The organism is Bhargavaea ginsengi (assembly GCF_900109165.1).
GTDB classification, from domain to species: domain Bacteria; phylum Bacillota; class Bacilli; order Bacillales_A; family Planococcaceae; genus Bhargavaea; species Bhargavaea ginsengi.
The window spans coordinates 1-56,216 of record NZ_FNZF01000008.1; the positions used below are offsets into that span (position 1 = coordinate 1).

Below are 56,216 nucleotides of genomic sequence, written 5' to 3' on the forward strand. Positions count from 1 at the left end.
GCGGACTCCCGCGACCCTGCATAGATAGGCGACAGCTCTCTTGAGCCCATACGTTCGGATCACTTCTTCAATCAATGCATATTTTTCTCCCGGTGTGAGCCTTACTTCCTCAGCCTCCTCTCGGCTGCCTCTAACTTTTTTAACAATTCCAGTTCAGCCTCTAAATACTTAATCTTGGCCTGTGCCTTTTTCAGTTGTTCTTCCGCGGACAGATCCCGTGTTACCGGGCGACCGGCGCTTCCGCGGCCCCGACGCTCGGATAACAGACCGTCCTCGCCAAGGGCGTCATACGATTTCCTCCATCGCTTTAGCGATTGTTTCGGTATATCCGGCCCGATCTGCTTGGGATCCAACCCTGCCTCCAGAGAGATTTCGCACAGTTGTGCATCGAGTTGAACATTGTACCGAGCTTTAGCACGATCAAGCAGCACAAGGACTGGTCCGGAAAGCATTGCCCGTCGAAAATCCTCAATGACAAGCGCTGGAATGAGTTGGTCAATGGCATTGTGGCCGAGTACGGCAGACTGAAGGGCCTGCCCATCCATGCTGCCAAACCGTCCACCGTGACGAAACCTACACCAAAGCCATCCGCACCATCCGGAAACTCCATAGTGGACTACCTCAATGCTAAGGGGCAGGACAGCTCGCTCGCGGCGCGGAAGAAACTGGCGGAGCAATACGGCATCAAAGGGTATACGGGTACAGCGGCGCAGAACCTGCAGCTTCTGGACAAGCTCAAGAGCGGGGCTAAGCCGGCGGTAAAGCCAGCAACGAAACCGTCTCCCGCTTATAAAGGCAATTCCGTCGTCGATTACCTTAACTCACTGGGTCGTGACAGTTCCCTCTCTGCACGCAAACGTCTGGCCGAGCAGTACGGCTTTAAAAACTACACGGGTACCGCCGCACAAAACCTGCAGCTACTGGATAAGTTGAGGTCCGGTAAAAAGCCGTCCAAAAAGATCAACACAAACTCCCTCGTGGATTACCTCAAAATAACCAAGCAGCCGTCCAGTTTTTCGGCACGGAAGAAGCTGGCTGCAAAGCACGGAATCAAGAATTACAAGGGAACTGCTAATCAGAATAAGCAGTTGCTGGATATTCTGAATAAGTGATACAATGGGATTGGCATCAAGATTGTAACTACATGATTAGTTGTGTGGCAGCCGGTGACTAAGGCCCGTCAATGCCTGACATGCACGCTTATCACAACACAGAGTCAAAGCGGCCTTCCCTGTTATGGGTTGGACGCTTTTTTGCGTTCTAAGGAGGGATTTTTGATGGATGATAATAATAGAGAGATAAGGGAAAAAAGATACAAGAAAATAAAGTATCAAGAAGTTGAGGAAAACAAATGGAGACGCTTAATATATATAGTTTTTCTGGTGGTCAATCTCATTGTTATTTCTATGTTTGACGTGGTTGATCGTATAGGTTTAATACCGACAATGATATTGGTCACGATATTGGTTTATTATTTCAACAAGAATCTCACACTAATCTTTTATAAAAAACTTATCAAAAAAAGCATGAATTAAATGCAGGCTGTTAGGTCGCTGGAATAAGATAGTACACAGAAAGACGGCCTTCCCGGTAGTGGGTGGGCCGCTTTTTTGCGTTATCTAAAGTGATTTTCAATCAGGTGGAAGAGTTCTTCATCGATTCCTGGCCGTCGTCCTAGCAATAGCAAAACTCTTCAGGATGTAACTTATTCTGAAACTTATCGAACGATTATTCGTATATATTTTTTAATAGGTTATAAAGGGTGAATCTAAAATGAAAATATATACATACCAACTTCCATTAACCAAGGGTAGTACACAAGAAGTCACTTTATATGATGAATCAGAAAAACCACAGTATCTTTTTAAGAGAGTATATAAATCTTTTTTTCATCAAATATTTGACGGTAGGATAGGTAACTTTCAATTCCTCAGTGAATTTCATGGATACGATTTAAAAGGTAATAAGGTAGTACGTGCTTACAATAAATATTCATTAACAAGTTCTGAAACGTTATTACAGTTAGATAAAGAATCCCTATTCATTGCAAAATTTGAAGGTTTCAATTCAATTACCCCGACATACCATATTAAAAGTGAAGTTATACAAATATTTTCAACAATTGACACGAAGCGGTTTGTTCAGTTTTATGAAGATAAACAACTCATAGCATCGATTCAACTTTATTTTAAACCAAATATAAAAAGCGAACTTAAATTATATAGCGCAGGAACTATTCAGAATCCACTATTCTATGTTTTATGTGCTCAAATATTTTATTTTGTAGGAGAATATTAAAAGTTGGTTTATAAATGTAAGTGTGATGTTTTTAAGTAACAGAAACGTTTAGCAGCCTTCCCGGTATGTTGGCCGCTTTTTTATATTTGAAAATCCATCCTATAAAACGGCTTTCACTTTATGACGAATTTCAAAAAAATAAGTGTGAGAAGTTTGCTGATAGTTACTGCTGAAAGAACTATTAATGCTAGTGTCGGTATAAGCCCTATACGGTCAACCAAGTCATATTTAATGTTTGCACATAAAAACACGACCAATAAAATTCTATAAATTAATAACCTCCATTCATTATCCTGTGCTTCTTGATATTTTATTGTTTTATATCTTTCACTTCGTATTTTGGAATTATTCATATCAAGCACCCCACACATATCAGCATTTTCCTATGCACACTTCTCTGCAGTAAAGCCTTTCCAAGTTTGGGCGGTCTCTTTTTGTTTATGATGAGAGTATGCAGACCCCCACTTAGCTAGATAAGCCCTTCGGTTTCATCGCCACGGGGCTTTTACCGTATAAATGACTAAAGCGGCCTTCCCTGTTATGGGTTGGCCGCTTTTTTGTTAATGGGGAACTTAATTAATTATTGTACAGCACTCTAATATTGTTGATTGTAAACGACTTGCCTTCTTGGTTGATAACTTGGAAACGATATTTTTTCCCTCTAAGCCTTACCATAGGTTCCGGAACCAATATAAAACATTCTAGCGAATGTCATTGGGCCATAATTCTCTCCCTTTATAGCAAAAGGAACCATGACGTTATTGTTTTCAGGCTCTAAGTGTACCATCTGCTTAATTTCTTCTACTGTGTAGGGAATTTGCTGACCATCGCCATCAAGCACTTCAACTTGAGAATAAAAATCTTCTGTGTTGGTGATAGAGGTGCTAGCTGCAACTTCTGTTGGAGATAGACAAGACAAACTGACTAGAAAAGCTAGACCAAGAGCAACAATCTTTTTCATAATAGCCTCCTATGTAAGGTTAAATTTTACACCGAGGCAATCATACCATATCAGTAGGAAAATACAACCACTTCATACCCATTTACTCCCACTAATTCCAACTTCTCATCAAAGTACTGTTTAACTTCCTCGTTCGTAGCAGGATCATCTGTCATCACTTTTAATTCTTTTTCGCTCTTACTGACACCGAAGCCGTTTACGCCATACTTCTCAGCTACTTCAGGATAAACAGTTTCATCGTCAAATAACTCATCGATCAGCTCATCTTCTGTCTTCCCAGCAGAAAGAACCTGACTTCCCAAACCGTAAACCAACAGGCAAGTCGTCAATCCCATAAAAATCAAGCGTTTCTTTTTCATAGTGATCACCCTCCTCATCTTAAATAATTTCATACTTAATCGTTTTCATCAACCTAATTACCATCAATTCCAAATTATAGACTTAATTCGTGTCGGTTTTCAGTCTTTTGGTGCTTCATGTAGCTTCTTCAATGATGCAGAAAAAGAGAAATAACACTCGATAAATAAGAACGTTCGTTCTATGATATCCCCAAGGAGGGATGCTGCATGCTAAGAGACCGCGGCAATATCAAATGGACGGCCATGATGCTGCCTGAGCATCTGGAGGCATTGAGACAATGGCATGAGGAGGATAATCAGATTCCTCGGCCTGAGCTTTCCGAATGGGACCTCATGGAGATCCAGGAGGAGATTGATCTAGGTTACAAGCGTAAGTGCTTGGTCGAGGTGCAGACGTGGCGAGCAGGGGATATCCGAAAGCATACGGGTGTGATCGTGGATGTGGACGTGACGGGTAAGCGGATCCGTGTGGATGAGGGATGGCTGGACGTCTGTGAGGTCGTTGGAGTAGGTTAATACATAAAAAGCGGCCGCCCGTAGAGGGGTGGCCGCTTTTTATTCATCTGTTGTTTTTGTGTCAGTGCTATCTGCCTGTTGACTGTTTTGCATCATTTCATGGACATTGATAGTTGGTAAAATTACCGGCTTAGACTCGCCTTTACTAGTTAAATCCGATACTAGACTGCGGAGGTAGGGGAATAATATAGAAGCAGCATTTATCTCGTAGTAGCTAATAATTTCGGTCTCTTCAGTTATCACTTCACTATTAAACCTGAAGAACCCCGCAATAACTGCTTTAACATAATGCTCATCTGACGGATTCCCTAACTCAACACTTAGCCAAACAACAGCGTGATTAATATTGTCTTTATCTAACGATAACTTGAATGAAAATTTGGGATCTGTGAAGTCTGGATCTGGTTCAAGTAATCCATTCTTATAAATAGTTTCAACCACATGGTAGTGCGCAAATTGCAGTGCAGCTTTCATAATACTTTACTCCTTACCCTTTAAGAAGCCATTAATGTGTCAACACCAATAGTAAAGGTTTTTTCACTATCCTCTACATGAACAATGGAGGGACTCTTTAAAGTAGCGCTTTTGTCGAATTCGATTGTCGTATATAGTTCCTCACTCGGGACTTCAAGAAAATCCTTCATAATGTTGAAAATTGAATGAATTTCTCCAGTTTCGGGATCACGGACTCCAGGTGTTTTGGAATCAAACTCAACTTTGACCCCATATTCCTCAGCAACTTTAAGTATGTGCTCTCGATTTATTGGAATTTCCAAGGGAAATCATCCTCCTTAACGACTTTTTTAGTCATTGTTAATTTCGCTTGCTTATCCATAGCAACTTCTTGGATGCTGCTATCCACGATTGCTCGGCTGTTCTTTACACAAACTTGTGTGCCTTGTAAACGGTATGATATCTCTTCTTCATTATGAATGAATGACAACTGTTTTAGTCGCTTATTTTCATCGATTGGGCGGGATTGCACCGTGAATGTCTTGATAATTGCCCACACGTATTCAGGATCCATCATGGAGAAAACAAAATGCGCACTTATTTTATCTTCCTCCGGCTCAAAAAGAATCTCTTCACGGACGTGACTCAAAAAACGAGCCAGAGATTCAATTCCTTCCCTTGTATCTAAATGCAGAACCTTATTAAAAGGTGCATTAATTCTTGCCTCTAATACAGTCGGTTTTACATTTTTTCGAAACCTGTATTTAGTTTGTGCCCAAACTGATGCTTGTTTATAATCTTCACGGTAAAGGTAAAATCCATCGCCCAGCCAATGATTAGTCCTGTTTCCCTTTATAATGAAGGACTGTGAAGCAACAATCTTTTTTGCGGACGTGTCGCTAGTTCCGTGATAAGCGTAAAAATCAAGATCTCTCATACCACCACTCGCAGTTCACTTTGGTAGCTTTAGAATATCATTGTCACTCATAGAAACATAGAGTTTTGTTTTCAGTTTATAAGATTAAAAACCTCCGCACCAAAGTATGACTATTGATCGGACTAATAAGCACGCCCCGATTTTGCCCGACTTGTTGTGACTAACTGTGCTTCTCGATGACCTTTTTCATTTAATAAAACGCTCAACCAATGCGCTGAAACTCGCAAAGGTTGAGCATGATTCATGCTAGTAATATGGGTTCGATTCCTGCCGAGGGCGCTGACAGACGCATCACCTTTATAGGTGGTGCGTTTTTTTGTTGTTCCCTGAAACGTGCGGTTGTCTTTTACTCCCTGCTTGATTCCACATTCCCTGAATCTTTTCCTTCTTTTGTACGTAGAGAATAATGAAAAGGCCATTGTTTCAAGGAGAAATGCGAATGGGTAAGGTAGGGGTAGATATCGCAGGTGAGAGAGGGGATTAAACTGATGAGAAAGATGATGGGTCCGATCCTGATCATTGTAGGGATCCTGGTCGTACTGGCCATTATGCTAGTGCCAAAATACAATGGATTCGTGAATCTGGAGGAAGATGTCAACCAGGCATACAGCCAGATTGAAAACCAACTGCAGCGCCGGATGGATCTGATTCCAAACCTCGTAGAGACCGCAAAGGGCTACGCGGCGCATGAAGAAGAAGTCTTCACGGACATCGCCGATGCGCGCTCGCGTCTCGCAGGGGCGGGATCGCCCGAAGAACAGGCCAATGCCAACGAAGAATTGACCGGCGCACTGAGCCGACTGCTGGTCATCGCCGAGAATTATCCGGACCTGAAGGCGAACGAGAACTTCCGCCAACTCATGGATGAGCTTGCAGGGACAGAAAACCGGCTTGCGGTCGCGCGGATGGATTACAATGAAGCGGCTACTGAATATAACCGGAATGTCCGGAGGTTCCCGGGCAATCTGGTCGCCGGCATTTTCGGATTCGATCAGAAAGAGTACTTCGAAGCGTCGGAAGCCGCACAGGAAGCGCCGAAAGTCGATTTCGGGGAGTACGGTAACTGATGAAGCGGATCGGCAGGACTCTTCTGTTCGTCCTGCTTCTCTTTGCCGGAACGTCCGCTCTGGCGGCGGAGCCGGACGTGCCGGAATCTACAGGAACGTATGTGCAGGACCATGCTAAAATATTGACAGCTGAACAGCAGTCTCAAATCGAGGAGATGGCAAGTAATCTTGAGCAAGGGACGGGCGCTCAAATTGTTATCCTTACCCTTCCAAGTGCGATTGAAGTACCGGAAATGTATGGGGTTGAAGCATACCGAAAACTTGGTCTTGGGACAGCGGAAGAGGACAACGGAGTTCTATTGCTTGTCTCAACAGTCAAGAATTCTTCTGGTGATCGTGCATTTGAGATCACTGTAGGATATGGACTGGAAGGTGCACTTCCAGATGGGAAGGTTGGCCGTATTATTGAAGAGTATGGCGTGCCTTATCTGCGAAAGCCTCTAGAAGATCCGCAAACGGCAATAATGAACGTTTACCCTGTACTCCATAACGAGGTGGCCAAAGAATACAACTGGGACGGCACTGTTGAGCAATCCGAGCCCTATGCCGGCACCGGAAGCGATGGAGGCGGAGGAATCAATCCGATTGTCACCATCATTATCATTTTCGTCCTCTTTAACATGTTCTTCGGCGGGGGAGGCCGTGGAGGCGGAGGAGGAGGTCCCGGCGGCAGACGCCGCAGGGGCGGCCCGTTCATCTTCATCCCAGGTTCCTTCGGAGGTGGCGGAGGTGGCTTCGGTGGAGGCGGCTTCGGTGGCGGAGGCGGCGGTTTCACAGGTGGAGGAGGATCCACCGGCGGAGGCGGCGCCGGCCGGGGCTGGTAATCTGAAAGGAAGTAGGAATACGTATGAATGTGACATTGTATGTTGGCAACGATTGCCCGCTCTGCGACGAAGCGTTGCTTAATCTGAAACTTGCGGCGGAGGATTTCCCGCTTGATGTCGAAGTGGTCGATATCAAGCAGGATGACCAGCTGCACGAAAAATACATGCTGATGATTCCGGTACTGGAGAAGGACGGCCAAGTGCTGCTCTATGGAAACATCGGCTACGGTGATGTAATGGAGGCGCTCCTGTAGCGCTTCTTTTTTTGATTAGGCTCTGTTAGCGGATGGTGTTGATACTGGCTGTTGCTTGGAGTGAAGGGCGGCGACTCCTGCGGAAAAGGAGGGCGGAGAGACCCTGCAAGGGGCTCGATGCCTTCCCCGCGGAAAGCGTCCGCCCGTAACGGAGAGCAACAACACTCTATAACAGAGCCTTTGATTAAAAAGTTTGCAACTCCCCATTTCGTGGAATACAATAAGTACGTAGTGGGACATAATTTAAATCACCGGGACATTTATAGTCCCGAAGTGAGGAGGATGTCCATGGATCCGGGGACACAGTCTTTGCTCAGTATTCTCCCTGAACTGCCTGACTTGCTGTCTGTGCGATACAGCATCCTGAATGCCATACGGCAAGAAGGCCCTGTCGGCAGGCGTTCGCTGGTTGGCCGGGAAAACCTCAGTGAGCGTGAGGTTCGTGCAGTTTGCGACCTTCTCCGGCAGCAAGGGCTGATTACGGCGGAAACCTCGGGCATGAAAGTCACAGCTGAAGGGGAATCCGTTCTTGACTCATTGCAGCCGGTTGTCAGCCAATGGACAGGACTTGAAGAATTAGGGACTGAACTATGCCTGAAATTGGGTATACAGAAAGTGGTGGTTGTCCCCGGCGGGGATGACGATGACCTGGTCAAGCGGCGGATGGCGAGAGCGGCATGCGCCCATATGGCTGGAGTACTCAATGAAGGATCGGTCGTGGCAGTAACCGGAGGAAGCACGGTCGCGGCGATTGCCGATGAAGCGGCGCTTGCGGGACTCCCCGGAGGGATCCGCTTTATCGCGGCCCGCGGCGGCACAAGCGGTGACGTGAAGTCGCAGGCCAACATGATTGCGGCTATGCTTGCGGCTGCCACAGGAGGAAGCTGGACACCGCTCCATCTCCCGGAGACGCTCGCTGAAACATCGATCGGTCCGCTTATGGAAGAGCCTTCAGTGATGGAAGCGATGGCCCTCTATGACCAGACGGACTGCATTGTACACGGCATCGGTGACGCCCTGGAACTGGCACGTCGCCGTGGGGCTGATGAAGGAACCCTGGAAAAACTGGCCGAGGAAGGAGCGGCTGCGGAAGCGTTCGGTTACTATTTGGACCGAGACGGATCGGTGATCCACCGCCTCCGCACGATCGGGCTCAGCCGAAGCCAGATCGACCGCATTCCACATCCGCTTGCTGTGGCGGGCGGGGTGGAAAAGGCGGGGCCAATACTCGCCTATATGAAGCAGGCACCCGGCCGGACGGTCCTCGTGACTGACGAAACGGCTGCCATGGAAATGCTCCGCCTTTCCGGCGGAGAAACAAAGTGACGTTTGGAAAATCATTGATAAAAACCGGAGGGATTCAGATATGGCATTGAAAGTGGCAATCAACGGATTTGGGCGGATCGGACGCGTCGTCTTCCGCCAGGCTTGGGACAACCCGGAACTCGACATCGTGGCGATCAACGACCTGACAGATGCGGCGATGCTCGCACATCTTCTGAAGTATGATTCCGTGCATGGCATTTTTGAAGGGGAAGTCAGCAGTGACGATGAGCACCTGATCGTAGCAGGCAAGAAAATCCGCGTGTTCGCGGAAAAAGATCCTGCTGCCCTTCCTTGGGGCGACCTTGGAATCGATGTAGTCCTCGAATCGACCGGTGTCTTCCGCGACCGCGAATCGGCCGGCAAGCACCTTGAGGCGGGCGCCAAGCGCGTGCTTCTTTCAGCACCGGGCAAGGGTGACATCAAGACGCTTGTCATGGGCATCAACGAAAACGACTTTGATCCGGAAAAGGACGATATTGTTTCGAATGCATCGTGCACGACAAACTGTCTGGCGCCGGTCGTTAAAGTCCTTAATGAAAAGTTCGGCGTGAAAAAAGGACTCATGACCACTGTGCACTCCTATACGAACGACCAGCGTATCCTTGATCTTCCTCACAGCGACTATCGCCGTGCGCGTGCCGCTGCGGAGTCGATGATCCCGACGACTACAGGAGCTGCGACTGCAGTTACAAAAGTGCTTCCTGAGCTGAAGGGCAAGCTGGATGGCATGGCCGTACGTGTACCGACACCGAACGTCTCCCTCGTCGACTTCACGGCGCAGCTGGAAAAACCGGCGACTCCGGAAGATGTCAACGCGGCGATGAAGGAAGCGGCGGAAGGCGACCTGAAGGGCCTCCTGTTCGTATCAGACCTGCCGCTTGTATCCAAGGACTACAACGGCGTGCCGGCTTCGTCCACTGTCGATGCGCTGTCGACGATGGCAATCGGCGACGATATGGTCAAAGTCATCAGCTGGTACGATAACGAGAGCGGCTATTCCGCCCGTTGTATCGACCTGATGGTCCACATGTCGAAGGCAGGAATCTGATAGCCTTCCCATAAAGAAACCACTATAATGGAATGGGGCCAGGAACGGACGCCCCGTTCCTTTTTACATACGGAGAATATGGAGGGGTTTGCATGATCCGAAAAAAATCCATTAACGATCTCAATGTCGCCGGCAAGCGTGTGTTTGTCCGTGTCGACTTCAACGTACCGCTCGAAGGCGGCCGAATTACGGACGACACCCGTATCCGCGCGGCGCTGCCTACAATAGAAAAGCTTGCTGACGCAGGCGCTAAAGTCATCCTCGCGAGCCACCTCGGCCGGCCAAAAGGGCAGGTTAATGAAGAGATGCGTCTCGCACCCGTGGGCAAGCGCCTGACCGAGCTGCTCGGCAAAGACGTCAGTGCTCTCCCTGAATCGACTGGTGATGCTGTGAAAGAAGCGGTTTCGGCGATGAAGGAAGGCGAGGTCATCCTTCTCGAAAACGTCCGTTTCCATGCGGGAGAAGAAAAGAACGACCCGGAGCTGGCAAAGCAATTTGCGGAACTCGCGGATCTCTACGTGAATGACGCATTCGGAGCCGCTCACCGTGCGCATGCATCCACTGCAGGCATTGCGGAACATCTGCCTGCGTCTTCCGGCCTTCTGATGGAGAAGGAGCTGGATGTGCTCGGCAAGGCTTTGGCTGAACCGGCGCGGCCGTTCACCGCTATCATCGGCGGCGCAAAGGTTAAGGATAAAATCGGCGTCATCGATCACCTCCTGGACAAGGTTGACCATCTGCTGCTCGGCGGCGGCCTGTCCTACACGTTCACAAAGGCACAGGGCCATGACGTAGGCAACTCGCTTGTCGAGGAAGACAAGATCGACCTTGCAAAGTCATTCATGCAAAAGGCGGAGGAAAAAGGCGTCAAGCTCCACATCCCGAGCGATGCTGTAGTGGCTTCTGAATTCAAGGCCGATGCGGAAACAAAGACCGTCCGTACCGATGCGATTCCAGAAGGCTGGATGGGACTTGATATCGGACCTGAAACAGCGGCTGTATATGCTGACGTGATTTGTCAGTCGAAGACGATTCTCTGGAACGGACCGATGGGCGTATTCGAGATGGATGCCTTTGCAGAAGGCACCAAGACAGTCGCGCAGGCAGTTGCAGAAACGGAAGGCTACACGATCATCGGCGGCGGCGACTCGGCGGCGGCCGTAGAGAAGTTCGGCCTGGCGGACCGGATGGACCATATCTCGACTGGCGGCGGCGCTTCCCTCGAGTTCATGGAAGGAAAAGAGCTGCCGGGCGTATCTGCTCTCGACGACAAGTAATCTGCGAAAAAATTGGAGGGAACGCAAATGCGAAAACCGATCATTGCAGGCAACTGGAAAATGCACAAGACACTCGGTGAAGCGGAATCGTTCTTTGACTCGGTCAAGGGCAGGCTCCCGGATGCGGAGAAGGCGGACACCGTGGTCTGCGCATCGGCACCATTCCTGGCAAGCCTTGCCGCACGGACCGGCGAAGGGACGCCCTCAGTCGGTGCACAGACGATGCATGAAGAGGAAAAAGGGGCCTACACCGGAGAGGTCAGTCCGGTGATGCTGACAGACCTGGGCGTCAGGTACGTCATCATCGGCCACTCCGAGCGCCGAGAGTTCTTTAACGAGACTGATGACTCGGTCAACCGGAAAACCAAAGCTGCCTTCATCCATGGACTTATCCCGATCATCTGTGTCGGAGAGTCGCTTGAAGAACGGGAAAGCGAGAAAACCGCGGATAAGATATCCGGACAGGTCAGGGCGGCGTTTGAAGGCATCGGAGCGGAAAACGCGGCCGGTGCAGTTATCGCCTATGAACCGATCTGGGCGATCGGAACCGGAAAGACCGCAACATCCGAAATGGCAAATGAGGCATGCGCAGAAATCCGCAGTACGATTGCGGAGCTCTACGGACAAGAAACTGCAGAACAGGTCCGGATTCAATATGGCGGCAGTGTGAAGCCGGAAAACATTGCCGAGCTTCTCGCCCAGCCGGACATTGACGGCGCGCTTGTCGGTGGCGCGAGCCTGGAGCCGGAATCGTTCATCGCGCTTGCGGAGGCGGCGGGTCATGAGTAATCGTCCTGTCGCACTGATCATCCTGGATGGCTTCGGCCAGCGGGAAGAAATGGCCGGCAATGCGGTTGCCCAGGCGGACAAGCCGAACTTTGACCGATACCGTTCGAAGTACCCGACGACAAGCCTCACGGCGAGTGGAGAGGCGGTCGGGCTGCCGGAAGGACAGATGGGCAACTCTGAGGTCGGCCATCTGAACATCGGCGCCGGACGCATCGTCTATCAGAGCCTGACACGGATCAACAAGTCCATCCGGGAAGGGGACTTTTTTGAAAATGAAGCCCTTCTCTCCGCTTTTCGCAACGCCAAGGAACCAGGACGGTCGCTTCATATTATGGGCCTCTTGTCCGACGGGGGTGTCCACAGCCATATCGGACACCTGCACGCGCTGATTGATCTTGCGAAAGCGCAGAAATTGGAGCGGGTTTATCTGCATCTCTTCCTTGACGGCCGTGATGTCGGCCCGACAACGGCTCCAGGCTATATCAGGGAGACGGAGCGGCATCTCGATGAAGCGGGTGTCGGCCGTATCGCAACGGTCAGCGGCCGCTACTATGCGATGGACCGTGACCGGAGATGGGACCGGGTCAAGCTGGCTTACGACGCGATTACAGACGGGACGGGCGCAACTGTCCGATCGGCCGAGGAAGGCATCGAAGCTGCTTACGAGCGCGGCGAAACCGATGAATTCGTCATCCCGTTCGTCGTCTGTGGAGAAGAAGGAGAGCCGGTCGCCACGATCAATGACAAGGACTCGATCGTTTTCTTCAACTTCCGCCCGGACCGGGCCATCCAGCTGACTTCTGCGTTTGTATCGGATGATTTCAGCGGCTTCGGCACAACCTATCGCCGTCCGTCTGATCTGACTTATGTCACGTTTACGCAGTACAGCGAAGACTTTACGGGCCACGCCCGTGTCGTCTATCCGAACGTCAACCTGCGGAAGACGGTCGGAGAAGTGATTTCGGACTCCGGACTCCGCCAGCTGCGCATCGCAGAGACTGAGAAATATCCCCACGTTACATTCTTCATGAGCGGCGGCAGGGAAGAGGTCTTTCCCGGGGAGGAAAGAATCCTCATCAATTCACCGAAAGTCGCGACATACGACCTGAAACCGGAGATGAGCGCCTATGAAGTTGCGGATGCACTGGTAGGCGTGATCGAAAATGACGAGACGGATGCCATCATCCTGAACTTCGCGAACCCGGACATGGTCGGGCACAGCGGCATGCTGGAGCCGACGATCAAGGCGGTTGAAGCCGTTGACGAATGCCTGGGACGGGTCGTCGATGCTCTGCTCGCCAAAGGCGGGGCGGCCATCATCACAGCAGACCACGGGAATGCGGATGAAGTGGTCACGACCGATGGAAGGCCGATGACCGCGCACACAACAAATCCGGTTCCGGTCATCGTGACAAAGGAAGGGCTCGTTTTGCAGGAAGGCATTCTTGCCGACCTTGCACCGACGATGCTGAAACTGCTTGGCATTGAACAGCCGGCAGATATGACAGGCAAACCATTATTCTAAACAGAGGGAGTGTCCAGCAATGCCAATCATCAGCCAGATCCAAGCACGTGAAGTACTTGATTCCCGCGGGAATCCGACAGTGGAAGTAGAAGTCTTCACAGACAGCGGTGCATACGGACGAGCCATTGTTCCATCCGGCGCATCGACCGGTGAATACGAAGCGGTTGAACTCCGGGACGGCGACAAGTCCCGTTACCTCGGCAAGGGCGTCCTGAAAGCCGTAGACAACGTCAACGGTGTGATTGCAGATGAACTGTCGGACATGTATTCCGTACTTGACCAAGTATCGATCGACCAGGCACTCATCGAACTGGACGGAACGGAAAATAAGGGTAAGCTTGGTGCCAATGCGATTCTGGGTGTATCCATTGCAGTCGCACACGCAGCTGCAGACTACCTGGATCTCCCGCTTTACCAGTACCTGGGAGGCGTCAACGCAAAGCAGTTGCCGGTCCCGATGATGAACATCCTCAACGGCGGCGAGCATGCTGACAACAACGTCGATATCCAGGAGTTCATGGTCATGCCGGTCGGCGCGGAGTCGTTCCGTCAGGCGCTTCGCATGGGTACGGAAGTGTTCCACTCCCTGAAAGCGGTCCTAAAGGAAAAGGGCCTCAACACGGCGGTCGGCGACGAAGGCGGCTTTGCACCGAACCTTGGCTCCAACGAAGAAGCTCTCTCGACAATCATGGAAGCGATCGAGAAAGCCGGCTACAAGCCGGGTGAGGATCTCGTCCTCGCGATGGACGTGGCTTCTTCCGAGTTCTACGACAAGGAATCCGGAAAGTACAACCTGTCCGGCGAAGGAATCACCCGCACATCTGAAGAGATGGTTTCATGGTATGAGGAACTGTGCAACAAGTACCCGATCATCTCGATTGAGGACGGCCTGGATGAAAACGACTGGGAAGGCCACCGTTTGCTGACCGAGCGAATCGGCGGCAACGTCCAGCTTGTCGGCGACGACCTGTTCGTGACGAACACGAAAAAACTTGCACGCGGCATTGAAGAAGGCGTCGGCAACTCAATCCTCGTCAAGGTGAACCAGATCGGTACGCTCACCGAGACATTCGATGCGATTGAAATGGCGAAGCGCGCAGGCTACACGGCCGTTATCTCCCACCGCTCCGGCGAGTCGGAAGATGTCACCATTGCGGACATCGCCGTCGCGGTCAATGCCGGTCAGATCAAGACCGGTGCACCGTCCCGCACGGACCGCGTCGCGAAGTACAACCAGCTTCTCCGTATCGAGGACCAGCTGGCAGCAACTGCCCAGTACCCGGGCATCAAGACATTCTATAACCTGAAGAAGTAATAGTGAGGACCGGCACAAGTGCCGGTCCTTTTTGACGATGTTGGAAATCGGAGTGGCTGGTTGCAATAAAGACTGACGACATGCAACATGGGGCGCCGACTTGCCACGTGGCCCGCGAATTTGCCACATGGCGCACTGACTTGCCACAAGGCGGTCGGGATTCTGGTGCGCAATCAGCAATCTATCAGAAAGTTTTTCCGAGATAGTTGTGGCGGCAGTCACGCTTTGATAGAATGGATATTGTTGAGAACGTTTCAGGAGGTGGAAAAATGCATACACTGCTCATGACGTTGCTGCTGATCGTGTCGATCGCGCTGATTGTCGTCGTCCTGTTGCAATCCGGGAAAAGTGCAGGTCTTTCCGGAGCCATCTCCGGTGGAGCGGAGCAATTGTTCGGTAAGCAGAAGGCACGCGGTCTCGATCTCGTCTTTCATCGCGTGACAATCGTTCTGTCGGTACTTTTCTTCGTGCTTGCCATTGCCGTCACGAAGTTCTGAATCTAAACCACCCGCCCGGCCGCATGCGCGGTTGGGCGTTTTTACATAGGAGGCGAAATGCTCATGAAAAAAGTGAAACTGACCCCTCCAAAGCCGTTCTTCTTCAGACACGGCCCGCGGGCGGTGCTGCTTCTGCACGGTTTCCGGGGAAGCTCGGCGGATGTCCGCATGCTCGGCCGTTTTCTCGAAAAGCACGACTACACCTGCATGGCGCCACATTATTCGGGGCACGGCGTTGAGCCGGAAGAATTATTGAAAACTGGACCGTCCGACTGGTGGGCCGATGTCGAGGCCGCGTATGCATACCTGAAAGAAGAAGGCTACGATGAAATCGCGGTGGTCGGATTATCGCTCGGAGGTGTGTTCACGCTCAAATTAGGGTATAACTATCCCGTAAAAGGGCTTGTGACCATGTGCGCGCCCATGATTATGAAAACAACAGATATTATGTTCGAGGGCGTACTCCAATATGCGGCGGAATTCAAGAAGTACGAAGGGAAAGAGCCGGACCGGATCGAAGAGGAAGTGGAACAGATCCGTGAACAGGGAATGGCATCACTGCCGGCACTGAGGGATTTTGTCCATGACGTCCGGGATCATGTGGAAGAGGTATATGCACCTGTCTTCGTCGTCCAGGCGGAACAGGACAGGGTCATTGACCCAGCGTCTGCTGACATCATCTATGAGTCCGTCGGATCCCCGGTGAAAGATTTGAAGAAATATCCGGAATCAGGGCACGTTATCACGCTCGGACCAGAAAAGGAACAGCTCCACCAGGATATCCTCACATTCCTGGAATCACTGGATTGGAGCGAATAACCGCCGGAGAAAGACAGGCTATTGCAGGAGGGATATTGTGGAAGAATATTTAAAAGAATTGCGTGACCGGCTTCTCTCGTTCATGCGCGAAGACAGCTACAAACCGCTGACCGTACAGGAGATCCAGGAGGAACTGGAACTGACGGATGCAGGGGAATTCAAGGAACTGGTGAAAGTACTCGTCGAACTTGAGGAAAAGGGAGACGTGATCCGCTCACGTTCTGACCGCTACGGTGTTCCGGAGCGGATGGACATCATTCGCGGCCGCTTTATCGGCCATGCCAAAGGGTTCGGGTTCGTCGTGCCTGAAGAAGAGGGAATGGATGATATTTTCATCCCTCCGAATGAGACAAACACAGCGATGAACGGCGACACCGTCCTGATCAAGATCCTGAAAGAAACAGGAGGCGACCGTCAGGAAGGTTCCGTCATCCGGATTGCGGAACGCAAAAACACGAAAGTCGTCGGGACATTCCAGGCGCACAAAGGCTTCGGTTTTGTCATTGCGGATGATAAGAAATTGCCGATGGACGTATTTGTATCCAAGGAAAACACGCTTGGTGCTGTCGACGGGCACAAAGTCGTCGTCGAAATCACCGAATGGCCGAGTGAGCGCAAGTCGGCCGAAGGAATCATCGTCCAGGTGCTCGGACACAAAAACGATCCGGGTGTCGATATCCTCTCGATCATCTATAAATATGGTATCGAGATCGAGTTCCCTGATGAAGTCATCGAGCACGCCAACCGGGTTCCTGACGAAATCCGTGAGCAGGACCTGTTTAAGCGCCGGGATCTCCGGGGCGAACAGATTGTCACAATCGATGGCGCAGAAGCCAAGGACCTTGACGATGCCGTCACGGTTACAAAGAACGACGACGGCACCTATAAGCTCGGCGTCCATATTGCGGACGTCAGCTATTATGTGACGGAAGGTTCCGCGATCGATGATGAAGCCCGTGAGCGGGGAACGAGTGTCTACCTGACGGACCGGGTTATCCCGATGATCCCTCACCGCCTATCTAACGGTATCTGCTCACTGAACCCCCATGTTGACCGTCTCACACTCAGCTGCGAGATGACCATCGACAGCAAGGGTAAAGTCGTTTCTCATGAGATTTTCCAGAGCGTCATCCGTACTGTTGAGCGGATGACATATACCGATGTGTATAAAATCGTAGAAGAAAAAGATGTGGAGCTCCGTTCACGCTATGAGCCGCTTGTCCCGATGTTCGAGCATATGGCGGAACTCGCTGCCATCCTGCGACAGCGCCGTTTCGACCGCGGAGCGATCGACTTCGACTTCAAGGAATCCAAGATCATTGTTGATGAAGAAGGCTGGCCGACGGACGTTGTCGTACGCGAGCGAACGGTTGCGGAAAAACTGATCGAAGAGTTCATGCTAGTCGCGAACGAGACGGTAGCCGAGCATTTCCACTGGCTCCGGGTTCCGTTCATCTACAGGATTCACGAAGATCCGAAATCCGAGAAACTGGAGCGGTTCTTCGAGTTCATCACGAACTTCGGTCTGCTTGTGCGCGGGACGTCGAACAAAGTGCACCCGAGGGCACTCCAGGAAATCCTCGAATCGATCTCCGGGGAACCGGAGGAGCCGGTCGTCTCTACAATGCTCCTCCGTTCGATGCAGCAGGCGAGGTACTCCGAGCTGAGCCTCGGCCACTTCGGCCTCTCCAGCGAGTTCTACACGCACTTCACATCGCCAATTCGGCGGTATCCTGACCTTCTCGTCCACCGGCTGATCCGCACATATCTCATCGAGGCGGACACTTCGCCGGCTACGGTCGCGAAGTGGAAAGGCGAAGTTCCTGAAATCGCGGAGCACTCGTCCGACATGGAGCGCCGTGCTGTCGATGCGGAGCGGGATACGGAAGCGCTCAAGAAGGCACAGTTCATGGTAGACAAAGTCGGCGAAGAGTTTGAAGGCATCATTTCGTCGGTCACGAACTTTGGCCTGTTTGTGGAACTGGAAAACACTATTGAGGGGCTTGTCCATGTCTCTTACATGACCGATGACTATTACTGGTTCGATGATCGCAATCTGATGATGGTTGGGGAGCATACGGCCAAGCAGTTCCGGATCGGCGACAAAGTGAAAGTCCGTGTCATTTCCGTCAAGCCCGAAGAGTCGGCGATCGACTTTGAGCTGGCGGATATGGACAGCACCAATGCGCCGGTTCGCCGGACACGCAAAGACAGCCCGAAGGTCATCCGGACAAAGGGTGATACAAGAGGCGGCGACAAAGGCCGTGGAGAAGGCAACCGCGGCGGCAGCGGCGGGCGAAGCTCCGGGGGCAACCGCGGAGGCGGAAGGAGCGGCGGCGGACGCAGCGGCGGTGGCCGTGGCGGTAACCGTGGCGGCGGTTCCGGCAGACCTTCCGGACAAGGAAGTTCCGGCGGCAACCGTTCCCGTGGCGGCGGACGCGGAAATTCTCCGCGAGGCGGCAACCCGAAGAAATAACTTGAACCGAATCAATAAACCATGACACCGGACGGCATCTTGCCGTCCCGTTGTCCGTTATAGAGGGGGAAACACCATGGCGAAGGGAAACGACCAGCGTGTCCTCGCACAAAACAAGAAAGCCGGGCACGATTACTTTATTGAAGAAACGATTGAAGCGGGAATTGTCCTACAGGGTACGGAAATCAAGTCCATCCGGAACGGCAAGGTCCAGCTGCGCGATGCCTTTATCCGCATCAGGAATAATGAGGCGTGGATTTCCAACATGCACGTAAGCCCCTATGAACAGGGAAACCGATTCAACCACGATCCGCTGCGAGCACGGAAACTGCTGCTTCATAAAAAGCAGATCAATCAGCTGCTGGGTAAGACAAAGGAAGAGGGGTTCTCGATCATCCCGCTTAAAATGTACGTCAAGAATGGCTATGCCAAAGTCCTGATCGGGGTCGCGAAAGGTAAGAAAAAGTATGATAAGCGGGAAGACCTGAAGAAAAAAGAACACAAGCGCGAGATGGAGCGGGCATTCAAGGCAAAGCAGCAATATTGAATGCGCATCGCCTGCGAGCGGAGAAGCAGTACTGAATGCCCTTCGCTTGCAAGACGGCGCGATATATCCTATAATGAGGTCACAGATTGCCAGTGTAATGAGCTTCAGTGATCCTGATCAGGATCTCCATTCTTCCCATACGGGGACGTTTTGGATTCGACAGGGATGGTCTGAGCTCCGGTTGCGCGTCGGAGGGTCGGCTCCGTATCAACGACATTTAACAACAACTGGCAAAACTAACAACAACCTCGCTTTCGCAGCGTAAGCTGCTGAAACGGTCCTTCGGTTCCATCGCCCATGTGGCATCGCGGGACTCACTTATCAGTGGGCTACGACGTCTGTCCGCCGCCTGAGGACGACGTAAGAGATTTACAGGATAGCGCGCAGGACGCCTGCTGACCGGCAGAATGCCGCGCGAAACTTAATTGATCAGCTACACGCGTAGAAGCCGGAGTGTTGGAGTCTCTGGACGCGGGTTCAAATCCCGCCGTCTCCACCATACATATCAATGGTGGCTACCCATACGAACGATCAAAGCCCCCTCATTTCTGAGGGGGCTTTGTCATGCATAGAGACGGTCAGCGGCTGCAGGAGAATGAACGGATTTCGTTCAGGTCAATTCCGAAATATTCCCATCTCCGCTGTCTCGATCTCCATCGGTAACCGGCAACCGATCGTCGTCCGACAAAGGTCGGAAAGAACCAGAAACGCTGTCCGTTGGTGAGCCGTACATCCGTCACGCGGTTTAGACATCTGCGGATCGCACCGGGGTCAACTGCATACGGCGCGATAGGAGGCTGTCCGGGCGGTCCGGGTCGCCCCGGCCTGCCTGGTTGTCCAGGTCTTCCCGGTCTTCCAGGCTGTCCCGGGAACCCAGGTATCCCCGGGAACCCAGGAATTCCCGGGAATCCCGGTCCGCCGCGTCCTCCATCATCCCACGGCAGCCAATCCATCGGAGACTCCCACATGTCTCCTCCTCCGGGTCTGTTAACCATGATTCCACTCCTTCCGGCAATCTTTCGTATCCTATGCACATGCCCGCATCGGAAACCGGGCTCTTCATACAGAAACAGGGCCACCCCTCATTACGGGATGGCCCTGTTTTCTATGTTAAGGTCGTCGTTTTTTCCATTCGTCTGATTTGGTTAACTTTTGGTGATCGCTCGACATCGCCTTAATCAGTGACACCATCATCAGCATCATGATGACGGAGAACGGCAAGGCAGCGATTATCAGTGAGTTCTGGAGAGCCGTCAGCCCGTTGGCATAAAGCAGGATGACCGCGATGGTTGCCTGCAGAACCCCCCATGTCAGCTTGACCGCATTGGAAGGGGTCAGTGAACCATAGGTCGTCTGCATCCCCAGCACGAATGTGGCCGAGTCGGCAGATGTGATAAAGAAGATGGAGACCAACAAAATGGCGACAATGGACAGAATCCAGAACATCGGCAACTGTTCAAAGACCCCGAAGAGGGTTTCTTCCGTCAGAAGGCCTGTAAGGTCCGTACCGGAATTCTGGACATCAGCTGCCGTTACGCCAAACACTGAGAACCAGAAGAAGCTTACGATTGTAGGAAGGAGCAAGACGCCTGTAAGGAATTCCCTGATTGTCCGGCCCCGTGAAACCCGGGCGATAAAGATGCCGACAAACGGCGACCAGGATATCCACCATGCCCAATAGAAAATGGTCCATCCATCAATCCATTCCCGCGCATCCGAATTAAGCGGTGCGGAACGGAAGCTCATTCGAGGCAGGTTCTGGAGATACGAACCGATCGAATCGGTAAACATATTCAGAATGAGCAGTGTCGGACCCACAGCAAGAACCAGGCCCAGGAGAATCACTGCCAAAACCAAGTTTGTATTGGACAGGATTTTGATGCCTTTGCTGAGTCCCGACCAGGCAGAAATGGAGAACAGGATCGTGACGATGATGATGATGATCGTCTGGACACCAAGGCTGATCGGAATGTCCCACAGATAGGACAGCCCGCCGTTGATCTGGATAGCCCCAAAGCCGAGTGTCGTGGCCACACCGAAAACAGTCGCGAATACAGCCAGAACATCAATCAGCTTGCCAAGCGGCCCGTTCATACGTTCTTCACCGAAAATTGGACGCAATGTGGAAGAAATCAGTCCGGGATAACCTCGACGGAACTGGAAGTAGGCCAGGGCCAATGCGACCACACCATAGACCGCCCATGCATGGATTCCCCAATGGAAGAAAGTGTAGCGCATCGATTCAATAAACGCTTCACGGGTTCCCGGTTCTTCTGTTGCGGGATCAATGGCGTAGTGGGACAGCGGCTCTGCGGCTCCCCAGAAAACAAGTCCGATTCCCATGCCGGCGGAAAACAGCATGGCAAACCAGCTGATAGTGGAAAATTCCGGGCGGTCTTCCGGCTTGCCCAGCCGCATCTTGCCAAGCGGGCTGACAATCATGGCAAGACAGAAAAGTACGATGATGGTGACGATCAGCAGATAGTACCATCCGAATGATGATGTAATGAAAGCAGTCATGGAGCTGGTGACCCGCTCGAAACTCTCCGGAGCAAGGGATCCATATCCGACTGCGAGGATTACAAGTGTTACTGCAATCCAAAAGACGCTGGATACTTTTTTCATCTTATCCCTCCTATATGAATCGTTTTACGATAAGGACACACAGTGACAGACCTTAACGCATTTTTCCGGGGCCTGTCAAGGAAATGGCTGCATGTCGCTCCTGTCCCATTAGCTTGCACCATGGTTAAGAGACGGAAACCAAAAGAATAAAAAACGTTTATGGGAGTGTGCCCTTTTTCTTGTTAGTGCATCGTTTTCCAATACCCTAAATCAGTGTGTTAAAACGATTGTTTCCTTTTGTCAGGTAAATGGATGTCTTATTAATTGGGCAGGAAAAGCCTGCTGTTTTGTGAAAACGCTTTCTTTTTTCGCTAAGATAAAGGTAGAAGGGGTGGAAGCGATGATTACACTGACCGGAAGCGGGCTGACCCTCGGTGATCTGAAACGGATTGTTACCGGCAGTGAACAGGTGACTCTCTGTCCGGAGGCGCTTCAGAACGTAAAGAAAAGCCGTCAGGCGGTGGAACGGATCATATCAGAAGGGCGGACGGTCTACGGCATCAACACGGGATTCGGCAAATTCAGCGATGTAAAGATTTACGCCGATGACACGGAAACACTTCAGCTTCATCTCATTCGTTCCCATGCATGCGGTCTGGGTAAGCCGTTTTCTGAGGAGGTATCCCGGGCGATGGCTGTTCTACGGCTGAATGCGCTCCTGAAAGGACACTCGGGCGTCCGTCCGGTTGTGCTCGAGCGGCTGCGGGATATGGTGAATTTCGGAATCAATGCCGTCATCCCGAGTCAGGGCTCGCTTGGTGCATCAGGCGATCTCGCACCGCTCGCGCATCTGGCGCTTGTTCTCATAGGAGAGGGGGAAGTCTTTCAGGACGGGAAACCCGTGCCGGCAGAACGGGTGTGGAAAAGCAGAGGCATCCGTCCTGTCCGCCTACAGGCAAAAGAGGGCCTTGCTCTGATCAACGGGACACAGGCAATGACGGCCTGCGGCGCACTTGCTTTTCTGGAAGCCGAGCAGCTCGCGATTCAGTCGGAGTGGATTGCGGGGATGACCATCGAAGCACTCAGGGGAATTACGGATGCATTCCATCCGGCGATCCATGAGGCAAGGGGATATCCGGAACAGGCAGCGGTTGCTGAACGGATGAGATACTGGCTGAAGGGCAGCCGGCTCACCACGCGGCAGGGAGAACTGCGGGTACAGGATGCGTATTCGATCCGTTGCATCCCCCAGGTGCACGGTGCGACCTGGCAGGTGTTGGGCTATGTAAGGGAAAAGCTCGAGGTCGAACTCAATGCGGCAACGGACAATCCGCTGATATTTGACGGCGGGGGCACTGTGGTTTCAGGAGGGAATTTTCACGGTCAGCCGATTGCATTTGCAATGGATTTTTTGAAGATCGGTATGTCTGAGCTCGCAAATATCTCTGAGCGGCGGACTGAGCGCCTTGTCAATCCTCAGCTTAATGCAGGACTGCCGCCGTTCCTCAGCCCGGAACCGGGACTCCAGTCGGGTGCGATGATCCTTCAGTATGCGGCGGCCAGTATCGTATCCGAAAATAAGACGCTGGCCCATCCCGCATCTGTAGATTCCATCCCGTCTTCAGCCAACCAGGAAGACCATGTGAGTATGGGCGCGACTGCTGCGAGGCATGCCGCGCGGATTGTCGGTAACGTGCGGCGGGTGCTGGCCGTGGAAGCCTTTTGCGCTTTCCAGGCATGCGCCATCCGCGGGGAGGGAGAGATGGCCCCTGCACTGCGCCGGAAGTGGGACGCTCTGTACGAAATCATCCCCCCACTTAAGGAAGACCGGGTGTTTAGCAGGGACATTGCCAAGTTGGAGCAATGGCTGCTGGAGGAAGCCGGGGGCCGGGGCCTGACTTCCGACACAGAGACCGGTTCTTGAGGTATGATGTAAGGAACGCAATGAGGAAAAGGTGATCGGATGAATACGTTGGAGAAAATCGGTACAGTAAGCAACCAAGAGACGGGGCGGCCGCGGCTATTGCTTATTGACGGGATGGCCGTGCTGTTCAGGGCGTTTTTTGCGACATCGGTGCACGGGAGGTTCATGAGGAATGCGGAAGGGATCCCGACCAATGCGGTTCAGGGGTTTCTCGGCCATGCACTGGCTGCGCAGTCGATGTTCAACCCGACCCACATCGCCGTCTGTTGGGACATGGGGGCCTATACGTTCCGGAATGATCTGTACGAAGGCTATAAGGCGAACCGTCCGGAACCTCCCGAAGAGATGAAGCCGCAGTTTAACATGGGAAGGGAGTCCGCCTATCTGCTCGGCTGGAAAAGTTTCGGCATGAACGGCGTGGAGGCCGATGACCTGATCGGTTCGCTGATCACCCGTTGGAAAGATGAGGCGGATATCATGGTCATCACCGGCGACCGGGATTTGCTGCAGCTGCTCGCACCGGGCGTGCAGATTGCCTTCATGAAAAAAGGGCACACGGTGTTCGATATCTATTCAGACGAGCGCTTCCGTGAGGAGTACGGATTCGAGCCCGGGCAATTCGTGGATCTGAAGGCGTTCATGGGAGATTCCAGTGACGGATACCCCGGGGTAAAGGGCATCGGACCGAAAACCGCGACAGCGCTCATACTTGAACATGGATCGGTGGATGGCGTCCTGCAGCACCTGGACGACCTGAAACCGGCAGTCCGGAAGAAAATAACCGAACAGCAGGATATGCTGCATCTTTCGCGAGAGCTTGCAGAAATCGACTGCCATGTAGTGTTTGATGCCGATCTCGATGAGCTGAATGTACGGAATTACGGTCCGGAAACGGTTCATGCACTTGAAAAAGAAGGCTATACAACCGCAGCCAAGCGGCTTCTGAACCTGTTTCCGGAATCCGGAGTACAGGAAGAGTGGCCGTTCGATTAACGAAGGTGACAGCGAACACGTTGAAAAGGCCGCCGCAGGTTTCTGCGGCGGCCTTTCTGAACTTATTGGACGGGTGTCATCCGGACAAACGTCAGGATCGGCCGGTTCCGGGCATAAGATACACGGCGGATTCGGCTGGGGCGCCCGCGGCCTCCGTTATCATGGACAATCAGGACCGTGTCTCCGCCTTCCTCGGTATACCCGACGATAGGAACCCAATGGTAGGCGAATTCATAGTTGCCGAACCACCGGAAAGAAAACCATTTATCGAATTTCGCCGCAACCGGACGTCCGGCCTTGATTTCTTCTTTGAGTTCCTCAAGCGAACACCGGCTGACGATCCAGCCGCCTCCAAGCATTTTTGAGGCACCCTTGATAAATCGTCCTGCGGACAGGCCAAGGCGGGTACCGCCGAAGGAGCGGTACAGTTCAGAAACAGAGATTGGGCAGGCTCCCAGCAGATGGCCGATCATCGTGTACGCCGTCACCGGTCCGCATGCAGAGTTCCGTTGCGCCGGATCTATATCCGGATCATATTGCGACTTTCCCCTGAACGATTCGATCAGTGCCATGTCCATCCCTCCGCCGGAAATGATTTGCACCGATTATACCTCAACAGCGTGCATACAAAAAAGGAAGGCTCATTGCCTTCCTTAGGGGTCATGCATGGTAGCTGTCGAGGAACGTGGTCACCTGGTCGGGTGTTTTGGCGCTTGCGCTGTGAAGATGGGCCTTTTTCTCTCCATCCTTGAATACGAGAAGGCTTGGGATACCCATCACTTCATATTTGTCCGCGATTTCCGGAAGCGCGTCGCGGTCTACCTCGTACCAGGTGAACTGGCTGTACTTTTCTTCGATCGGCCCGATAAACATGTCCATCCGCCGGCAGTCCGGGCACCAGCTTGCATCAAATTTGATCAGAGACTGTTCCGGGTTTGTGATGACTTCGTTGAACTGTTCTGCTGTCGTGATTTTTTTCATCTCTATCCCTCCCATACGGCTAGTGTACACTTTTCCGGCTGGTCAGGGATAGCATCATGTTTCAGACAACAGGAGGCGGCGCCTCCCCGGATTTCTGGATTGCTTTATCAAAGTCCTCCCGTTTTGCTGGTTGGGGAGAGAGCCAGCCATGCCTGGTGACCAGATCCCGGAGGTTGCGGCGATTCTTGTCTGAACTCTGTTTAAAACTGGCGAGCAGGGATGCCAGCTTGGTGCTGAACGCATGATTATCCGCGTCCTGATAAGATCGGCACAGCGATTCTTCCATACTAAGCAAAAGAATCGCCATTTCACGGTCGTTTAGGGATCCATCATTTTTGTCTTGCTGTTTTTTGTCCTGCTGGCTTTCGTCTTGGGGTTTTGATGTCTCTTCAGTTTTGTCTTTTCCCTCGCCTGGGTTGTCCGTCATTCTGCCTGCTCCCTCTCTTTCTTCAGAAATTCAAGAATGTCACTGGCCTGTTTGACATGGTCCTTCTGGATACTGCCGAATTCTTTTTTCAGGTCAGGAAGCTTGGTTGATGCGGCGGCTGCCCCGTACATTTTGGCGCATAATTTGTTGACTTCCATAATTTTTGAAAGGTCTTCAATATTTCTGGCTGTTACAGTATCCGATTTGAACAGCTCGGGGCCGGGAGCCGATTCATTCGCGTTTTTGATTGCGGGTTTGGAGAAGATGCCCATGGCTGATCCTCCTCTTTACATGATTTAAACATAGGATGCCCTCCAACAAGCAAATAATGAGCAGAAATTCATTTTTTTCAATTGGTATGTTGCGCATTGTGATGAAATATTCTAAACTATGGATAAAGCACTTGCCTATTTTTTTGGCAATGAAATGAATGAGCATTCATTCAAACTAGGAGGAGGCAATCACGTGGCTCACCAAATCAACAAAGCAGCCGTCATCGGCTCAGGAGTGATGGGCTCCGGCATAGCGGCCCATCTTGCAAACATTGGCATTCCCGTCCTGCTGCTGGATATCGTGCCAAACAAACTGACAGCCGAGGAAGAAGCAAAAGGCCTTACGCTTGAAGACAAAAGAGTCCGCAACCGGCTGACGGACCAGGCCATCAAAAACATGAAAAAGCAGAAACCGGCGCCGCTCGCATCCAAAGAAAGTCTTTCGCTCATTTCAACAGGGAACCTTGAGGACGATCTGGAAAAGCTGAAGGATGCAGACTGGATCATCGAAGTTGTCGTTGAAAATCTGGAGATAAAGAAAGCGCTTTACGAAAAGATCGAAGGGGTTCGATCTGAGCATGCCATCGTCTCTTCGAACACTTCCGGCATCAGCATCGAGGCAATGGCCGAAGGGCGCTCGGAAGGATTCCGCAAGCATTTCCTCGGTACTCACTTCTTTAACCCGCCACGATATCTGAAGCTGCTGGAAGTCATCCCGACGAAGGGGACCTCGCAGGAAGTACTGGACTTCATGGTCCGCTTCGGAGAAAACCGGCTAGGCAAGGGCGTCGTCATTGCGAAGGATACACCAAACTTCATCGGCAACAGGATCGGGACTTACGGACTTCTCGTGACTCTCCGTGAAATGACGGAGCGTGGATACTCGGTCGGGGAAGTGGACTCTGTCACGGGCACACTGATCGGCCGTCCGAAATCTGCAACGTTCCGTACGCTCGACGTGGTCGGGCTGGATACATTTGTCCATGTCGCGAAAAACGTGTTCGACCAGACGGAAGGCGAGGAGCAGGAAGTGTTCCGCACGCCGGATTTCCTCGTGAAGATGGTGGAAAACGGCTGGCTCGGCGCAAAATCAAAACAGGGCTTCTATTTGAAGGAAGGCAAAGAAATCAGTGAAATCGACCCTGCTACACTTGAGTACTCGCCGCAGAAGAAATTGAAAGCGCCTTCCATCGAAGCGGCGAAGCAGCAGAAGGGCGATGGCAGGCTGAAGACACTGGTCTACGCGAATGACCGGGCAGGGGAACTGCTCTGGAACATCCTGGCTCCGACACTCATCTATTCGGCGGAGAAAGTCGGGGAGATCGCGGATGATATCACATCGATCGATAATGCCATGAAGTGGGGCTTCGGCTGGAGGCAGGGCCCGTTTGAACTGTGGGATGCGATCGGAGTAGAAAAATCCGTCAAACAAATGAAGGAAGAAGGCCGGAACATTCCGGCGTTTGTACAGAAGCTGTTGGATTCCGGCAACAGTTCCTTCTATAAAACGGAAGATGACACGATCAAGTACTTTGACGGTGAAGGCTATACACCGGTCCAGATGAACGAAAAAGAGATTGATCTGAAAAAGTGGAAAGCGAAGCACGGGGTTATCAAGAAGAACACTGGCGCAAGCCTGATCGACCTCGGTGATGGCATCGCTCTGCTGGAGTTTACCTCCCAGGCGAACTCACTCGGTCCGGACGTCATCAAGATGCTTCTCGATTCCTTGAATGAAGTGGAAAGCAGCGATCAATACAAGGGGCTTGTCATCGCCAACCAGGGCAAAAACTTCTCGGTCGGGGCGAATCTCGGCATGATCCTCATGGAAGCACAGGACGACAACATCTTCGAGCTGGACTTCATGATCAAGTCCTTCCAGGACGCCATGATGAAGGTCCGCTATTCGAAAAAGCCGGTTGTTGTCGCACCACATGGCATGTCACTTGGCGGCGGTGCGGAAATCACGCTTCCTGCTGCGCACATCCAGGCAACTATGGAAACGTATATCGGGCTGGTGGAAACTGGAGTCGGCCTGATCCCGGGCGGGGGAGGAAACATCAGCCTCTACCGAAAACATCTCGAAGGAATGCCGAACGGAGTCAAGGCAGACTACGTCGATATCGCGGCGAAAGTTTTCGAGACGATTGCGATGGCGAAAGTTTCGACATCCGGACAGGAGGCGCGGGAGAACAATTTCCTCGGCAAGTCGGATGGCGTCAGCGCCAACCGCGACCATCAGATTTATGACGCGAAACAGGCAGCGCTTGCACTTCATGAAGCGGGCTACACGCCTCCTGCAAAGCGCACGATTCCGGTAGCCGGGGAGCCGGGCTATGCCGCGATGATGGTCGGTGCTGAAGGGATGCATCTGTCCGGCTATATCAGCGACCATGATCTCAAGATTGCAAAGAAACTCGCTTTCGTCCTGTCAGGCGGAAAAGTGCCGTATGGTACGGAAGTCGATGAACAATACATGCTCAACCTGGAGAGGGAGGCGTTCCTGCAGCTGGTCGCGGAACCAAAATCCCAGCAGCGGATGCAGCACATGCTCGTAAAAGGCAAGCCGCTCCGCAACTGAGCGGAGGACAGACAGAGGAGGATGAACCATGCGTGAAGCAGTGATTGTGGCCGGTGCCAGGACGCCGGTCGGAAAAGCAAAGAAAGGATCCCTCGCTACGGTCCGCCCGGATGACTTCGGGGCGGTTGCGGTAAAGGAAACCCTCAGGCGCGCAGGAGGCTATGACGGGCCGATCGATGATTTTATCGTCGGATGCGCGATGCCGGAAGCGGAACAGGGCATGAACGTCGCCCGGCTGATTGGAGGGCTGGCTGGCCTTCCGGACACTGTGCCTGCAGTGACCGTGAACCGTTTCTGTTCATCGGGCCTGCAAACAATCGCCAACGGGGCGCACCAGATCATGCTCGGCCATGCGGATACGATCCTCGCGGGAGGCACAGAGTCGATGAGCATGGTTCCGATGATGGGCAATACGATCCGTCCGAACGCGACACTGGCGGAAACGGCGCCTGAGTACTATATGGGCATGGGCCATACTGCCGAGCAGGTCGCGATGAAATACGGTGTGAGCCGGGAAGATCAGGATGCATTTGCGGTCCGTTCGCACGAACGCGCCGCCGCGGCAATCCGCGATGGCAAGTTCAAGGACGAAATCGTGCCGGTCGAAGTGATCCGGCGCACAGTCGGGCCGGATGGCAAACTGAAGGAAGAGACCTTCATCTTCGATATGGACGAAGGCGTACGGGAAGGCACGAACATGGAAACCCTCGGCAAGCTGCGTCCGGCGTTCAATGTGAAAGGATCGGTCACTGCGGGCAATGCTTCCCAGACCTCGGACGGAGCGGGGATGGTCCTGATCATGGACCGTGAAAAGGCGGAAGCGGAAGGGCTGAAACCGATCGCCAAGTTCCGGTCGTTTGCGGTCGGAGGTGTTCCGCCCGAAGTGATGGGCATCGGTCCGATCGAAGCTGTGCCGAAAGCGCTGAAACTCGCGGGACTGTCCATTGAAGACATCAACCTTTGGGAGCTCAACGAGGCTTTTGCTTCGCAGTCGCTTCAGGTCATGCGGCACCTTGGCCTGAATGAAGAGATCGTCAACGTCAACGGCGGGGCCATCGCTCTCGGCCACCCGCTCGGGGCGACAGGCGCCATCCTGACGCTCAAGCTCATGAACGAGCTTAAGCGCCGCAACGAACAGTTCGGTGTCGTCACGATGTGCATCGGCGGAGGCATGGGAGCCGCCGGCGTATTCGAGATGTTGTAAGTAAGTGCGGAGGGCGGCTGCCCAGGCCCGACAGGCATTTAATTCAAAAGTGGGAAAACCCCACTCTCATAAAACAAAAAACAAGGAGGAAACGAATATGGCTGAAACTAAAGGCAAGGTGCTCGTCAAAGGCGGCGCATTCCTCATTGAGGACATCGACGCGGATCAGGTGTTCACTCCGGAGGACTTCACGGAAGAGCACAAAATGATCGCCAAGACGACGGAAGAGTATGTTAAGAACGAAGTTCTCCCGGTCATCGACAAGCTTGAAAACCATGAATTTGAAAACTCCGTGCGGCTTCTGAAATCTGCAGGTGAGCTCGGTCTTCTGGGAGCGGACATTCCTGAGGCATACGACGGGTTTGGCCTCGACAAGATTTCTTCGGCCCTCATCACAGAAAAAATGTCCGTCGCGGGCGGCTTCTCCATCACTCACGGGGCGCATGTCGGCATCGGAACACTTCCGATTGTCCTCTTCGGTAACGAAGAACAAAAACAGAAGTACCTTCCGCCTTCCGTCACCGCGGAGAAAATCTTCGCTTATGCGCTGACAGAGCCGGGTTCCGGTTCGGACGCCCTAGGTGCGCGTACAACTGCAAAGCTGAACGAAGCGGGCACTCATTACATCCTGAACGGTGAAAAGCAGTGGATCACGAATTCCGGCTTCGCTGATGTCTTTGTCGTATATGCCAAGATCGACAGCGAGCATTTCACCGCGTTCATCGTCGAGAAAGATTATCCGGGTGTATCCGTCGGGGCAGAAGAAAAGAAGATGGGGATCAAGTCTTCCTCCACACGAACACTTATCCTCGAGGATGCGGAAGTGCCGGTCGAAAACCTGCTCGGCGAAAAAGGGCGCGGCCACGTGATCGCATTCAACATTCTCAACATCGGACGCTACAAGCTCGGTGTCGGCGGCGTGGGCGGCTCCAAGCGGGCACTTGAACTGGCCATCAAATACACGAATGAGCGCCAGCAGTTCAAGCGCAGCATTGCCTCCTTTAACCTCACGAAAGAAAAGATCGCGACGCTTGCTTCCGAACTGTATGCGACCGAGAGTCTCATCTACCGCACGGTCGGCTACTTTGACGACCGCATGGGACAGATGAGTGAAGAAGAGCAGAAAGACGGCCGCAAAATCGCAGAGGCCATCGCTGAATACGCCATCGAATGCTCGATCAACAAAGTCGTCGGTTCCGAAACACTCGACCATGTCGTTGACGAAGCGGTCCAGCTCCACGGCGGCTACGGCTATATGCAGGAATATGAAGTCGAGCGTGCGTACCGGGATTCCCGCATCAACCGGATCTTCGAGGGGACGAATGAAATCAACCGCCTTCTTGTGCCGGGCACTTTCCTCAAGAAAGCGATGAAGGGTGAACTGCCGCTTCTCCAGAAAGCCCAGTCCCTTCAGGAAGAGCTGCTCATGATGATGCCGGAAGAGCCGGGCGACGAAGCACTCGCGCAAGAGAAAATCCTCGTGAAGAATGCGAAGAAAATCGGCCTTCTCGCGGCAGGCATGGCTGCACAGCGCTTTGGCACGAAGCTTGAAGACGAGCAGGAAGTCCTCGTCAACATTGCCAACATCGCAAACGATATCTTCGCGATGGAATCCGCGCTGCTCCGCTCCGAAAAAGCGGTCCGCCGAGATGGTGAGGAGAAATCCCGCCAGAAGGTCCTTTACACAGAAGTCTTCTGCCAGGAAGCGATGCAGCGCATCGAACAGGAAGCGAAGGAAGTTCTTATCGCTTCCGTTGAAGGCGACAACCAGCGCATGATGCTGTCCGCTCTTCGCAAACTCACCCGCTACACGCCGAAGAACCTTATTCCTCTGAAGCGTGAAGCGGCAGACAAGCTGAACGAAGCCCTTAAATACACAGTCTGAACCGGTTATTCTTACAAGCCCGGCCTGCATCAAGCAGAACGGGCTTGCTTTTTGTTATACTTGTCCCATGAGCAGAAGCAGGGAGGCAAGGGAATGGCGATCACATATTATGGATATCCGAAGTGCACCACCTGCCGGAAGGCAAAAAAGTGGCTGGATGAGCATGGGGTGGACTATGATGAAATCGATATCAAGGACGCGCCACCGTCCGAAAAACAGCTCCGGGAAATTATTGCTGCAAGCGGCCTCGAGCTAAAGAAATTCTTTAACACAAGCGGGAAAGTCTATCGGGAAGGCGGTCTCAAAGACCGCCTTCCCGGGATGTCTGAGGATGAGCAGATCAGTCTTCTCGCCTCTGACGGGATGCTGATCAAGCGTCCGATCGTCTTTGACGGTGAAAAAGCGACCGTCGGATTCCGGGAAGCGGATTTTGAATCCGTATGGAATTAAGCGACTATTGAGTTTCCTGCCGCTGTATGGCAAACTGAGATGGATGGATAACTAATTCCTGGAGGGGTCAGAATGAGCACACCAACAGAACTTCGCTACTCTGAAGAACACGAATGGGTCAAGACTGAAGACGGCAAGGCCCGGATCGGTATCACACATTTTGCGCAAGCTGAACTCGGCGATATCGTATTCGTCGAACTGCCTGAAGTTGGCGACGAAATCAAGGCGGACGAGCCTTTCGGAAGCGTTGAGTCGGTCAAGACGGTATCCGAACTGTATGCACCGATCAGCGGCACTGTCGTTGAAGTGAACGAAGATCTCGAGGATAGCCCTGAGTTCGTCAACGAATCGCCTTACGAAAAGGCGTGGATGGTCGTTGTTGAACCGTCTGATTCTTCGGAAATCGATAAGCTTATGTCTGCTGAACAATACGATCAAATGACGCAGGGCTGACCTGCATGCAGGAAACGCCGGCATCTTCCGGCGTTTTTTGCATCTTCTAATAGAGAAGGACCCCGTCCGGAGCCGAAGCCTTAACCGGATGAGTCCTGAATCACACGGTGTGCTCGTGGAGGGATCAGGATGAACGACAAAGTAATTATCGTCGAAGGCAGCTCAGACAGGAAACGGATTTCCCGGCTACTGGATGAACCGGTGGATATTATCTGCACGAACGGAACGGCAAGCCCGACCAGGATCGAAGAACTTCTCGAACCGTACGAAGGTGCGGATATCTACGCGTTTTTCGATGCCGACCGTTCCGGTGAAAAGTTGCGGGCGCTACTCAGGAGAGAGTATCCGGAAGCCCGGCATTTGTATACGGACCGCGTATACCGGGAGGTGGCGACAACGCCGCTCCGTGTGCTCGCGGAAGAGCTCCTGTCGGCAAACATCGAAATCAAGACCGAATTTCTGCTGTAAAGGATGAGCATGTTTGGAAGAATGGAATCTGCAACAATTTGAAGAAGCATCGAAAAGCCCGGCCACGGCCGCTTTTTACCTCTATACACCGCTTTGCGGGACGTGCCAGGTGGCGTCGAGGATGATGGAGGTCGTGGAAAAACTCCTTCCGGAAGTCAAACTGGGCAAGGCCGACCTCAACTATCATGAAGAAGTTGCCGCCAAGTATGTTGTGGAGAGCGTTCCGTGCCTTCTGGTTGCAAAAGAGGGCAGGGAAGTGGAGAAGATATATGCTTTCCAGTCGGTCCCATATCTCTATGAAAAATTAAGTTGACGCCAATCAGGTGCTATGATATAGTTTCATCCATCAGTCATCCTACAGACGGATGAACATAAACGAATACGGAAACTCTTATTGAGAGCGGCGGAGGGAAGTGCCCGATGAAGCCCGGCAACCGTCACGGAAACGTGAAATGGTGCCAAATCACTCAAAGCGCAAGCGCTTTGGCAGATGAGAGGAAATGCGCCGGACCTGAGACGGAACGGCTGCGCGACCTGTCTGCCTGCCCGCAGACAGGTCTTTTTTATTACAGAGGTGACCAAATGATTAAGTTAGAACAGATAACCAAACAGTTCCGGCTTTCCAACCGGACACTCACCGCGGTCGATGCGGTGGATCTTGAAATCCGTGAAGGGGAGATATTCGGCATCATCGGCTACAGCGGTGCAGGTAAAAGCACACTGATCCGTATGCTGAATGGCCTTGAAAAGCCGACGAGCGGCAACGTGACTGTAAACGGCATGAAAATGTCCTCGGTCTCCGGGGCGGATCTGAGGAAGGCCCGCCAGAAGGTGAGTATGATTTTTCAGCACTTCAATCTGCTATGGTCCCGCACGGTTGCGGAGAACATTGCGTTCCCTCTTGAAATTGCAGGGGTGAAAAAAGCGGACCGGGAGCCTAAAGTACGAGAGCTGATCCGGCTTGTCGGCCTGGAGGGTAGAGAGGACGCCTATCCGTCCGAACTCTCAGGCGGTCAGAAACAGCGTGTCGGGATCGCCCGCGCGCTGGCCAATGATCCGGATGTACTTCTATGCGACGAAGCCACCTCCGCTCTCGACCCGGAGACCACCGATTCAATCCTGGATCTTCTTACCGATATCAATAAGCGGTTGAACCTGACGATTGTGCTGATTACTCATGAAATGCACGTCATCCGGAAAATCTGTCACCGGGTGGCTGTCATGGAAGCAGGCCAGGTGGTCGAGATGGGGAATGTGCTCCAGGTCTTCCGCTCGCCGCAGCAGCCGATCACCAAGCGGTTTGTCTCACAGGTCACGGAGTCACCTGATGTAAAGCAGGCGATCGGGCAGCTGATCAAGGAAAACCCGGACGGCACATTGATCCGTCTGGGCTTTGTCGGCGAACGTACGGGAGAGCCCGTACTTGCCCGGCTCATCCGTACATTCAACATCGATGTCAACATTCTGCAGGCCAACGTCTCGCAGACGCATGGCGGAACTTTCGGGTCCATCATCCTGAATCTGGCCGGCGATGAATCAGCGGTTGCGGAGGCAGTGGAATTCCTCCACTCGGAAGGCGTGGAAACAGAGGTGATCGAACGTGATTGAACAACTGTTTCCAAACGTTGACTGGGACAAGATGTGGGAAGCTACGCTTGAGACCCTGTACATGACAGCAGTTGCTACACTGTTCACTTTCCTGATCGGGCTCGTGCTCGGCATCCTGCTTTTCCTGACAGGGCCTAAAGGAATCTACCAGAACCGGCTGTCCAACCTGATCACAGCGGCATTCGTCAACATCTTCCGGTCGATTCCATTTATTATCCTGATCATTTTGCTGATTCCGCTGACGAAGTTTCTGCTCGGCTCGATCCGCGGCCCGAACGCGGCCCTGCCGGCACTGATCATCGGTTCCGCGCCGTTTTACGGACGGATGGTCCAGATCGCGCTTGCGGAGATCGACAAAGGGGTCATTGAGGCCGCGCGCTCCATGGGGGCGACCACGTGGACCATCATCCGGAAAGTGCTTCTTCCGGAATCGATGCCGGCGCTGATCTCCGGCATCACTGTGACGGCAATTGCGCTTGTCGGATATACGGCGATGGCAGGAATCATCGGTGCAGGCGGCCTGGGCAACCTGGCTTATCTGGACGGATTTCAGAGAAGCCGGACCGACGTGACGATTGTCGCCACGATCCTGATCCTGGTCATTGTTTTTGCCATCCAGTGGATCGGGGACATTCTGGTCAAGCGGACGGACAAACGCTAAAATTCATTTTAAAACCAATCACAAAACCCAAGGGGGAAACAATCATGAAGAAATTTGTAGCAGGACTATTTTTGGCGACTGGAACACTCGCTCTGGCAGCATGTGGTGCAGGCGGAGACGACACGTCTTCAGGAACATCCGAAGGCGGGGAAAGCGGCGGGGAGCCGAAGGAACTCGTTGTTGGCGCATCCAACGTTCCGCATGCTCTCATCCTGGAAGAGGCAAAACCGCTTCTCGAGGAAAAGGGTATCGAGCTTAAAATCGAAACCTACCAGGACTATGTTCTCCCGAACGAGGACCTTGAATCTGAAGAAATTGATGCGAACTACTTCCAGCACATCCCTTATCTTGAAACCCAGATGGCCGACCACGGCTATGACTTCGTGAATGCAGGCGGCATCCATATCGAACCGATCGGCATCTATTCCAAGAAGTACGATTCCCTCGAGGATCTGCCGGATGGCGCAACAATTCTCATGAGCAACTCGGTCGCTGACCATGGCCGGATCCTTTCCATGCTGGAAAGCCAGGGCCTCATCAAGCTTGATGAGGGAGTCGACAAGACTGCGGCAGAGGTCAAAGATATCGTAGAAAATCCGAAAAACCTCGAGTTCGACGCAGATTATGAAGCATCCTTCCTGCCTCAGCTCTACAATCAGGATGAAGGGGATGCGCTCCTTATCAACTCCAACTATGCGATTGACGCCGGGCTCAACCCGCTGGAAGATGCAATCGCACTCGAGGACTCCGAATCTCCTTACGTCAACGTGATCGCTGTCCGCAGCGGTGACGAAGAAAATGAAGAGATCCAGGCACTTGTCGAAGTGCTCCGCTCCAAGGAAATTCAGGACTTCATCGTTGAAGAATGGGGCGGCTCGGTCGTACCTGTTGACGGAGAATAATTGAATTGGACAAAATAGGCCGCCGCGCCGGGATTTAAAACATATCCCGGCGCGGCGGCTTTTTTAGTGCTTAGGAAATTATAAATTGTCACTCTGTGGATAACAGCTATTCAGGCGGCATTCACGGCCAGCTTCAGCGCCCAGCAACTGGCAAACTTCACCCTTCTCGATTGCGATAAGTCAACATCGGTTCGTTCCTCACCGTGTTTCTTTTACCTCATTGTAAAGGGCTCCAGTTTGTACGCTGCTGAAAGGGCGCTTGCGCTTTTGTTCTGCCTGCCTGTCTTTTCCTGTTGTAACCGCTAACAAGAAAATGTATTCTGAATAAGTGACCAAGCCTTCTAACGGCTGGGGGAATGTGATAAAGTGGTCACATAAAAAAACAAGTGTCTTTTTAGGGGGAACACTCATCATGAAGAAAATCGGTCTGCTCGGCCGGATCGTCATCGCCATTGCGCTGGCGGTCGGCATCGGCGCGATCCTCACACAGATCCCGGAAAAGTATGGGCTCTGGTTCGTGGAGCTCGGCGCGACATTTAATATGCTGTTCGGCGGATTTCTAAGCTTCGTCGTTCCGCTCATCATCATCGGCTTTATTGCACCCGGCATTGCCAAGCTCGGCAAAGGTTCCGCGAAGATGCTGGGTCTCTCGACCGGACTGGCCTATGCTTCCACGATCATTGCGGGTATCCTGGCGTTTTTCGTGGCATCCAACGTTCTTCCTGGATTGATCGGCGCTCCTTCTGTTGATGGAATCAGCGACCCGTCGGAAGCACTGGCTTCGGCGTTCTTTGAGCTTGAGATCGTGCCGATCATGGGCGTGCTCACTTCTCTCATCTTTGCGTTTCTGATGGGAATCGGGATGGCTGCGACCGGAAGCAAGACATTGATCAGCGTGTTTGAGGAATTCCAGAATCTGATCGAGAAGACGATCAGCAGTGTCATCATCCCGCTGCTGCCGTTCCATATCTTTGGCGTCTTCCTCAATATGACTTACGCCGGACAGGTAGCAAGTGTCCTTTCGGTTTTCGCAATGGTGTTCGTTCTGATCATCGCCATGCACTTGTTCATGCTTCTGCTCCAGTACACGGCGGCAGGGGCGCTCACACAGCGCAATCCGTTCCGCCTCTTGAAAACGATGGCACCTGCTTACTTTACGGCGCTCGGCACGCAGTCTTCCGCGGCGACCATTCCGGTCACCGTCCGTCAGGCCCGCAAAACCGGAGCGTCGGACAAGGTTGTTGACTTCACGGTACCACTGTTCGCCAATATCCATCTGTCGGGCAGTACGATCACGCTGACAACCTGTGCGATCGGTGTCATGCTCATGAATGGTACGCCCGTCACAATTGGCCCGATGATGCAATTCATCGCCGTTCTCGGCGTGACCATGATCGCAGCACCCGGCGTTCCGGGCGGAGCTGTCATGGCGGCGCTAGGCCTTTTGTCCTCAATGCTTGGCTTCACAGAGCCGATGATTGCTCTGATGATCGCTCTCTATATGGCACAGGACAGCTTTGGTACGGCGACGAACGTAACTGGGGACGGAGCGCTTGCCATCATCACAGACCGTTTTGCAAACTCGGAAGAGGCCGCTTCTTCACCTGCAGCGGCAGGAACGAAAACAGTCTGATTTTCCCTGTTTTGAAGTGTGGAGATGGGGTACACTAGAAGGGAAATCAAACCGGCATTAGCCGGCATTATCGAAAGGAATGGTTCATTATCGACCCCACGAGGCTCGAGTATACGGACAGGATGGCACAAAGTTTTCGGAGTACACACGGCATCGGCTATGAGGATTACCGCATGAATCCGAAGCTTCAGCTGGAAGTGGAAAAGCAGCGGGAGCGGGAATACGCCCTCAGCCAATCTTTCGGCAGCAGGCCGGAAACGGGTGGCCATCACCAGACAATGACCGAATAATAATGAACCCGTATTAAAGGACCGCCGCTTTAAGCGCCGGTCCTTTTGTCAATCTGATTACCATTCTCAATGGCAGGCGATAATTGAAAATGACTTTCACTGAAGGCCAAAGTTGCCTGGAATCCTTTAAATAACAGGATTTTCGCGATTCCAGGACCAACTTATGTGTCTCGTCTAAATGATTTGCAAGCATCCCCAGTTTCAGTTAAGATTAGAATGATGATAAATAAGGATGGCATTGCCGTCCATACTGGAGGTATTCGGATGTCTACTCTCGAAATCAAAGGTCTGCACGTCGAAATTGAAGGCAAGGAAATTCTGAAAGGCGTCGACCTGACTATTAATACAAATGAAATCCATGCTGTCATGGGACCGAACGGGACAGGGAAGTCCACGCTCGCTTCGGCTATCATGGGGCATCCAAAATACGAAGTCACTGCCGGAACAGTCACACTGGACGGCGAAGACGTACTTGAAATGGAAGTCGACGAACGCGCCCAGGCGGGTCTCTTCCTCGCAATGCAATACCCAAGTGAAATCTCCGGCGTGACAAATGCCGACTTCCTCCGCTCCGCGATCAATGCACAGCGCGAAGAAGGAGACGAAATCTCGCTTATGAAGTTCATCCGTGAACTCGATAGCAAGATGGATACACTCGAAATGGATCAGGATATGGCACAGCGCTACCTGAACGAAGGCTTCTCCGGCGGTGAGAAAAAGCGCAACGAAATCCTTCAGCTCATGATGCTAAAACCTAAATTCGCCATCCTCGACGAGATCGACTCCGGCCTCGACATCGATGCGCTGAAAGTCGTTTCCAAAGGCGTCAACGAAATGCGCGGCGAGAACTTCGGATGCCTGATCATCACGCACTACCAGCGTCTCCTCAACTACATCACGCCTGACCACGTCCATGTCATGATGCAGGGCCGCGTCGTCAAATCCGGCGGACCTGAACTGGCTCATAAGCTTGAGGCACAGGGCTATGACTGGATCAAGGAAGAGCTTGGCATCGAAGATGAAACAATCGGACAAGAAGCATAACGGAAGGGGACAAACGAAATGACGGTTGAAACGAAATTGACATTGACCGGCGAGGATGTGCGTTCCTATTCGGAGTCGAACCGTGAACCGGAATGGCTCGCGGCCAAGCGTTCCGAGGCATATGCACTTGCCGAAACACTCCAGCTGCCGAAGCCGGACAAGACGAAGATCCAAAACTGGAACTTCACCGACTTCCCGGTGCACGCAGTGAAGGACGAGCAGCTTACCGGCCTTGCGGAGCTTCCGCAGGACGCCAGGGCGCTCATCGATATCGAAGGACAGAAAAATATCTATGTCCAGCGGAACAATACGCCTGCTTACGTGAAGCTCTCGGACGAGCTCAGCGAACAGGGAGTCATCCTTACTGATATTTTCACGGCAGCGCGGGAGCATTCCGAACTGCTCCAGAAATATTTCATGAGCGACGCGGTCAAGGTCGACGAGCACAAGCTCACTGCCCTTCATGCCGCATTCATGAACGGCGGCGCCTTCGTCTATGTTCCAAAGGGCGTCGAAGTAAAGGATCCGGTACAGGTCCTCTTCCTTCATGACAGCGAAGATGTCTCCCTCTTCAACCACGTGATCGTCGTGGCTGAGGACAACAGCTCAGTCACCTACGTGGAAAACTATCTGTCGCTCACAAGCGAGTCAAAAGGGCAGGCAAACATCATCTCCGAAGTATTCGCGAACGACGGTGCAACTGTCACTTACGGAGCGGTCGACGTTCTTTCGGCAGGATTCACGTCCTACATCAACCGCCGCGGTGTAACTGGCCGCAATGCCAAGATCGAATGGGCTCTCGGCCTGATGAATGATTGCGACACCATCTACGAAAACGTAACCCATCTGGTGGGCGACGGCTCGAACAGCAATTCCAAATCGGTCCTCGTCGGACGCGGCAGCCAAAAGCAGAACGTCACAGCGAAGATCGTACACTGGGGCCAGGACACCGACGGATTCATCCTCCAACACGGTGTCATGAAAGAAGAAGCGTCCACCATCTTCAACGGTATCGGCAAGATCGAGCACGGTGCAACCCGCTCCAACGCAGTTCAGGAGTCCCGTGTCCTCATGCTGAGTGAAAAAGCGCGCGGCGATGCCAACCCGATTCTTCTGATCGATGAAGATGATGTTACGGCAGGCCACGCCGCTTCCGTAGGCCGTGTGGACCCGCTCCAGCTTTATTACCTTATGAGCCGCGGTATCTCTCAGGCAGAGGCCGAACGTCTGATCGTCCATGGTTTCCTGGCGCCGGTCGTCTCCCAGCTCCCGATCGAGGGCGTCAAGAAGCAACTGTCGGAGGTCATTGAAAGGAAAGTGCGCTGATGCTCACAAAAGACATGAAAAGCCGCTTCCCGATCCTCGGCCAGGAAGTGAACGGCCACCCGCTGGTCTATCTTGACAGCGCGGCCACGTCACAAAAGCCGGATGTCGTGATCGAAGCGATCAAACGCTATTACGAAAACGATAATTCCAACGTGCACCGGGGCGTCCATACTCTTGGCAACCGGGCAACGGATGAATACGAAGGAGCACGCCAGAAGGTAGCGGACTTCATCAACGCTTCGTCCGTCCAGGAAGTGATTTTCACCCGCGGCACGACGACCTCGATCAACACGGTCGCCCAAAGTTACGGCCGGGCGAATTTATCGGAAGGGGACGAAATCGTCATTACGATGATGGAGCACCATTCCAACATCATTCCATGGCAGCAGCTGGCCAAGGAAACAGGTGCGACGCTGAAATACATCGACCTGGAAGATGACGGAACACTCTCTCTCGATAAAGTTGAAGAGACAATCACCGGCAAAACAAAGATCGTCTCGGTCATGTACGTATCAAACGTGCTTGGCACAAAGAACCCGATCAAGGAAATAGCGGAAATCGCCCACCGGAACGGTGCGGTCATGGTGGTGGACGGCGCACAGGCCGCGCCTCACCTGAAAGTCGACGTGCAGGATCTCGACTGCGACTTCTTCGCATTCTCCGGACACAAGATGTGCGGGCCGACTGGCATCGGTGTCCTGTACGGCAAGAAGGCCCTTCTTGAAGACATGGAGCCGGTTGAATTTGGCGGCGAAATGATCGACTTTGTCGGCCTGTACGAATCGACATGGAAAGAGCTTCCGTGGAAATTCGAGGGTGGCACCCCGATCATCGCAGGCGCCATCGGACTGGGAGCGGCAATTGACTTCCTCCAGGAAATCGGACTTGAAAATATCGACAAGCATGAAAAGCATCTCGCAGCCTATGCCATGGAGAAGATGTCGGAAATCGACGGTCTGACCATCTACGGTCCTGCCGATCCCGACCTCCGTGCCGGCATCGTGACTTTCAATCTCGACGGAGTGCATCCGCATGACGTCGCGACGGTTCTTGATATGAACGGGATCGCCGTGCGTGCCGGCCATCACTGCGCCCAGCCGCTCATGAAGCGGCTCGGTGCGACCGCGACGGCGCGGGCAAGCTTCTACGTATACAATACGGAAGCGGATGTCGACCGCCTCGCAGATGGGCTCCGCATAGCAAAGGAGTATTTCTCTGATGTCATCTCTTAATCTTGACCAGCTGTACAGGCGGGTCATCATGGACCACTATAAGAATCCACGCAACAAAGGGGAACTCACTGACGGAGGCCTCACCATCGACATGAACAATCCGACGTGCGGTGACCGGATCCACCTGACGCTTCAGGTGGAGGACGGCATCGTGCAGGATGCGAAGTTCGACGGCGAAGGATGCTCGATCTCGATGGCATCCGCGTCGATGATGACGCAGGCGGTCAAAGGAAAATCCGTCGAAGATGCAGTCAGGCTGTCCAAAGCCTTTTCCGACATGATGCTCGGCAAAGAACTGGACGATAGCCTGGACCTCGGGGACATCGAGGCGCTTTCCGGCGTCTCCCAATTCCCGGCCCGCATCAAGTGTGCAACCTTGGCATGGAAGGCAATGGAAAAAGGCGTCGACAGCGATGCCAATCCAAAATGAACGGAGGAACAATAATGGCTAAAAAAATGCCGGAAATCGGCGATTATAAATACGGCTTCCACGACAAAGACGTATCGGTTTTCCGTTCGAAGCGCGGCCTGACCAAAGAAATCGTCGAAGAAATCTCCAGGATGAAAGAAGAGCCCCAATGGATGCTCGACTACCGCCTGAAGGCTCTCGACATCTTCTATAAAAAGCCGATGCCGATGTGGGGAGGCGATCTCAGCGAACTGAACTTTGACGAGATCACTTACTACGTCAAGCCGTCTGAAGCGACTGAGCGCTCGTGGGATGAAGTCCCTGAAGAGATCAAGCGCACCTTCGACAAGCTGGGCATTCCGGAAGCGGAACAAAAGTACCTCGCGGGTGTTTCCGCGCAGTACGAGTCCGAAGTCGTCTACCACAACATGAAGGAAGACCTCGAGGACATGGGCATCGTCTTCAAGGACACCGACTCGGCGCTCCGCGAAAACGAAGATATCTTCAAAAAGTACTGGGCAACGGTCATCCCGGCTGCGGACAACAAGTTCGCCGCGCTGAACTCCGCGGTCTGGTCGGGCGGTTCGTTCATCTATGTCCCGCCGGGCGTAAAGGTGGATACTCCACTCCAGGCTTACTTCCGCATCAACTCCGAGAACATGGGGCAGTTTGAGCGTACGCTGATCATCGTGGATGAAGGCGCAAGCGTTCACTATGTAGAGGGCTGCACAGCGCCTGTCTACACGACCAACTCGCTTCACTCGGCGGTTGTTGAAATCATCATCAAGAAGGATGCTTATTGCCGTTATACGACCATCCAGAACTGGGCGAACAACGTCTACAACCTCGTGACAAAGCGCGCGGTTGCAGAAGAAAACGCGACAATGGAATGGATCGACGGCAACATCGGCTCCAAGCTGACGATGAAATATCCGGCTGTCCTCCTCAAGGGCGAAGGCGCACGCGGCATGACGCTGTCCATCGCACTTGCAGGCAAAGGCCAGCACCAGGATGCGGGTGCGAAGATGATGCACCTTGCACCGAACACGTCCTCGACGATCGTCTCCAAGTCGATTTCGAAACAGGGCGGCAAGGTTTCGTACCGCGGAATCGTGCACTTCGGCCGCAAAGCACACGGTGCGCGTGCCAACATCGAGTGTGATACGCTCATCATGGACAACCAGTCCACATCCGACACGATCCCGTACAACGAGATCCTGAACGACAACATCTCCCTCGAACACGAAGCCAAAGTCTCGAAGGTATCCGAAGAGCAGCTCTTCTACCTCATGAGCCGCGGCATCTCCGAGGAAGAAGCTACTGAAATGATCGTCATGGGCTTCATCGAGCCATTCACGAAAGAACTTCCGATGGAATACGCGGTCGAAATGAACCGCCTCATCAAGTTCGAAATGGAAGGCTCGATCGGTTAATATGAATCATCTGTATCCCGTCACATTTGTGGCGGGATTTTTTCATGTATGGATTTAAATGATCTGTTGAGTGGTAGAGATTGGGGAAGGAGTGAGACCATGAACATACCAAGCATCACACTCAAAGACGCACTGTCCATCCCGGTAATGGGATACGGGACGGTGTTCCTAAAGGGAAGGGAAGCAGTCGATTCATTCAGGCACGCTATCGACAACGGTTACAGGATGCTCGATTCTGCCTATAACTATGAAAATGAAGGAACGCTTGGCGAAGCGATCCGGCAGGCTACTGTCGGTCGTGATGAACTGATTGTCACCTCCAAGCTTCCCGGCCGTTATCATGAATACAGCGAGGCCCTGAAAGCCATCGAGGAATCCCTCTACCGTGCGCGGTTGGATCACTTCGACCTATATCTGATCCACTGGCCGAACCCGAAGGAAGGCAAGTATGTGGAAGCCTGGCAGGCATTGATCGAGGCGAAAAAACGCGGCCTCGTCCGGTCAATCGGTGTCAGCAACTTCCTGCCGGAACATATTGAACGATTGGAGAAGGAAACGGGAGAGCTGCCGGTAATCAACCAGATCGAGCTGCATCCGTTCTTTAACCAGGAGGAACAGCGGAAATGGCATGATGAGCGGGGAATTGTCACGGAGTCCTGGAGCCCGCTGTTCCGCGGACGCGGAGTCCTGAGCGAGCCTGTCATTATGGACTTGGCGGACAAGTATGGAAAAACACCGGCACAGATTGTGCTGAGATGGCATTATCAGCACGGCGCAGTTTCGATTCCTCGTTCCGCCCATCCGGACAGGCAGCGTGAAAACTTGGCGATTTTCGATTATAAACTGTCTGAAAAGGACATGGAAAAGATCGATTCCCTCAGCCGCCCGGATGGCCGCATCGACGACCAGGATCCGGCGGTTTATCAGGAATTCTGATCGGCCTTCCTATGTGCAAGATGATTCAATCCTTGAGTGTATTAAAAGAGGGACAGTGATCCATCACTGTCCCTCTTTTCCTATCAGCACCGGCTTTCCGGGTCCCTGATGCGGGTATTGTGATAAGATGAATCATATAAAAATAGGATGAAGGGAGCGGGAGGCCCATGATCAGGGTTGGCCTGACCGGTTGGGGCGACCACCCGGATGTATACAGCCCCACCTCCAAGAAAACGGATAAGCTGAAGGACTACAGCGGTCATTTCAAGCTCGTGGAGCTGGACTCGACCTTTTACGCCATCCAGCCGGAGCGGAATATCCGGAAATGGATCAGTGAGACGCCTGACGGCTTCGGCTTCATCGTCAAGGCGTACCAGGGGATGACCGGCCACCACCGCGGACGGCTTCCCTATGAGTCAGAAGAAGAGATGTTCCGGCTTTTCCGGCTGTCGGTCGGGCCGATGCTGGAGGCTGGCAAGCTGCCGATGATCCTCGCCCAGTACCCGCCCTGGTTCGACTGCACTAAAGAGAATGTCGGTGTGCTGAGGAAGATGAGGGAGTATCTCGATGAACTTGATGTGGCCGTCGAATTCCGGCATCAGTCGTGGTACTCGGAGAAATACCGGGAAGGCACATTGGACTTTCTCCGCGAGCAGCGGTTCATCCACTCGGTATGCGATGAACCGCAGGCGGGGGAAGGCAGCGTCCCCTTCGTTCCTGAAGCCACACGCGAGGACAAGACACTCGTCCGCCTGCACGGGCGCAATACTGCAGGGTGGAAGGCGAACGGGCGTGACGATAAGAAATGGCGGGAAGTCCGCTATCTCTATGACTACAATGACAGTGAACTGAAAGGGTTGGCCGAAGAAATCACCTGCATCGCCTCCGAGGATGTCTATGTCGTCTTTAACAACAACTCGGGCGGACATGCTGCTGAAAATGCCAAGCGGTTCATGGGCATCGCAGGAATAGAAACGGCCCGGCCCGGCGCACAACAGTTGGATCTGTTTGGCGGGGAGGATCTCTGATGGAGTTTGTCATTCTGGCCGTAACGGGGCTTTTTGCCGGCATTGTCGGTGCGCTGGTCGGCCTCGGGGGCGGTGTGGTCCTTGTGCCGGCCGCCCTTTATTTCGGCATCACCCTCGGCTGGGTGCCGGGCCTGACCCCGCAGAAAATCGTCGGACTGTCTGTCATCATGATGATCTTCATCGGGCTGTCTTCGACACTCTCTTATATGAAGTCAAAGACGGTTGATTACCGGAGCGGGCTGATCTTTTTTGCGGGAAGCATCCCTGGTACGGTCCTTGGAGCCTACGTGAACAAAGGGCTGGACCTGCCGTCATTTAATCTTTATTTCGGCATCCTGCTCATCTTCCTGTCCGTGCTCCTGCTCGTGAGGAAACATCTGAAGCCGGTACGATGGTTTGTCGAGCATGGAAGCACGCGTACATTTACGGATCCGGAAGGCAGCGTCCATAATTACGGATATCCCGTCTGGTTTGCGGTCATGCTGACATTTATTGTCGGGTTTGCTTCAGGGCTTTTTGGAATCGGAGGGGGCTCGATCATCGTTCCCGCAATGATTTTGCTGTTCCTGTTTCCGCCGCATGTTGCGGTTGGGACATCGATGTTCATGGTCTTTCTGTCAGCGATCGTCAATGCGGCAAGCCATATCTCACTCGGCAATGTACCGTGGCTTTATACGCTTCCCGTCGTACCGGCTGCATACATAGGGGCAAAAGTCGGAGCGGCATTGAACAAACGTCTGAACTCTGAAACTCTGGTGACCGCACTCCGGATCATCCTCCTGATCACGGGGATCCGGTCCATCTATGAAGGAATCTGGGGCTGATTGCACGTTGAAGGAAACGATTCATATTTATCATACAAATGATCTCCACAGCCATTTCGAAAAGTGGCCGAGAATCCGGGAATTCCTCCTTAAGCGCAAGGCATACCATAAAGAGCGTGGTGAGGCTTGTTTTGTGTTCGATATCGGTGACCATATCGACCGTTCCCATCCCTATACGGATGCCACCAGGGGAAAAGGGAATGTATTGATGCTCAATGAAATCGGCTATGATGCCGTCACGATCGGCAACAATGAAGGTATCACCCTTTCACCAAGCGAACTGTCCGCTCTTTATGAGGAAGCGAAATTCCCGGTCATCCTAAACAACCTGTTCACGGGAAAAGGAAACTATCCCGGCTGGACCGTTCCTGAGGGTTATCTGACGACCCGCTCGGGCATCCGGATCGGACTGATTGCCGCCACAGCCGATTTCAGCACATCCTATGAGCGTCTGGGATGGAAGGTGACCGGGCCGCGTTTCGCACTCGAGGCAGCAGCGCCCCAAGTCAGCGGACAGTCTGACATTCTGGTCTGCCTGTCGCATATGGGGTCTTCGGAGGACGACCGGCTTGCGGAGCACACGGGCGGCAAGATTGATGTCATCCTCGGCGGACATACCCATCATCTGTATCCGGACGGCAGGGAGGTCGGCGGCACGCTGATCGCCGCAGCCGGAAAATGGGGACAGTATATAGGCGAGGTGACGCTGACGTTCGATCATTCGGAAGGGCGGGTCGTCGAAGCAACGGCTAAGGTCCACGACACGGAGACACTGCCCATACCCGATGACGACACGAGCTATGACCGTCAGTTAAGGAAGAAGGCGGCGGAACTGCTGTCGGCAACCGTATTCCAGACACCTTACGAACTCCGGGGGGGCTGGGCCGGTCCCACCGCACTTTCCGACCTGTTTGCTGATGCACTCCTTTCCCATACAGGTGCAGATTGCGCCATGTTCAACTCGGGAATCTTTCTCGGCGGACTACCGGAAGGCACCGTTTCCGGGATGGACCTGCACCGTCTCCTGCCACATCCGATCAATCCGTGTGTCATTACGCTGACCGGCACTGAAGTGGAGGAGGCATATGAGCTGAGCCTGGATGCCGAGTGGCCGGACATCCGGCTTAAAGGACTCGGATTTCGGGGCGAGGTGGTCGGGGCGATGATCCATCACAAAATGGGCCGCGGTTCGGACGGCAGGCTGCATGTGGCCGGCAATCCGGTTGAACCGGACAGGCAGTACCGGCTGGCAACACTGGATCTGTTCACCTATGGTTTCTTTTTTCCGGCATTCAAGAAGGCCAAAAAAGAATATTTCATGCCGGAATTTATCCGGGATGTCCTTGCCGGATACGCAATAAGGAAGTTTGGTGCACCCTCCTCATAAATCCATCCCTCTCCCCGTAAGATGGGGCAGGGGGATTATTTATTGAAGTTTCCTTATGCGCGCAGGAGGAGGCTGCGACCCGGAGCGGGAAAAAGGCGGCTCCTGCCGCTCCTCCTCCCGGTTGGACTCATCATGGTGGTGGGAATGTTTTATTTTATCAATGCCAGGCTTGCACCTGCACTGACCGAGTACGCGGAAGTGCAAACGGCAAAGATTGCCTCACAAGTGATCGCCAAGGCCATTGATGCACGTACGGCAAATGTCCTTGATGTTAACGACATCATCGAGTACGTCCCTGCCGAGCAGTCGGAAGTTGTCACGGCCAAGCTGAATACGGAAATCATCAACCGCTTCATCGCGGAAACTCATGGCCTGGTCGAGGACCACCTTGAAATGGCCGAGGCAGGGGACCTGAGCGCGCTGCCCAAAATCGAGAACATCGAGTATGATGTGGAAACGATGAAGGACAGAGACGGCATCGTGTTTTTCGTGCCGCTCGGTCAGGCGATCGGTATGCCAATGCTCGGGAACCTCGGCCCGAAAGTCCCGATCCGCTTCCATGTAATCGGCAATGTCCACGCCAACGCCAAAACTGAGATCCGTGAGTTCGGCATCAACAATGCGCTTGTCGAGGTAAACGCCATTATCCAGGTAAATGTCCAGATTATCGTGCCGTTTGCATCCAAGCAGTCCACTGTCCAGCAACAGATTCCAATTGCCATCGGCCTTGTGCAGGGCAAGGTGCCGCATATCTTCAATAAAGGAGAGAATGTGGACCCTCCGTCCATCGAAGTGCCGATCCCGCTCCCGGAAGACTAAATCTCCTATTGCAAACTTCAGGTTCATCTGCTATGATCGTTGACATGGTATAAATAGAATCGATTGGGTAGAGGCCGCAATCGCTTATGAGTAGCACACGTGAGTTGACAACGATGACCGTGCGTAAAAGGAAGCATTGCCGAAGTGGACCGGAAAGTCAGCGAAGGTCCGCTGGGGCCATTCCGAACAGGGATGGCACTGTCATGCGGGAAGGCCCGCATGGAGAGCTACAGATCGTACGTTGTGATGATGCATTCCAACTGACGAACTTAGTTACGGCCGGCTTCCTTTTGCGCAACAGCGCAGGGTGCCGGTCGTTTTAGCTTTTGCAAACAGGCTTTTACCCCTTCGGAAACGGAGGAATGGAAACATGTCAGGTACAATACTTTCGATCCTGCCGCCGCTGATCGCCATTGTCATGGTGCTGGTCACGAAACGCGTGCTTCTCTCGCTCGGCACAGGAATCATCGCAGGCGCACTGATTGCAGCCTCATTCAGTCCGCTGGCGTCTCTCAAGTCGTTCTGGACGGCACTCACAATCAGCTTCTGGGACGGCGGGCTGAATACCTATAACATCTTTATCATGCTGTTCGTCCTTCTGCTTGGCGTACTGACGGCATTTGTCAGTCTGTCGGGCGGAAGCCGTGCATTCGCCGAATGGGCGACAAAGCGCATCCGGACCCGCCGGGGGGCAAGATTGCTTCCGGTCTTTCTCGGAATCCTGATTTTCGTCGATGATTATTTTAATGCGCTGGCAGTCGGACAGATCGCCCGGCCTGTCACGGACTCGCATAAGGTTTCACGGGCGAAGCTGGCCTATTTCATCGACTCGACTTCTGCGCCGATTTGCTCGATTGCTCCGATTTCCAGCTGGGGCGCATACCTCATCGGGGTGATCGGTACGATTCTCGCCGGTGCTTCCGTCGTATCTTATTCCGCACTTGAAGCATTCCTGCTCATGATTCCGATGAACTTCTATGTGCTTGCCACATTGGTCTTTGTGTTCTTCGCGGCCATCACCAATTTCGATTTTGGCGAGATGCGCAAGCATGAGCGCCGTGCCATCGAAAAAGGTGAACTGTTTGATCCGAATAAGGAAGTGCCGGGTGAGCTCAAAGAAGAGTTCCCTGTCCACAACAACGGACGTGTCATCGACCTTGTGCTTCCGATTATCACACTTGTCGCAGTCACATTCGGCGCCATGATGCTGACAGGCTACCGCGGAAGCATGGCTGAATACGGCCGCTCGGATATCTGGACCATTTTTGAGATGACAGATGTTCCGGTGTCACTTCTCGCAGGGGGCATCGCCGGAGTGCTGGTCGCGCTGGTTCTGTTCATGACCCAGTCGGGGAAGGGAGACTTCCGCAAGTCAGACTTTATCGTTCCTGCATTCACCAGCGGTATCCGGGCAATGATGCCGGCGGTATCCATCCTCATTCTCGCATGGGCGCTTACGTATCTGATCGGTGAACTCGAAACAGGCGCCTTCCTGTCCGGAGTGGTTGAACGAGCAAACATTCCTGTAGAACTCCTTCCGGCGATCATGTTCGTCCTCGCGGGCGTCATGGCGTTCTCGACAGGGACATCTTGGGGATCGTTCGGTATCCTGCTTCCGATAGCAGGGGAAATCATGCTGAACGCGGCCCCCGAGATGCTGATCGCGTCTCTTGCTGCAGTACTCGGCGGCGCAGTATTCGGTGACCACTGTTCGCCGATTTCAGATTCGACAATCATGTCGTCGACCGGAGCGGGCTCCAACCATATCGACCACGTAGCCACACAGTTGCCATATGCCTTGTCAAGTGCCGCTATAGCAACCACCGGGTATGTCGTCATGGGCCTCACTGATTCTCTTGCACTGGGACTTCTCACAGTTGTAATCCTGCTGGCGTCTGTCATTATTATCTGGGTAATGAAAGGTCGCACAGCAACTCCTGCGATTCATGAACATACAGGAAACTGATTCAAAAGACAGGGGAAAACCCCTGTCTTTTGTTATGCGCGCAAAAGGTGTCGAAAAAGAAAAAAGGCTTTGACTTCATATTTCAGGGTCGTTATACTTACAATAGGGTTAAAGAAGTCTGAATAAAATAAATCTTTCCGTTTATTAGAAATATGGGGGATGGACGGAAAGAAACATCAAGGGGGATCAATATGGGACAGCGTTCACAATGGGGGACTAGGGCCGGTTTTATCCTTGCCGCGGTGGGGTCCGCGGTAGGGCTGGGGAACATCTGGCGTTTTCCTTATGTCGCCTATGAAAATGGCGGCGGGGCATTTTTCATTCCATATTTATTTGCGCTTCTGACTGCCGGAATCCCGATTCTGATCATGGAATTCACGATCGGACAGAAATACCGCGGTTCGGCGCCGCTTTCCTTCTTCAGGATGGAAGGGAAAAAGGCTGAATGGCTGGGATGGTGGGGAGTTTTTGTCGCCTTTGTCATCTCCACCTATTATTCTGTCATTATCGCATGGGCGATGAAGTACACGGTGTATTCGTTCAATTTACAGTGGGGGGACGATACACAGGGCTTCCTGTTCGGCGATGTGCTGAACCTGGCTGACACGCCGGGGCAGGTGGGCGGCTTTGTGCCGGGCGTTCTGATTCCGCATATTCTTGTGTGGATTATCGTATTCGGCATTCTGTTTGCGGGCGTGAAGAAAGGAATTGAGCTGGCAAACAAAATTTTTATTCCGGTTTTAGTCATCGTTTTCCTGATGATTGTCATCCGGGCTGTGACGCTTCCAGGAGCATTAACAGGGCTCGAGGCATTCTTCAAGCCGGACTTGAGCCAATTGGCAAACGGTACTGTCTGGGTAGCGGCCTATGGCCATATCTTCTTTAGTCTCTCGATTGCCTTCGCAATCATGATCACTTATTCCAGCTATCTGCCAAGAAAATCAGATATCACGAACAACGCCTTCATCACAGGCTTTGCAAACTCCGGCTTTGAGCTTCTCGCCGGAATCGGTGTATTTGCCGCCCTCGGGTTCATGGCTGTACAAAGCAACGTTGCGGTTGATGAAGTGGCTACGGCAGGTGTCGGTCTCGCCTTTGCGGTGTTCCCGCAGATCATAAACGAGTTCCCTGGCATGAATGCACTTTTTGGAGTCCTATTCTTCCTATCACTCGTACTGGCAGGGCTATCTTCACTCATTTCAATTTGTGAGACGTATGTAGCAGGCCTTTCGGAGAAACTCGGAATCTCCAGGAACAAGGCGGTCTTATTCGGTGCGGGTGCTGCTTCACTCATCTCGCTCCTGTTTACGACACGTGGCGGGCTTTACTTCCTTGACGCTGTTGATTACTTCATCAACCAGTTTGGCGTCGCATTCATCGGGCTGGTCGAAGTCATCGCCATCGCATGGGTATTCCGCAAGCTTGATGTATTCAAGGAGCATGCCAACCCGATGTCCGATATTCAGATCAGAGGCTGGTGGAAATTCTCCCTGATGTACATTACGCCGCTTGTCCTGGGCTACATGATGTTCGACCTGTTCCGTACGAACCTCGGCAAGCGGTTTGACAATGATACAGGCAACTATGAAGGATATTCGGATGCTTTCATCATGGGGGCCGGGTGGTCTGTGGCCCTTGCGGCGCTTATACTCGGTATCCTGTTCTCGCTGATCAAGTGGAACAGGAATGCGTTGGAGCCATATGACAGAGATGAAACATAAGGGGGTAACGCCATGAGCGGATCTGCAATTTTCATGATGATCCTTGGCATTCTGATCATCTGGGGCGGCCTTGCGGCAAGTATTGCCAACGCTGTCTTTAAAGCCAAAAATCGTTAACAGGAGGGCGTCCCATTGCGGGGCGCTTTTACTGTTGACGGGGCATCAATCGGACTCCTGAAGGCTGTTGTACCAACCTGCTCATTGTGTTACATTGACAACAGTGAACATTTTCAAAACAGAGAGAATGGAGCCGATGGCGATGACATCATGCAAGCCGGGAAACGAGCACATCCGAAAACCGGATTGGCTGAAAATCAAGCTGAATACCAACGAGAACTATGTCGATCTGAAAAAGATGATGCGCGAAAAGGGACTGCACACTGTCTGTGAAGAGGCACGCTGTCCGAACATTCATGAATGCTGGGGCGAACGCAGGACCGCAACATTCATGATTCTGGGTGCAGTCTGCACGAGAGCCTGCCGGTTCTGTGCCGTGAAGACGGGCCTGCCGAATGAACTTGACCTTGCCGAACCGGAACGCGTAGCGGATTCAGTCGCTCTGATGAACCTCAAACATGCCGTCATTACGATGGTTGCCCGCGATGACCAGCGTGATGGAGGAGCGGGTGTGATGGCCGAGACAATCCGTGCCATCCGCCGCAAGAATCCGTTCGCGACGGTGGAAGTGCTGCCGTCTGACCTGGCGGGGGATTATGACAGCCTGAAGACACTGATGGATGCCAAGCCGGATATCCTGAACCACAACATCGAAACGGTCCGCCGGATGACAAAGCGGGTCCGCGCACGAGCGACCTACGACCGTTCACTGGAGTTCCTTCGCAGAGCCAAGGAAATGCAACCGGAAATTCCTACAAAGTCTTCCCTTATGGTCGGTCTCGGAGAGACATGGGAGGAAATCATTGAGACGATGGATGACCTCCGCGCGAATAATGTGGATATCATGACAATTGGCCAATATCTGCAGCCGACTAAAAAGCATATTGCTGTCCAGAAATACTACACACCACAGGAATTCGGCGAGCTCCGCGAGATTGCCATGACCAAAGGATTCTCCCACTGTGAAGCCGGCCCGCTTGTGCGGAGCAGCTATCATGCGGATGAGCAGGTCAACGCAGCTGCCCGTGAACGCCAACGCCGTGGTGAAGCCGAGCTTGCTCCACAAGCCTGAAAGAAGGAACGGACATGATCAGGATTGAAAACACCGAGTACGAAGTAGTCGAGGATTATCGGGATGCCCTGCAAGAGGACGCCCTTGAGGCCCGCTACAGCGAGATTCTCGGCAAATATGACTACATCGTCGGTGACTGGGGCTATGGCCAGCTCAGGCTCAGGGGCTTTTTCGATGATAAAAACCCGAAAGCGACCATCGCGACGAAGATCAGTACCTTGCAGGACTATCTTTATGAGCACTGCAACTTCGGATGCGCCTATTTTGTCATCAAAAGGGTGCAGGGTGCTAAAGGTAAAGGTGCATCGAAAAAAATGAGCACCAGGCAAGAAAAGGAACAGGAGGACCCGCAGGACGGCGATTGAGCCGTTGCGGGTTTTCGTCTTGAACCGACAGGAGGAATCATCATGTACTTTATCGACCGAAATAAAGTGGAAAAGACAGCAGCCCATATGGAGCATCTTTTTGAAGTGTACGACAGCCGTTCCGACTGGTCGGAAAGCGCAGCAGGAATGCTCGCGATGGAACGGATCGCCCATAATCTTATTGAATCAGTGATCGATATCGGAAATACGCTGATCGATGGCTTCATCATGAGGGATCCCGGCAGTTATGAAGATATCATCGATATTCTTCTGGATGAAAAAGTGATTGAAGCGGATATGGAGGCTCCCCTGAAAGAACTGGTCGGCCTCAGAAAAATGATTGTACGTGAATTCATGGAGGTCGATCCTGCTGAAACGGTGAGAGTGCTGGACGGTACAATGCCGGCTCTCCGGCGTTTCCCGGACAGCACGCGGCGCTACCTGGCTGAAGAGCTTGGCCCGGTTTCGGCATTTCTTCCGGAGGAAGATAAATGAGGAAGTACCATGCATGGTGCTTTGATCTGGATGGGACAGTCTATCGGGGCGAAGAGCCCATACCGGAGACGGTCAGCTTTATCCAAAAACTGAGGGAGCAGGGTGCAGGGGTTTTCTTCGTGACGAACAACTCCGCGCTCACACCGGAGAGCCAAGCGGAAAAACTTGCAAAGATGGGCATCGAAGCCGATCCGGATGAAATCATGACTTCATCGGTGGCTACGGCTGCCCATCTTCTGAAAGTCCACGGTTCGGTCAAAGTCATGATGATCGGTGAAGAAGGGCTCAGGAAAGCGCTTGAAACGGCGGGGCATACCGTTGTCAGACAGCATCCACAAGCAGTGGTGGTCGGCATCGACCGCAGTATCACCTACGGGAAGCTTGCGGATGCTTCACTTGCGGTTTCTGCGGGCGCTTCATTCATTGCCACCAACAGCGACAAAGCGTATCCGACCGAACAGGGCCTCGTGCCCGGCAATGGCGCGTTTGCCGGACTGATCGAGCTGGCGACCGGCGTGAGCCCATATTATATCGGCAAACCATCCGTACCCATGCTCGAAGCGCTGGCCGAAAGACATGGACTGGACAGGAAAGACATGGTGATGGTCGGTGATAACTATGAGACTGACATCACAGCGGGCATCCGGTTTGGCATCGACACGATCCATGTGGACACAGGAGTGACCCGTACAGAGGATCTTGCGCATTACGGGGAGCAGCCGACCTATGCTCTAAAGACGCTGGGAGATTGGAAAGTAAACTAAAAAGCGCAATGCCGGCCGGCATTGCGCTTTATATATATGGATATTTCATCAGAACAGCGGATTCTCTTCAATAAAACGGTAGATGTTTTCCTTTAGTTCATCCGGTGTCTCGCCTTCGACAATCTCGCCGTTGACGACCGCATAGAGCGATTCGGCACATTGCGAGCAGAAGCTGAGGCAACCGTATTCGAGGACATCCAGATTCGTATCCTGTTCGAGTTCCTCGAATGTTTTCTGTGAACCGCAGGCCATGTTGCTCATGCAAAATTCAACGATCGGATTCACAAACATTCACCTCTCCTACCCGAAAATCGTACTCCTTTTTCAACTGCGCGTCAATTAAACGGCTTATTGTGAAACTCCTCACATTCCGATATAATGGCGATGGAATGCAATAAAACATCGAAAACCGAACTTCATCAAAGGAGACTACCATGAAGAAACTAGTCCTTCTAGGCGGCGGCTACGGAAATATGCGAATTCTGCTGCGCCTCCTGCCCAATCAACTTCCCGAGGACCGGGAAATCATCCTGATCGACCGGACACCGTTTCACAGCCTGAAGACCGAATTCTATGCATTGGCGGCAGGCACGGTTCCGGATGCGGAGGTTCGTGTCGACTTTCCTGAACACGAGCGTCTCCGGACGGTCACAGCAGAAGTAGTCGACATCAATATGGATGAACAATGCGTGT

General features: G+C 52.8%; 60 protein-coding genes, 1 other RNA gene and 2 riboswitches (1 of these 63 running past the window's edge). Of the genes, 49 read left to right on the forward strand and 12 right to left on the reverse strand.

Annotated elements, in window-relative coordinates; translation table 11 throughout:
- Positions 1-380: 380 nt before the first annotated feature.
- From BMX91_RS16070 to BMX91_RS14400, 3 genes are all read left to right on the forward strand, one after another.
- Positions 381-1,112: a DUF3597 family protein gene (locus BMX91_RS16070; RefSeq protein WP_143059395.1), complete on the forward strand. Its 732-nt coding sequence runs from the start codon at positions 381-383 to the stop codon at positions 1,110-1,112.
- Positions 1,113-1,277: 165 nt separating this feature from the next.
- On the forward strand, positions 1,278-1,535 hold the full coding sequence (locus BMX91_RS14395; protein WP_092055763.1) for a hypothetical protein: 258 nt from the start codon (positions 1,278-1,280) through the stop codon (positions 1,533-1,535).
- A gap of 238 nt (positions 1,536-1,773) precedes the next feature.
- The gene (locus BMX91_RS14400) at positions 1,774-2,298 is read left to right on the forward strand and encodes a tubby C-terminal domain-like protein (protein ID WP_092055765.1); all 525 of its coding nucleotides are present in this window, start codon (positions 1,774-1,776) and stop codon (positions 2,296-2,298) included.
- Between the two features lie 661 nt (positions 2,299-2,959).
- On the opposite strand, the gene BMX91_RS14410 is transcribed toward BMX91_RS14400, so the two are convergent.
- The gene (locus BMX91_RS14410; protein WP_092055770.1) at positions 2,960-3,259 is read right to left on the reverse strand and encodes a hypothetical protein; all 300 of its coding nucleotides are present in this window, start codon (positions 3,257-3,259) and stop codon (positions 2,960-2,962) included.
- Between the two features lie 50 nt (positions 3,260-3,309).
- A complete protein-coding gene (locus BMX91_RS14415) occupies positions 3,310-3,618 on the reverse strand; it encodes a hypothetical protein (protein ID WP_092055771.1) in 309 nt (102 codons plus the stop codon).
- A 207-nt stretch (positions 3,619-3,825) separates the two neighbouring features.
- Here BMX91_RS14415 and BMX91_RS14420 point away from each other — a divergent pair, with 207 nt between their 5' ends.
- Entirely contained in the window at positions 3,826-4,134 is a 309-nt protein-coding gene (locus BMX91_RS14420; RefSeq protein ID WP_092055773.1) for a YolD-like family protein, read from the forward strand.
- A gap of 39 nt (positions 4,135-4,173) precedes the next feature.
- Here BMX91_RS14420 and BMX91_RS14425 read toward each other — a convergent pair whose 3' ends face one another.
- From BMX91_RS14425 to BMX91_RS14435, 3 genes are read right to left on the reverse strand one after another with little or no spacing between them, the layout of a single operon-like run.
- Complete coding sequence (locus BMX91_RS14425; RefSeq protein ID WP_092055775.1) at positions 4,174-4,608, reverse strand: protein-export chaperone SecB; 435 nt, start codon at positions 4,606-4,608, stop codon at positions 4,174-4,176.
- Positions 4,609-4,628: 20 nt separating this feature from the next.
- Complete coding sequence (locus tag BMX91_RS14430; protein ID WP_092055777.1) at positions 4,629-4,910, reverse strand: hypothetical protein; 282 nt, start codon at positions 4,908-4,910, stop codon at positions 4,629-4,631.
- Positions 4,895-5,524, reverse strand: a complete 630-nt coding sequence (locus tag BMX91_RS14435) for a hypothetical protein (protein WP_092055779.1) — start codon at positions 5,522-5,524, stop codon at positions 4,895-4,897. Before BMX91_RS14435 ends, BMX91_RS14430 begins: the two co-directional genes overlap by 16 nt.
- Before the next feature lie 488 nt (positions 5,525-6,012).
- Between BMX91_RS14435 and BMX91_RS14440 the strand changes: the two genes are divergently transcribed.
- The 14 genes from BMX91_RS14440 (at position 6,013) to ssrA (ending at position 19,787) form a co-directional block, all read left to right on the forward strand.
- Complete coding sequence (locus tag BMX91_RS14440) at positions 6,013-6,591, forward strand: LemA family protein (protein WP_092055782.1); 579 nt, start codon at positions 6,013-6,015, stop codon at positions 6,589-6,591.
- Entirely contained in the window at positions 6,591-7,415 is an 825-nt protein-coding gene (locus tag BMX91_RS14445; RefSeq protein WP_092055784.1) for a TPM domain-containing protein, read from the forward strand. Before BMX91_RS14440 ends, BMX91_RS14445 begins: the two co-directional genes overlap by 1 nt.
- A 23-nt stretch (positions 7,416-7,438) precedes the next feature.
- Positions 7,439-7,669: a glutaredoxin family protein gene (locus BMX91_RS14450; RefSeq protein WP_092055787.1), complete on the forward strand. Its 231-nt coding sequence runs from the start codon at positions 7,439-7,441 to the stop codon at positions 7,667-7,669.
- 288 nt (positions 7,670-7,957) lie between these two features.
- Positions 7,958-8,995, forward strand: a complete 1,038-nt coding sequence (locus BMX91_RS14455) for a sugar-binding transcriptional regulator (RefSeq protein WP_177168417.1) — start codon at positions 7,958-7,960, stop codon at positions 8,993-8,995.
- Between the two features lie 40 nt (positions 8,996-9,035).
- Positions 9,036-10,043, forward strand: coding sequence for a type I glyceraldehyde-3-phosphate dehydrogenase (gap, locus tag BMX91_RS14460; protein ID WP_092055791.1), 1,008 nt, complete (start codon positions 9,036-9,038; stop codon positions 10,041-10,043).
- A gap of 92 nt (positions 10,044-10,135) precedes the next feature.
- Complete coding sequence (locus BMX91_RS14465) at positions 10,136-11,320, forward strand: phosphoglycerate kinase (protein ID WP_092055792.1); 1,185 nt, start codon at positions 10,136-10,138, stop codon at positions 11,318-11,320.
- 27 nt (positions 11,321-11,347) lie between these two features.
- Complete coding sequence (gene tpiA, locus BMX91_RS14470) at positions 11,348-12,109, forward strand: triose-phosphate isomerase (protein ID WP_092055794.1); 762 nt, start codon at positions 11,348-11,350, stop codon at positions 12,107-12,109.
- Positions 12,102-13,634 (forward strand): 2,3-bisphosphoglycerate-independent phosphoglycerate mutase, encoded by a 1,533-nt coding sequence (gpmI, locus tag BMX91_RS14475; RefSeq protein WP_092055795.1) that lies wholly within the window; start codon positions 12,102-12,104, stop codon positions 13,632-13,634. Before tpiA ends, gpmI begins: the two co-directional genes overlap by 8 nt.
- A gap of 19 nt (positions 13,635-13,653) precedes the next feature.
- On the forward strand, positions 13,654-14,949 hold the full coding sequence (gene eno / locus BMX91_RS14480; RefSeq protein ID WP_092055797.1) for a phosphopyruvate hydratase: 1,296 nt from the start codon (positions 13,654-13,656) through the stop codon (positions 14,947-14,949).
- A gap of 269 nt (positions 14,950-15,218) precedes the next feature.
- Positions 15,219-15,446, forward strand: a complete 228-nt coding sequence (gene secG / locus BMX91_RS14485) for a preprotein translocase subunit SecG (protein WP_092055798.1) — start codon at positions 15,219-15,221, stop codon at positions 15,444-15,446.
- Between the two features lie 63 nt (positions 15,447-15,509).
- On the forward strand, positions 15,510-16,265 hold the full coding sequence (locus tag BMX91_RS14490) for an alpha/beta hydrolase (RefSeq protein WP_281242845.1): 756 nt from the start codon (positions 15,510-15,512) through the stop codon (positions 16,263-16,265).
- 37 nt (positions 16,266-16,302) lie between these two features.
- The gene (rnr, locus tag BMX91_RS14495) at positions 16,303-18,741 is read left to right on the forward strand and encodes a ribonuclease R (protein WP_092055800.1); all 2,439 of its coding nucleotides are present in this window, start codon (positions 16,303-16,305) and stop codon (positions 18,739-18,741) included.
- 76 nt (positions 18,742-18,817) lie between these two features.
- Entirely contained in the window at positions 18,818-19,288 is a 471-nt protein-coding gene (smpB, locus tag BMX91_RS14500) for an SsrA-binding protein SmpB (RefSeq protein WP_092055802.1), read from the forward strand.
- Between the two features lie 141 nt (positions 19,289-19,429).
- Positions 19,430-19,787, forward strand: a transfer-messenger RNA (tmRNA) gene (gene ssrA, locus BMX91_RS14505).
- Positions 19,788-20,033: 246 nt separating this feature from the next.
- On the opposite strand, the gene BMX91_RS16025 is transcribed toward ssrA, so the two are convergent.
- Together BMX91_RS16025 and BMX91_RS14515 are read right to left on the reverse strand one after the other, a co-directional pair.
- Positions 20,034-20,222 carry a hypothetical protein gene (locus BMX91_RS16025; RefSeq protein WP_218143884.1) on the reverse strand — a complete coding sequence of 63 codons (189 nt, stop codon included), beginning with the start codon at positions 20,220-20,222 and terminating at the stop codon, positions 20,034-20,036.
- Positions 20,223-20,398: 176 nt separating this feature from the next.
- Entirely contained in the window at positions 20,399-21,913 is a 1,515-nt protein-coding gene (locus tag BMX91_RS14515) for a glycine betaine uptake BCCT transporter (RefSeq protein WP_092055807.1), read from the reverse strand.
- A 340-nt stretch (positions 21,914-22,253) separates the two neighbouring features.
- Between BMX91_RS14515 and hutH the strand changes: the two genes are divergently transcribed.
- Positions 22,254-23,777, forward strand: a complete 1,524-nt coding sequence (hutH, locus tag BMX91_RS14520; RefSeq protein ID WP_092055810.1) for a histidine ammonia-lyase — start codon at positions 22,254-22,256, stop codon at positions 23,775-23,777.
- 39 nt (positions 23,778-23,816) lie between these two features.
- Entirely contained in the window at positions 23,817-24,770 is a 954-nt protein-coding gene (locus BMX91_RS14525) for a 5'-3' exonuclease (protein ID WP_092055812.1), read from the forward strand.
- A gap of 62 nt (positions 24,771-24,832) precedes the next feature.
- Here BMX91_RS14525 and BMX91_RS14530 read toward each other — a convergent pair whose 3' ends face one another.
- The 4 genes from BMX91_RS14530 to BMX91_RS14545 form a co-directional block, all read right to left on the reverse strand.
- Positions 24,833-25,342, reverse strand: coding sequence for a C39 family peptidase (locus tag BMX91_RS14530; RefSeq protein WP_092055814.1), 510 nt, complete (start codon positions 25,340-25,342; stop codon positions 24,833-24,835).
- An 88-nt stretch (positions 25,343-25,430) separates the two neighbouring features.
- Entirely contained in the window at positions 25,431-25,751 is a 321-nt protein-coding gene (locus tag BMX91_RS14535; RefSeq protein ID WP_092055816.1) for a thioredoxin family protein, read from the reverse strand.
- A gap of 61 nt (positions 25,752-25,812) precedes the next feature.
- Positions 25,813-26,178: a hypothetical protein gene (locus BMX91_RS14540; protein ID WP_092055817.1), complete on the reverse strand. Its 366-nt coding sequence runs from the start codon at positions 26,176-26,178 to the stop codon at positions 25,813-25,815.
- On the reverse strand, positions 26,175-26,450 hold the full coding sequence (locus BMX91_RS14545; RefSeq protein WP_092055819.1) for a hypothetical protein: 276 nt from the start codon (positions 26,448-26,450) through the stop codon (positions 26,175-26,177). Before BMX91_RS14545 ends, BMX91_RS14540 begins: the two co-directional genes overlap by 4 nt.
- Positions 26,451-26,643: 193 nt before the next feature.
- On the opposite strand from BMX91_RS14545, the gene BMX91_RS14550 reads away from it, so the two are divergent.
- The 28 genes from BMX91_RS14550 to BMX91_RS14685 all read left to right on the forward strand — a co-directional run bounded on the left by BMX91_RS14550 (position 26,644) and on the right by BMX91_RS14685 (position 55,523).
- A complete protein-coding gene (locus BMX91_RS14550) occupies positions 26,644-29,031 on the forward strand; it encodes a 3-hydroxyacyl-CoA dehydrogenase/enoyl-CoA hydratase family protein (protein ID WP_092055822.1) in 2,388 nt (795 codons plus the stop codon).
- Between the two features lie 28 nt (positions 29,032-29,059).
- Positions 29,060-30,235, forward strand: coding sequence for an acetyl-CoA C-acetyltransferase (locus BMX91_RS14555; protein WP_092055824.1), 1,176 nt, complete (start codon positions 29,060-29,062; stop codon positions 30,233-30,235).
- A 97-nt stretch (positions 30,236-30,332) separates the two neighbouring features.
- Positions 30,333-32,120, forward strand: coding sequence for an acyl-CoA dehydrogenase family protein (locus tag BMX91_RS14560; RefSeq protein ID WP_092055826.1), 1,788 nt, complete (start codon positions 30,333-30,335; stop codon positions 32,118-32,120).
- A 93-nt stretch (positions 32,121-32,213) separates the two neighbouring features.
- Positions 32,214-32,570, forward strand: a complete 357-nt coding sequence (locus tag BMX91_RS14565) for an arsenate reductase family protein (protein WP_092055828.1) — start codon at positions 32,214-32,216, stop codon at positions 32,568-32,570.
- Positions 32,571-32,642: 72 nt separating this feature from the next.
- Entirely contained in the window at positions 32,643-33,023 is a 381-nt protein-coding gene (gcvH, locus tag BMX91_RS14570; protein ID WP_063183712.1) for a glycine cleavage system protein GcvH, read from the forward strand.
- Positions 33,024-33,152: 129 nt separating this feature from the next.
- On the forward strand, positions 33,153-33,491 hold the full coding sequence (locus BMX91_RS14575) for a toprim domain-containing protein (RefSeq protein ID WP_092055830.1): 339 nt from the start codon (positions 33,153-33,155) through the stop codon (positions 33,489-33,491).
- Between the two features lie 13 nt (positions 33,492-33,504).
- Positions 33,505-33,804, forward strand: a complete 300-nt coding sequence (locus tag BMX91_RS14580; protein WP_092055832.1) for a thioredoxin family protein — start codon at positions 33,505-33,507, stop codon at positions 33,802-33,804.
- Positions 33,805-33,879: 75 nt separating this feature from the next.
- Positions 33,880-33,988, forward strand: a riboswitch (SAM riboswitch).
- 85 nt (positions 33,989-34,073) lie between these two features.
- Positions 34,074-35,099: a methionine ABC transporter ATP-binding protein gene (locus BMX91_RS14585; RefSeq protein ID WP_092055834.1), complete on the forward strand. Its 1,026-nt coding sequence runs from the start codon at positions 34,074-34,076 to the stop codon at positions 35,097-35,099.
- Positions 35,092-35,760 (forward strand): methionine ABC transporter permease, encoded by a 669-nt coding sequence (locus BMX91_RS14590; RefSeq protein WP_092055836.1) that lies wholly within the window; start codon positions 35,092-35,094, stop codon positions 35,758-35,760. The genes BMX91_RS14585 and BMX91_RS14590 overlap by 8 nt, the downstream gene beginning before the upstream one ends.
- A 44-nt stretch (positions 35,761-35,804) precedes the next feature.
- The gene (locus BMX91_RS14595; protein ID WP_092055838.1) at positions 35,805-36,662 is read left to right on the forward strand and encodes a MetQ/NlpA family ABC transporter substrate-binding protein; all 858 of its coding nucleotides are present in this window, start codon (positions 35,805-35,807) and stop codon (positions 36,660-36,662) included.
- Between the two features lie 412 nt (positions 36,663-37,074).
- On the forward strand, positions 37,075-38,295 hold the full coding sequence (locus BMX91_RS14600; RefSeq protein ID WP_092055840.1) for a dicarboxylate/amino acid:cation symporter: 1,221 nt from the start codon (positions 37,075-37,077) through the stop codon (positions 38,293-38,295).
- 554 nt (positions 38,296-38,849) lie between these two features.
- On the forward strand, positions 38,850-39,629 hold the full coding sequence (gene sufC / locus BMX91_RS14605; protein ID WP_092055842.1) for a Fe-S cluster assembly ATPase SufC: 780 nt from the start codon (positions 38,850-38,852) through the stop codon (positions 39,627-39,629).
- Positions 39,630-39,647: 18 nt separating this feature from the next.
- Positions 39,648-40,955, forward strand: coding sequence for a Fe-S cluster assembly protein SufD (gene sufD, locus BMX91_RS14610; protein ID WP_092055845.1), 1,308 nt, complete (start codon positions 39,648-39,650; stop codon positions 40,953-40,955).
- Positions 40,955-42,187 carry a cysteine desulfurase gene (locus BMX91_RS14615; RefSeq protein WP_092055847.1) on the forward strand — a complete coding sequence of 411 codons (1,233 nt, stop codon included), beginning with the start codon at positions 40,955-40,957 and terminating at the stop codon, positions 42,185-42,187. The genes sufD and BMX91_RS14615 overlap by 1 nt, the downstream gene beginning before the upstream one ends.
- Complete coding sequence (gene sufU, locus BMX91_RS14620) at positions 42,174-42,617, forward strand: Fe-S cluster assembly sulfur transfer protein SufU (protein ID WP_092055849.1); 444 nt, start codon at positions 42,174-42,176, stop codon at positions 42,615-42,617. Before BMX91_RS14615 ends, sufU begins: the two co-directional genes overlap by 14 nt.
- A 14-nt stretch (positions 42,618-42,631) precedes the next feature.
- Positions 42,632-44,029 carry a Fe-S cluster assembly protein SufB gene (gene sufB, locus BMX91_RS14625; RefSeq protein ID WP_092055851.1) on the forward strand — a complete coding sequence of 466 codons (1,398 nt, stop codon included), beginning with the start codon at positions 42,632-42,634 and terminating at the stop codon, positions 44,027-44,029.
- A gap of 99 nt (positions 44,030-44,128) precedes the next feature.
- Positions 44,129-44,965: an aldo/keto reductase gene (locus BMX91_RS14630; RefSeq protein WP_092055855.1), complete on the forward strand. Its 837-nt coding sequence runs from the start codon at positions 44,129-44,131 to the stop codon at positions 44,963-44,965.
- Between the two features lie 167 nt (positions 44,966-45,132).
- Positions 45,133-45,993, forward strand: a complete 861-nt coding sequence (locus BMX91_RS14635) for a DUF72 domain-containing protein (RefSeq protein WP_092055856.1) — start codon at positions 45,133-45,135, stop codon at positions 45,991-45,993.
- Positions 45,993-46,817 carry a sulfite exporter TauE/SafE family protein gene (locus BMX91_RS14640; protein WP_092055859.1) on the forward strand — a complete coding sequence of 275 codons (825 nt, stop codon included), beginning with the start codon at positions 45,993-45,995 and terminating at the stop codon, positions 46,815-46,817. Before BMX91_RS14635 ends, BMX91_RS14640 begins: the two co-directional genes overlap by 1 nt.
- Before the next feature lie 7 nt (positions 46,818-46,824).
- Positions 46,825-48,204, forward strand: a complete 1,380-nt coding sequence (locus BMX91_RS14645; RefSeq protein ID WP_245744475.1) for a bifunctional metallophosphatase/5'-nucleotidase — start codon at positions 46,825-46,827, stop codon at positions 48,202-48,204.
- 42 nt (positions 48,205-48,246) lie between these two features.
- Positions 48,247-49,023: a sporulation protein YunB gene (gene yunB, locus BMX91_RS14650; protein ID WP_177168418.1), complete on the forward strand. Its 777-nt coding sequence runs from the start codon at positions 48,247-48,249 to the stop codon at positions 49,021-49,023.
- A 60-nt stretch (positions 49,024-49,083) separates the two neighbouring features.
- Positions 49,084-49,261, forward strand: a riboswitch (Lysine riboswitch).
- A gap of 132 nt (positions 49,262-49,393) precedes the next feature.
- On the forward strand, positions 49,394-50,989 hold the full coding sequence (locus tag BMX91_RS14655; protein ID WP_092055863.1) for a Na+/H+ antiporter NhaC family protein: 1,596 nt from the start codon (positions 49,394-49,396) through the stop codon (positions 50,987-50,989).
- A 191-nt stretch (positions 50,990-51,180) separates the two neighbouring features.
- Entirely contained in the window at positions 51,181-52,710 is a 1,530-nt protein-coding gene (locus BMX91_RS14660; RefSeq protein WP_092055865.1) for a sodium-dependent transporter, read from the forward strand.
- Positions 52,711-52,722: 12 nt separating this feature from the next.
- Positions 52,723-52,827, forward strand: coding sequence for a methionine/alanine import family NSS transporter small subunit (locus BMX91_RS14665; protein ID WP_092055867.1), 105 nt, complete (start codon positions 52,723-52,725; stop codon positions 52,825-52,827).
- Positions 52,828-52,969: 142 nt separating this feature from the next.
- Complete coding sequence (lipA, locus tag BMX91_RS14670; RefSeq protein WP_092055957.1) at positions 52,970-53,899, forward strand: lipoyl synthase; 930 nt, start codon at positions 52,970-52,972, stop codon at positions 53,897-53,899.
- Between the two features lie 14 nt (positions 53,900-53,913).
- The gene (locus BMX91_RS14675; protein WP_092055869.1) at positions 53,914-54,264 is read left to right on the forward strand and encodes a YutD family protein; all 351 of its coding nucleotides are present in this window, start codon (positions 53,914-53,916) and stop codon (positions 54,262-54,264) included.
- A 42-nt stretch (positions 54,265-54,306) separates the two neighbouring features.
- Complete coding sequence (locus tag BMX91_RS14680; protein ID WP_092055871.1) at positions 54,307-54,759, forward strand: DUF86 domain-containing protein; 453 nt, start codon at positions 54,307-54,309, stop codon at positions 54,757-54,759.
- Entirely contained in the window at positions 54,756-55,523 is a 768-nt protein-coding gene (locus BMX91_RS14685) for a TIGR01457 family HAD-type hydrolase (RefSeq protein WP_092055873.1), read from the forward strand. Before BMX91_RS14680 ends, BMX91_RS14685 begins: the two co-directional genes overlap by 4 nt.
- Positions 55,524-55,571: 48 nt before the next feature.
- On the opposite strand, the gene BMX91_RS14690 is transcribed toward BMX91_RS14685, so the two are convergent.
- A complete protein-coding gene (locus BMX91_RS14690; protein WP_177168419.1) occupies positions 55,572-55,814 on the reverse strand; it encodes a YuzB family protein in 243 nt (80 codons plus the stop codon).
- Positions 55,815-55,957: 143 nt separating this feature from the next.
- On the opposite strand from BMX91_RS14690, the gene BMX91_RS14695 reads away from it, so the two are divergent.
- On the forward strand, positions 55,958-56,216 hold the 5' portion of the coding sequence (locus tag BMX91_RS14695) for an NAD(P)/FAD-dependent oxidoreductase (protein WP_092055875.1). It continues 809 nt past the right edge of the window; only the first 259 of its 1,068 coding nucleotides appear in the window; its start codon is at positions 55,958-55,960; the stop codon falls past the right edge of the window.

What these genes read in the sequence shown, in the direction of transcription:
- BMX91_RS14395 (WP_092055763.1), top strand. Translation starts at nt 1,278, where the DNA reads ATGGATGATAATAATAGAGAGATAAGGGAAAAAAGATACAAGAAAATA.
- BMX91_RS14400 (WP_092055765.1), top strand. Translation starts at nt 1,774, where the DNA reads ATGAAAATATATACATACCAACTTCCATTAACCAAGGGTAGTACACAA.
- BMX91_RS14410 (WP_092055770.1), bottom strand. Translation starts at nt 3,259, where the DNA reads ATGAAAAAGATTGTTGCTCTTGGTCTAGCTTTTCTAGTCAGTTTGTCT.
- BMX91_RS14415 (WP_092055771.1), bottom strand. Translation starts at nt 3,618, where the DNA reads ATGAAAAAGAAACGCTTGATTTTTATGGGATTGACGACTTGCCTGTTG.
- BMX91_RS14420 (WP_092055773.1), top strand. Translation starts at nt 3,826, where the DNA reads ATGCTAAGAGACCGCGGCAATATCAAATGGACGGCCATGATGCTGCCT.
- BMX91_RS14425 (WP_092055775.1), bottom strand. Translation starts at nt 4,608, where the DNA reads ATGAAAGCTGCACTGCAATTTGCGCACTACCATGTGGTTGAAACTATT.
- BMX91_RS14435 (WP_092055779.1), bottom strand. Translation starts at nt 5,524, where the DNA reads ATGAGAGATCTTGATTTTTACGCTTATCACGGAACTAGCGACACGTCC.
- BMX91_RS14440 (WP_092055782.1), top strand. Translation starts at nt 6,013, where the DNA reads ATGAGAAAGATGATGGGTCCGATCCTGATCATTGTAGGGATCCTGGTC.
- BMX91_RS14445 (WP_092055784.1), top strand. Translation starts at nt 6,591, where the DNA reads ATGAAGCGGATCGGCAGGACTCTTCTGTTCGTCCTGCTTCTCTTTGCC.
- BMX91_RS14450 (WP_092055787.1), top strand. Translation starts at nt 7,439, where the DNA reads ATGAATGTGACATTGTATGTTGGCAACGATTGCCCGCTCTGCGACGAA.
- BMX91_RS14455 (WP_177168417.1), top strand. Translation starts at nt 7,958, where the DNA reads ATGGATCCGGGGACACAGTCTTTGCTCAGTATTCTCCCTGAACTGCCT.
- gap (WP_092055791.1), top strand. Translation starts at nt 9,036, where the DNA reads ATGGCATTGAAAGTGGCAATCAACGGATTTGGGCGGATCGGACGCGTC.
- BMX91_RS14465 (WP_092055792.1), top strand. Translation starts at nt 10,136, where the DNA reads ATGATCCGAAAAAAATCCATTAACGATCTCAATGTCGCCGGCAAGCGT.
- tpiA (WP_092055794.1), top strand. Translation starts at nt 11,348, where the DNA reads ATGCGAAAACCGATCATTGCAGGCAACTGGAAAATGCACAAGACACTC.
- gpmI (WP_092055795.1), top strand. Translation starts at nt 12,102, where the DNA reads ATGAGTAATCGTCCTGTCGCACTGATCATCCTGGATGGCTTCGGCCAG.
- eno (WP_092055797.1), top strand. Translation starts at nt 13,654, where the DNA reads ATGCCAATCATCAGCCAGATCCAAGCACGTGAAGTACTTGATTCCCGC.
- secG (WP_092055798.1), top strand. Translation starts at nt 15,219, where the DNA reads ATGCATACACTGCTCATGACGTTGCTGCTGATCGTGTCGATCGCGCTG.
- BMX91_RS14490 (WP_281242845.1), top strand. Translation starts at nt 15,510, where the DNA reads ATGAAAAAAGTGAAACTGACCCCTCCAAAGCCGTTCTTCTTCAGACAC.
- smpB (WP_092055802.1), top strand. Translation starts at nt 18,818, where the DNA reads ATGGCGAAGGGAAACGACCAGCGTGTCCTCGCACAAAACAAGAAAGCC.
- BMX91_RS16025 (WP_218143884.1), bottom strand. Translation starts at nt 20,222, where the DNA reads ATGATGGAGGACGCGGCGGACCGGGATTCCCGGGAATTCCTGGGTTCC.
- BMX91_RS14515 (WP_092055807.1), bottom strand. Translation starts at nt 21,913, where the DNA reads ATGAAAAAAGTATCCAGCGTCTTTTGGATTGCAGTAACACTTGTAATC.
- hutH (WP_092055810.1), top strand. Translation starts at nt 22,254, where the DNA reads ATGATTACACTGACCGGAAGCGGGCTGACCCTCGGTGATCTGAAACGG.
- BMX91_RS14525 (WP_092055812.1), top strand. Translation starts at nt 23,817, where the DNA reads ATGAATACGTTGGAGAAAATCGGTACAGTAAGCAACCAAGAGACGGGG.
- BMX91_RS14530 (WP_092055814.1), bottom strand. Translation starts at nt 25,342, where the DNA reads ATGGCACTGATCGAATCGTTCAGGGGAAAGTCGCAATATGATCCGGAT.
- BMX91_RS14535 (WP_092055816.1), bottom strand. Translation starts at nt 25,751, where the DNA reads ATGAAAAAAATCACGACAGCAGAACAGTTCAACGAAGTCATCACAAAC.
- BMX91_RS14540 (WP_092055817.1), bottom strand. Translation starts at nt 26,178, where the DNA reads ATGACGGACAACCCAGGCGAGGGAAAAGACAAAACTGAAGAGACATCA.
- BMX91_RS14545 (WP_092055819.1), bottom strand. Translation starts at nt 26,450, where the DNA reads ATGGGCATCTTCTCCAAACCCGCAATCAAAAACGCGAATGAATCGGCT.
- BMX91_RS14555 (WP_092055824.1), top strand. Translation starts at nt 29,060, where the DNA reads ATGCGTGAAGCAGTGATTGTGGCCGGTGCCAGGACGCCGGTCGGAAAA.
- BMX91_RS14560 (WP_092055826.1), top strand. Translation starts at nt 30,333, where the DNA reads ATGGCTGAAACTAAAGGCAAGGTGCTCGTCAAAGGCGGCGCATTCCTC.
- BMX91_RS14565 (WP_092055828.1), top strand. Translation starts at nt 32,214, where the DNA reads ATGGCGATCACATATTATGGATATCCGAAGTGCACCACCTGCCGGAAG.
- gcvH (WP_063183712.1), top strand. Translation starts at nt 32,643, where the DNA reads ATGAGCACACCAACAGAACTTCGCTACTCTGAAGAACACGAATGGGTC.
- BMX91_RS14575 (WP_092055830.1), top strand. Translation starts at nt 33,153, where the DNA reads ATGAACGACAAAGTAATTATCGTCGAAGGCAGCTCAGACAGGAAACGG.
- BMX91_RS14585 (WP_092055834.1), top strand. Translation starts at nt 34,074, where the DNA reads ATGATTAAGTTAGAACAGATAACCAAACAGTTCCGGCTTTCCAACCGG.
- BMX91_RS14595 (WP_092055838.1), top strand. Translation starts at nt 35,805, where the DNA reads ATGAAGAAATTTGTAGCAGGACTATTTTTGGCGACTGGAACACTCGCT.
- BMX91_RS14600 (WP_092055840.1), top strand. Translation starts at nt 37,075, where the DNA reads ATGAAGAAAATCGGTCTGCTCGGCCGGATCGTCATCGCCATTGCGCTG.
- sufC (WP_092055842.1), top strand. Translation starts at nt 38,850, where the DNA reads ATGTCTACTCTCGAAATCAAAGGTCTGCACGTCGAAATTGAAGGCAAG.
- sufD (WP_092055845.1), top strand. Translation starts at nt 39,648, where the DNA reads ATGACGGTTGAAACGAAATTGACATTGACCGGCGAGGATGTGCGTTCC.
- BMX91_RS14615 (WP_092055847.1), top strand. Translation starts at nt 40,955, where the DNA reads ATGCTCACAAAAGACATGAAAAGCCGCTTCCCGATCCTCGGCCAGGAA.
- sufU (WP_092055849.1), top strand. Translation starts at nt 42,174, where the DNA reads ATGTCATCTCTTAATCTTGACCAGCTGTACAGGCGGGTCATCATGGAC.
- sufB (WP_092055851.1), top strand. Translation starts at nt 42,632, where the DNA reads ATGGCTAAAAAAATGCCGGAAATCGGCGATTATAAATACGGCTTCCAC.
- BMX91_RS14630 (WP_092055855.1), top strand. Translation starts at nt 44,129, where the DNA reads ATGAACATACCAAGCATCACACTCAAAGACGCACTGTCCATCCCGGTA.
- BMX91_RS14635 (WP_092055856.1), top strand. Translation starts at nt 45,133, where the DNA reads ATGATCAGGGTTGGCCTGACCGGTTGGGGCGACCACCCGGATGTATAC.
- BMX91_RS14640 (WP_092055859.1), top strand. Translation starts at nt 45,993, where the DNA reads ATGGAGTTTGTCATTCTGGCCGTAACGGGGCTTTTTGCCGGCATTGTC.
- BMX91_RS14655 (WP_092055863.1), top strand. Translation starts at nt 49,394, where the DNA reads ATGTCAGGTACAATACTTTCGATCCTGCCGCCGCTGATCGCCATTGTC.
- BMX91_RS14660 (WP_092055865.1), top strand. Translation starts at nt 51,181, where the DNA reads ATGGGACAGCGTTCACAATGGGGGACTAGGGCCGGTTTTATCCTTGCC.
- BMX91_RS14665 (WP_092055867.1), top strand. Translation starts at nt 52,723, where the DNA reads ATGAGCGGATCTGCAATTTTCATGATGATCCTTGGCATTCTGATCATC.
- lipA (WP_092055957.1), top strand. Translation starts at nt 52,970, where the DNA reads ATGACATCATGCAAGCCGGGAAACGAGCACATCCGAAAACCGGATTGG.
- BMX91_RS14675 (WP_092055869.1), top strand. Translation starts at nt 53,914, where the DNA reads ATGATCAGGATTGAAAACACCGAGTACGAAGTAGTCGAGGATTATCGG.
- BMX91_RS14680 (WP_092055871.1), top strand. Translation starts at nt 54,307, where the DNA reads ATGTACTTTATCGACCGAAATAAAGTGGAAAAGACAGCAGCCCATATG.
- BMX91_RS14685 (WP_092055873.1), top strand. Translation starts at nt 54,756, where the DNA reads ATGAGGAAGTACCATGCATGGTGCTTTGATCTGGATGGGACAGTCTAT.
- BMX91_RS14690 (WP_177168419.1), bottom strand. Translation starts at nt 55,814, where the DNA reads ATGTTTGTGAATCCGATCGTTGAATTTTGCATGAGCAACATGGCCTGC.